Raw genomic sequence first — 57,267 nt, forward strand, 5'->3', positions numbered from 1 at the left:
CCGCAGCAATGCAGACAATGCGCGGCTGGCTGCGCAACTGCAGGCCCGTGGTATCGCCAGCCACAGCCTGCCATTGCTGGATTTGCAACCGTTGACGGAAACGCCGCAACAGCGCAGCCTGATGCTGGACCTGGATCGGTATCATGCGGTGATGGTGGTCAGCCCGACCGCCGCGCGCCTGGGCTTGCTGCGACTGGATCGTTACTGGCCCCAGCCACCCATTGGCCAGCACTGGTTTGCCGTGGGTGCCGGTACGGCAGCCCCATTGGCCGATTACGGCCTGCCGGTGGTTTATCCGCAACAGGGGCAGGACAGTGAGTCCTTGCTGGCACTGCCGATCTGGGCAGAGCTGTTGCAGCAGGATGGATTGCGCGTAATGATCTGGCGTGGCGAAGGTGGCCGCGAGCACCTGGCCAATCAGGTTCGGGCAGCGGGCGGCCAGGTCGACTATCTTGAATTGTATCGGCGTCAGCCTGGCCCCGACCTGACGTCTGGATTGATGGCCGCCGAGGCGGCCGGGGTGAGTGATATTCTATTGCTCAGCAGCCAGGCCCTGCAGTTTTGGCAACAGGCAGCTGCTGAGCGCTGGCCGCATCAGGCAGGTTGGCGTTGCTGGGTACCCGGCGAGCGTGTGGCTGCACTGGCGCGGGCAGCAGGCTGCAAGGATGTGCGCGTTTGCGCAGGGGCTGATGATGCGGCGTTGCTTGCGGCCATCAGTACCGATTACATGAGCTGACAAGGGGACGGGCGTGGAATCAAGCGACAAGAACAAGGACGCCGCCGCAACACCGGCAGCGGCAGACGCAAAACCCGCTGTCGAGACGGGCAAAACGGCCGGCGCGGCGGATCAACCCGGCACTGAGCCAGCCGCGGCCGGAACTGCATCGACGACCTCCGCCAAGCCGGGGCCAGCCGAGGAAAAGGTCTCGGTGAGCACGCAGAAGAGCGGTTCGGGTGGTGGCGAGAAACCGCCGGCCAGGCCAGACTCAGGCGCTGCTGGTGGCGGTGGCCGGGGTCTTGGAATGCTGGCTCTGCTGCTTGCCTTGCTGGCGCTGGCGTTGACGGGTTGGCAATGGTGGCAGCAACAGTCGGCGAGCAGCACCGCAGGCTGGGAATCCGCCATCCAGGAACTGGCCAGCCAGCAAGAGCAAACGCAGCAGGCATTGAACCGCGATGTGCAGGATCTGGCGCGTCGCAGCGAGCTGGAACAGTTGCAGCGGCTGGCCGCCGATTTGCAGCGCAGTCAACAGAATCTCGGACAACGTCTGGATGCCCTGCAGGGTGAAGAGGGTGACCACTGGCAACTGGCCGAGGCACAGTACCTGTTGCGCCTGGCCTCTCTGCGGTTGATTGCCTCGGATGACGTGGAGACTGCCGGGCAACTGCTGGCTGTTGTCGACGATATTCTCAAACAGCAACCAGACAGTGGCGTATTCAGCCTGCGTGAGCGTCTGGCACAGTATCAGGCCGAGCTGGCGGGCCTGGGCGTGGTTGATCGCCCCGGTATTTATGTCCGTCTGGGTGCACTGCGGGAGCAGGTCAACCGGCTGGTTGCCCTGCCAGTGCCGGTGTTTGACCCGGACGAGGTCACGGTGGAAGAAGAGTATGCCGATCGTCTGGAAAGGCGTACCCGCTGGGAACGCGTGCTGATGCGGCTGGAACGTTATGTTCGGGTCGACTTCCAGCGCGGCAAGGTGATCACGCCTCTGCTGGATGATGCCGAGATGCAACGTATCCGGCGTACCCTGCAGCTGACGCTGGAACAGGCGCAATGGGCTGCACTGCGCGGAGAAGAGCAGGTGTTCCAGGCATCGCTGGAGCAAGCGGACAGTATTCTGCGCCAGTTCTTCGAGCTGGATAACAGCCTGGTGCAGGCCATGCAAAGCCAGCTGCAGACGCTGGCCGAAGAGCCGGTGAGCCTGTCACCGCCGGATCTGTCCGACCTTGAGCAGGCACTGGCTGCCTATATCACGCAGCGTACTGAACGGGACAATGGCGCCGAGCCTGAGGAGGCGCCATGAGCAAAAGCTATCTGGCTGTGCTGGCGGTCCTGCTGGTCGCTGCCTTGCTGGGCATGGCGGTGGCGGAGGATCCCGGTTACCTGTTGATTGCCTGGCGCAACGTGTCGCTGGAAACCAGTATCTGGGTGGGTCTGGCCTTTCTTCTCGCGCTCTGGTTGGGGTTGTCGCTGTTGCGTGCCCTGGTCCGTTTTCTGAATGCCTCCGGGCGCAAGATCAATCCCTGGTCGCGGCATAACCGCCAGCGCCGGGCCAATCTGGTGACGACCCGGGGGTTGCTGGAGTTTGCCGAAGGGCACTGGAAAGCGGCCCAGCGTCTGCTGCAACGCTCGGCACCGGCTGCCGATCAACCCTTGATCAACTATCTGGCGGCGGCCCGGGCGGCGCATGAACAGGGCGATTTTTCCGGCTCTGACGAGCTCTTGCGTGAAGCCTATGACAGCACTCCAAAAGCTGAAGTGGCGATCGCGGTAACCCAGGCCCAGCTGCAGCTGGCGCGGGGTCAGTATGAACAGGCGCTGGCGACACTTACGCGTTTGCGCAAGCGTTACCCCAAGCATGTATTTGCCCTCAAACTGATGAGCCGGCTGTATCTGCGCCTGCAGGACTGGGAGCGGCTGGAGGCGCTGTTGCCGGAACTGCGCAAACAGAAAGTGCTGCCGGCTGATGACTTGCAGCACCTGGAGCGAGAGGTGTATCAGGCCTTGTTGCAGCAGGCGGGAGAACGCGGGCAGCACCAGGCGCCCGGCGAAGCTCACCCGCTGACCAGCTGCTGGGGCCGCTTGCCGAAAGCACTGCGTCAGGATCAGGAGATGTTGGCTGTGTATGCCGTGCAACTGCGTCTGCTAGGCCTGGATGCGACGGCCGAGGAAGCATTGCGACCCGAGCTGCGTCAGCAATACAGTGACCGGCTGATGCACCTCTATGGTCTGTTGTCCGGTGCTGATCCGCAGCGTCAACTGGCTACGGCGGAAAAGTGGCTGAGCGCGCAGCCGCACAACCCGGTATTGCTGTTGGCCCTGGGCCGCCTGGCTCTGCGTAACCAGCTGTGGGGCAAGGCACGCGAATATCTGGAAGCCAGTTTTCACAGCAAGAAGGATATTCAGACCTGTGCCGAGCTGGTGCGTTTGCTGGATCAGTTGGGTGAGGTGGCAGCCAGCCAGCGAGTGCTGCGTGCCGGCTTTGAACTGATGGCCGGCGATCTGCCAGCCTTGCCCTTGCCACAACGGGCACTGCCGGCGGAATAAACCGTGACGTGCGCGGCTGTCTCTCAGTCGCGCGGTGCGTAGGCGAAGACGTCGGCGTGCATGTTGGCTGCCGGCATGCCAGCGGCGACCAGTGCATCCAGGGTGCCGTAGACCATAGGCGGTGAGCCGCTGGCAATGACGTGATAGGGGCTCAGGTCGATACCCAGATCTTCGATCACGGCTGCCGGCAGCAGCCCCTGGCGACCGGCCCAGCCGGCATCATCACTGACCACCTTGTGCATGAACAGATTGGGCATGTCTGCCCACTCTTCCCAGTAGGGCGCCTGATAGAAATCCGCTGCCTCGCGCACTCCCCAATAGAGATGAATCGGCAGGGTAAAGCCGAGATGCCGGCAGTGCTCGATCAGGCTTTGCATCTGTGCCAGCCCGGTACCTGCGGCGATCAGAACCAGGGGGCCGGGCGGCAGGCTGGCCAGATGGCAATCGCCAAAGGGCAGCTTGACGTGGGCCATGCGTTCCCGCCGAATCTTTTCTACCATGGCCAGGGTTTGTTGTTCACGGGTGAGGATATGCAGTTCGATCAGTCGCTCTTCCGTGGGGGTGGATGCGATCGAGAAGGCTGAGAGCTGCTCGTCATCGCGCTCCAGCAGCAGGTACTGGCCCGGGTGGTAATTGATCTTTTTGCCGGCCGGGGCGCGCAGGCGCAGGCGCCAGACGTCGGCGCCCAGGTTTTCGGCACTGTCCAGTTGGCAAGCCAGGGTATGCACCGGTAGCTCATCCGGGGCGAGCACCCCTTCCCAGTACAGCTCGCAGTCCGCCAGCGGCTGGGCAATACAGGTATAGAGCTCGCCGTGGTTGATCTCACTGTCAGCCATGCGCGCTTTGCCACTGATCAGGTTGGCGGTACAGACATGGCAATTGCCGTTGCGACAGCTTTGCGGTGCATCAAACCCCAATCGCCGGGCGGCATCCAGAATACGCTCGCCGGGTTGCAGTTCTATCACGTGTCCGGAGGGTTGCAGGGTGACTTTCATCCATCAATTCCCAGTTCGGCCCAAAGGTTGTCGATACGGCTGACGATCGCCTTGTCCTGCTCGATGGCGGTGCCCCATTCACGATTGGTTTCACCCGGCCACTTGTTGGTGGCATCCAGACCCATTTTGCTGCCGAGGCCGGAAATCGGCGACGCAAAATCGAGGTAGTCAATCGGTGTATTGTCGATCAGTACGGTATCACGCTTGGGGTCCATGCGTGTGGTGATGGCCCAGATAACATCCTGCCAGTCGCGCACATTGACATCGTCGTCGGTGACAATAACGAATTTGGTGTACATGAACTGGCGCAGGAAGCTCCAGACGCCGAGCATGACGCGCTTGGCATGACCGGGATACTGCTTCTTCATCGACACTACCGCCATGCGGTAGGAACAGCCCTCCGGCGGCAAATAGAAATCGGTGATTTCCGGAAATTGCTTCTGCAGTATGGGCACGAATACTTCGTTCAGGGCCACACCAAGGATGGCCGGTTCATCCGGTGGCCGTCCGGTATAGGTGCTGTGGTAGATCGGATCTTCCCGCCGGGTGATGCGCTCGACGGTGAATACCGGGAAACGGTCGACTTCGTTGTAATAGCCGGTATGGTCGCCAAAGGGGCCTTCGTCTGCCATCTCATCGGGGTGGATGACCCCTTCCAGGATGATTTCGGCACTGGCCGGCACCTGCAGTTCCGAACCGCGACATTTCACCAGGCGGGTGCGTTCGCCGCGCAGCAAGCCGGCAAAGGCATATTCGGACAGGGTATCCGGCACCGGGGTGACAGCGCCGAGAATGGTTGCCGGGTCGGCGCCCAGGGCGACGGCAATCGGGAAGGGCTGGCCGGGGTGCGTCTGTTTCCATTCATGAAAATCCAGTGCGCCGCCACGGTGGCTGAGCCAGCGCATGATGACCTTGTTGCGGCCAATCACCTGCTGCCGGTAGATTCCCATGTTCTGGCGTTCTTTGAGCGGTCCTTTGGTGACAACCAGCCCCCAGGTAATCAGCGGGCCGGCATCGCCGGGCCAGCAGGTTTGCACCGGTATGCGTGACAGATCGACGTCCTCACCTTCTTCAATGACCGCCTGGCAGGGCGCATCACGCACCACCTTGGGTGCCATGGCGAGTACTTTCTTGAAGATCGGCAGCTTGGACCAGGCGTCTTTCAGACCCTTGGGCGGATCAGGTTCCTTGAGGTAGGCGAGCAGTTTGCCGATTTCGCGCAGCTCGCTGACATCGCTGGCACCCATGCCGAGGGCGACGCGCTCAGGCGTGCCAAACAGGTTGCCGAGTACCGGCATACTATGGCCAGTGGGATTCTCGAACAGCAAGGCCGGGCCGCCCATACGCAGGGTGCGGTCACAGACTTCGGTCATTTCCAGCACGGGGGAGATCGGCGTCTGGATGCGCTTGAGTTCGCCGCGCTGTTCCAGGCCCTTGATGAAGTCGCGTAGATCGGAGTATTGCATGGCAGCTTCAGGCCTCAAGCAACGGGCGGCGAACCGGAATCAGTTCGCCGCCCGTGAATTGGATGTGAAGCGCATTATGCCGACTGGGCGGCAACAGCAACAGGGTAAATTGCTACAAGTTTGTGCGGATAACTAGCTGGTAACCACATAAATATCACTGATTTTATCGGTTTCTGTGTGTCGGCCTGATTGTCGTTGACCGGCTCTGGACACGCCGTAAACCCCCTTCGGGACCGGCCAGCCGATCACAGATCGGCTGTCGTTCGGCTGCACACGAAGCAGTGCTTCGTAATCGCTTGCCTCACCCCTACGGGCTCGTAGATGCACTGGCAGAAAATTGCTCCTGCATTTTCTGCTCTTCCGCCATCCTTGGCGGTCGCCTGGCATCTAACGGTCCAGAGCCGGTCAACGCCAACCAGGCTGTTGGAGACTGTGCAATTAATCAGTGTTTCGGTTAACGCTTGTAGCTTGCTGCCTAGTTTTTGCTGCGCTTCATCGACTGGAAGAATTCATCGTTGGTCTTGGTGTCTTTCAGGCGATCAAGGAGGAATTCAATGGCGGCGATGTCGTCCATGGAGTGCAGGATCTTGCGCAGAATCCACATACGCTGCAGCTCCTCGTCACCGGTCAGCAACTCTTCGCGGCGGGTACCGGAGCGGTTGATGTTGATGGCGGGGAATACGCGTTTCTCGGAGATCTTGCGATCCAGGTGGATCTCCATGTTGCCGGTGCCCTTGAACTCTTCGTAGATCACTTCGTCCATCTTCGAGCCGGTATCGACCAGCGCGGTAGCGATGATGGTCAGGCTGCCGCCTTCTTCGATGTTGCGCGCGGCGCCGAAGAAACGCTTGGGCTTTTCCAGAGCATGGGCATCAACACCACCAGTGAGTACCTTGCCGGAGCTGGGGATCACGGTGTTGTAGGCTCGCGCCAGACGGGTGATGGAGTCGAGCAGGATGATGACGTCTTTCTTGTGCTCGACCAGGCGCTTGGCCTTTTCGATCACCATTTCAGCAACCTGTACGTGACGGCTTGGCGGCTCGTCAAAGGTCGAGGCAACCACTTCGCCACGTACGGTGCGCTGCATTTCCGTCACTTCTTCCGGGCGCTCGTCGATCAGCAATACGATCAGGTGGCACTCGGGATTGTTGCGCGCAATGTTGGACGCCATGTTTTGCAGCATCAGCGTCTTGCCGGCCTTCGGCGGTGCGACCAGCAAGCCGCGCTGGCCTTTGCCGATGGGCGCGCACAGGTCGATGATGCGCGCAGTCAGATCTTCGGTGGAACCGTTGCCGGCCTCCATGACCAGACGATCATCGGGGAAGAGCGGCGTCAGGTTCTCGAACAGGATCTTGTTCTTGGTGTTTTCCGGTCGATCAAAGTTGATCGAGTCGACCTTCAACAGGGCAAAGTAGCGCTCGCCGTCTTTCGGCGGGCGAATCTTGCCGGAAATACTGTCACCGGTACGCAGGTTGAAGCGGCGTATCTGGCTGGGCGATACATAGATATCGTCCGGTCCGGCAAGGTAGGAGGAGTCGGCGGAACGCAGAAAGCCGAAACCGTCCTGCAGGATTTCCAGGACACCATCACCGTAAATGTCTTCGCCACCTTTGGCATGTTTTTTCAGAATCGCAAAGATCACGTCTTGTTTGCGTGATCGGCCCATATTGTCCAGGCCCATTTCATTGGCGATGTCGAGTAGTTCAGGGATGGGTTTTTGTTTGAGTTCGGTCAGATTCATAGGTTTGCTGGAATGTAGTTTCGGCAGGACGGGTTGGTCTTGGGCCGCCGCGGGACAAGCCACGCAGGGCAATTGAGTTGTTCAGGATGCAGTCGGAAATGCCACGGCCGTAGGAGTCGGCAGGGAATTGGTTGATAAACTTATCACCGCTTGGCGGTGACGTCCAGCCCGGATTGGCTCCGGGCCGGAAAATGCTGACAGCAGAGCCGACTTCAGACTCAGATATTGCTGTCGAGGAAGGCTGTCAGTTGAGATTTCGACAGGGCACCGACCTTGGTCGCTTCGACATTGCCGTCCTTGAACAGCATCAGCGTCGGAATGCCGCGCACGCCAAACTTGGGCGGGGTTTCCTGATTGTCATCGATATTCAATTTGCAGATTTTCAGTTTGCCGGCGTAATCCTTGGCAATCTCGTCCAGTACCGGGGCAATCATCTTGCAGGGGCCGCACCACTCGGCCCAGTAGTCGACCAGCACGGGGCTGTCGGACTTGATGACTTCGGCCTCGAAGCTGCTGTCACTCACGTGCACGATCAAATCGCTCATTCTGTTCTCCAAAGGTAAGCTGCTACTTGACTGCATCATAGCACCGGAGCGGGCGCTGACGGAAGGTGGCCCGGGTTTCATCGCCCGCCGTTGCGTTGAAACGGCGACAGACGCTAGTCAGTCGCCCGATCGGGAGTGTTAGAATCGGGGCACAGTTGGCAAAGGCCGGGAACATGACGCAGAAAACACCGCAGGACCACCCTTTGATTGCCGCGATTGATCTGGGCTCGAACAGTTTTCATATGGTATTGGCCAGGGTTGAGCAGGGCGAAATCCGTTTGTTGGAGCGCCTGGGCGAGAAGGTGCAGTTGGCCGCGGGGCTGGATGCTGAGGGCATGCTCAGTGAAGACGCGATGCAGCGAGGGCTGGACTGCTTGCGCCGTTTTGCCCAATTGATCAATGGTCTGCCGCGTGGCGCGGTACGCGTGGTGGGTACCAATGCCTTGCGTGAAGCGCGCAATCGCGCCAGCTTCATGCGCCCGGCCCAGCAGTTGCTGGGGCACCGGGTCGAGGTGATTTCCGGGCGTGAAGAGGCGCGGCTGATTTACCTTGGCGTGGCCCATACGCTGGCTGATGATGCGGGCCGGCGCCTGGTGGTGGATATTGGCGGCGGCAGCACCGAGTTCATTGTCGGTGAGCGCTTTGAGTCGCTGTTGCGGGAAAGCCTCGGTATGGGCTGTGTCTCCTTTGCCCAGCAGTTCTTTCCGGGTGGGGCGATCTCTTCGGCGGCCTATGCCAGGGCCTATACCGCTGCCCGCCTGGAACTGATGAATATTGATCAGGCGATCAATCGTCTCGACTGGCAGGAAGCGGTCGGTGCCTCGGGTACCATTCGTACGCTGGGGCAATGCCTGCAGGCAGCCGGCAAAGGCCAGGGTGAGGTCAACCGGGATGGGATTCAGTGGCTCAAACGCAAGCTGCTGAAAAGCAGCCATATTGATCAACTGGATCTGGATGGGCTGAAAGATGAGCGGCGCCCGATTCTGCCTTCCGGGCTGGCAATCATGGAAGCGAGCTTTGACGCGTTGGGCATCGAGTCAATGCAGCATTCCGAGGGTGCCCTGCGTGAGGGTGTGCTGTATGACCTGCTGGGTCGCCAACGGCACGAGGATGTGCGTGAGCGCACCCTGGCAGCCTTGATCGAGCGCTACCATGTGGATCGCGAGCAGGCCGAGCGGGTCGAAAGCAAGGCTTTGAGACTGCTCGGCAAGGTGAGCGATGCCTGGGGGCCGTTTGAAGACAAGCAGGTCGACATGCTGCGCTGGGCGGCGCGGGTACATGAGGTCGGTCTGGATATTGCGCACAGCCAGTATCACAAGCACGGCGCCTATCTGATCGAGCATGCGGACTTGCCCGGTTTCTCGCGTCAGGAGCAGCAGGTGCTGGCATTGCTGGTCTGGGGGCACAGGCGCAATCTGCCCAATCGAACCCGCCTGGCTGACTTCAGTGATGACAGCCAGTGGATTTTACGTTTGTGCATGCTGCTGCGACTGGCCATCCTGTATCACCACATCCGCGGTTATCAGAGCATGCCAACGCTCAAGGCGCGGGCAGGCGAGAACAGTCTGGTTCTGGAATTTCCTGCTGGCTGGCTGGATGACAACCCGTTGACCCAGGCCGACTTCCAGCAGGAAGCGGCCTATTGGGACAAGGTTGGTTACACCTTGACCGTGCGCTGAGGCGAGCTGGACAGCTTCTCCAGCAGGATTGCCTGGGCGCTGCGCGGGTTCTGGTTGCCACTCGGGCTGCTGAGTACATAGCTGCCATCTGACTGCAGCACCCAGCTGTGGGTATTGTCGCTGATGAACGCCTGCAGCTCCTGACGGGCTCGCGTGGTCAGACGTTTGCCCTCCAGCGGGAAACAGGTTTCCACCCGGTTGTCCAGATTCCGCTCCATCATGTCGGCACTCGACATCCAGACCTGCTCCTGGCCGCCATTGAGGAAGTAGTACACCCGGCTGTGCTCAAGGAAGCGGCCAATGATCGAACGCACCGTGATGTTGTGCGATACGCCGGGAACCCCGGGCCGCAAACAGCACATGCCGCGAATGATCAGCTCGATTTTTACCCCGGCCTGCGAGGCTTTGTACAATGCCTTGATCACCTTGGCATCGGTCAGTGCATTGGCTTTGGCGATGATATGCGCCGGCTTGCCGGCCTGGGCATTCAGGGTTTCCCGGTTGATCAGCTCCAGCAGGCGCTTTTTCAGCGTGAAGGGCGCTTGCAGGAGTTTTTTCATCCGCTGGGTCTTGCCCATGCCGATCAACTGGTTGAACAGTTTGTGCACATCTTCCGTCAGCGCCAGATCGGAGCTGAGCAGGCTGTAATCGGTATACAGGCGTGCATTGCCGGCATGGTAATTGCCGGTGCCCAGATGCACATAGCGCTTCAGTGCGCGGTCTTCGCGGCGCAGCACCAGTACCATCTTGGCGTGGGTCTTGTACCCGACCACCCCGTAGATGACCACGGCGCCGGCCTGTTGCAGACGGCTGGCCAGTTGCAGGTTGGACTCTTCATCAAAGCGCGCACGCAGCTCGATCACCACGGTGACTTCCTTGCCGTTACGCGCGGCGTCGACCAGGGCGTTGACGATTTCCGAGTTGGCCCCGGTGCGATACAGCGTTTGCTTGATCGCCAGTACATTGGGATCTTGCGCCGCCTGGCGCAACAGGTCGATGACCGGACTGAAGGACTCGTAGGGATGCAGCAGCAGGATGTCCTGTTTGCTGATGGCCTGAAACAGGTTGTCGGAATTCATCAGCATTTTCGGGATGCCCGGGCTGAAGCTGGGGAATTGCAATTCCTCGTGGTTTTCCAGGCCGGTAATCGAGAACAGCCGAGTCAGGTTGACCGGGCCTTTGACTTCATACAATTCGCTCTCGTTCAGACCGAATTGACGCAGGAGAAAGTCGGTCAGGGGTTTCGGGCAATTGTCTGCAACCTCCAGACGCACGGCATCGCCGTAGCGGCGTGACAGTAGTTCGCCGCGCAGGGCGCGGGCCAGATCGTCGACTTCGTCGGGGTCGACAATCAGGTCCGCGTTGCGGGTCAGGCGGAACTGGTAACAGCCCAGCACTTTCATGCCGGGGAACAGGTCGTCGGCATGGTTGTGAATGATCGACGACAGGAAGACAAAATTGTCCCCGCCGCTGCACAGCTCATCTGGCAGTTTGATCAGACGCGGCAGCGAGCGCGGTGCCGGAATAATCGCCAGACCGGAATCGCGGCCAAAGGAGTCGACGCCTTCCAGCTGCACGATAAAGTTGAGGCTCTTGTTCACCAGCAATGGAAACGGGTGAGTCGGATCCAACCCGATCGGGCTGATGATGGGGGCGACCTCCTGACGGAAATAGCGTCGAATCCACAGGGTCTGTTTGTGCGTCCACTGGTGGCGGCGAACAAAGCGAATACCTTTTTCGGCCATTTGCGGCAGCAGGGTGTCATTCAGGATGCTGTACTGGCGCCTCACTTGCTGGTGCGCCAGTTCGCTGATCTTGCTCAATACCTGCTGCGGCTGCAGCCCGTCCGGTCCGGTCATCTCACGCGCAAAGGTGATCTGCTTTTTCAGCCCGGCCACGCGAATTTCAAAGAATTCGTCCATGTTGCTGGAGAAAATCAGCAGGAACTTCAGCCGTTCGAGCAAGGGATAGCTTTCATCCAGTGCCTGTTCCAGTACGCGAATGTTGAACTGCAACTGCGACAGCTCGCGGTGGATGTACAGCTCGGGCGCGTTGATGTCGACCGCTGGCGTTGGCTCAACCACGGGCGTGGGCGTGGCCCTGCTGGTCTCGGGCGGATTGCTGTCGGGGTTGTTCAGCACCTGGCTGTCGGTGGCATCCTGCATGGTGTCCTCGTATCAAGATTGTTCGCGCAGCTGGCGCGCTGCGGTTTTGGCGAAATAAGTCAGAATCGCATCGGCACCGGCACGTTTGAATGCGGTGAGCGACTCCAGGATCACGGCATCACTCAACCAGCCATTGGCAATGGCGGCCTGGTGCATGGCGTATTCGCCACTCACCTGATAAACCATGGTGGGTACTTTGAATTGCTGTTTCACGCGCTGGACAATGTCCAGATACGGCATGCCGGGCTTGATCATCACCATATCGGCGCCTTCGGCCAGATCCAGTGCAACCTCGTGCAGGGCTTCATTGGTATTGGCCGGGTCCATCTGGTAGGTCGCCTTGTTGCCCTTGCCGAGATTGCCGGCAGAGCCGACCGCGTCGCGGAAGGGGCCGTAATAGGCGCTGGCATACTTGGCTGAATAGGCCAGAATGCTGGTGTTGATGTGGCCAGCCGCTTCCAGTGCCTGACGCATGGCACCGACACGGCCATCCATCATGTCCGAGGGGGCAACGATATCGGCACCGGCGGCGGCATGCGACAGGGTCTGTTTGACCAGTGCCTCGATAGTGACGTCGTTCAGCACATAGCCGTCTGCATCAATAATGCCGTCCTGACCGTGGGTGGTGAAAGGGTCCAGTGCAACGTCGGTAATCACGCCGAGTTCGGGAAATGCCTGTTTGATGGCCCGTGTGGCTCGCTGGGCCAGACCGTCCGGGTTCCAGGCCTCGGCGGCATCCAGGGATTTGCGGTCGAGCGGGGTGACCGGAAACAGGGCGATGGCCGGGATACCAAGCTCCACCAGTTCAGCGGCTTCGATCAGCAGCAGGTCAATCGACAGGCGCTCGATACCGGGCATGGAGGCCACAGCTTCACGCTGGTTCTCGCCATCGAGTACGAACATCGGGTATATCAGATCGTTGGCGGTCAGCTGATTTTCGCGCACCAGGCGACGAGAAAAATCATTGCGGCGCAGGCGACGCAGACGGCTATGTGGATATTGGCGATTGGCAGGATCAAAGCTCACAACTGCTCCCAGGGTAGAAAACACCCATAATGGTTAAGGAGCCTCTGAATAACTTCTTGCATGCTCAGGCTTTCAGGCTGGCGCGTAATCAAGGCGCAATTTTGTCGGTGTATGTCGATCCAGCAAAAAATTGCAACGAAGAGTACGTGCCAGCCTGAAAGCCCCGAAGGGCGTGTCCTGAAGCGCACATCTGCGGCACTTTGTTGCTCGTAAAGGCAACCAGCATTCACGTCGCAACCAAGCTCAGCATCTGCACGCTTCAGGTCACGCTGAGCACGCAAGAAGTTATTCAGAGGCTCCTGAAGGATATAGCACATAATTATGACTGAAATGCGACGGCAAGCGTAACCGTGCATCAAAGCGTGTTTTTTCTTTGACGATATCTATACAAAGTGTATTATCTGGTATAAGTAATAGGGGCAAGAATGCGAACCTGGCAGCGCAACACTCTGGTAGCAGTACTTCTGCTGATGTGGGCCGGCGGAATCACCTGGGCTTTCTGGTGGTTTGAGGCGCGCTACTTGCGCAACTTTGAGCGCCAGGCCTTTTTTCAGGGGGTTGAAGTGACGCCGCCTTTCTCTCCCGGTCAGGTGCAGGTACTGCATGTCTGGCAGGCAGACTGCCCGTGCAGCGCTGGTCACGAGGCTTACGTGGAAGAAATGACGCGCCGCTTCAGTGATCGTGGCGTGCGCTTTGCTCGCAGCGGTCAAGTTGAAACGCACGGATTGGGAGCCGTCTTAAAGGAACTGCCCTATTGGCCGATACCAGAAGAGTGGAGTCATTGGCCGGGGGCACCCTCGATTGCCATCTGGGCTGCCGACGGCACATTGTCCTACGTCGGGCCCTATAGCGACGGAGCGCACTGCAACAGCGATAGCAGCTTTGTCGAACCGGTTATTCAGCGCTTGTTGGCGGGTGGTTCGGTAAACATAACCCGGCAGGACACCGTGTCCTGTCTGTGTGAATCAGGCAACGAGTAATCATTATGACCCAAGCAGCCGATTTGAATGCCCTGAGTCTGGCCCGGTTCTACCAGCGCGCCGATCGCGTGCTGCTGGTGGTGTTGTGGATATGTCTGTTGTTTTCCTTCGGGCTGGCACTGGTCTATGGCACTTGGCTGCAGGCGCTGCTGGTCGGTGGTGGCACGCTGTTGGTCATTCATCTGCTGCAGGTGCTGATTGGCGGCCAGCGGTTGTTCCGTTGCGCCGTCGGTGTTGCCCTGATGGTGATGTCGGCATTGCATATCAATCAGGCCCAGGGCCTGGTCGAGATGCACTTTGCGATTTTTGTACTGTTGGCGGTGTTGATCTACTACCGCGACTGGTTGCCGATTGTAGTGGCAGCAGTGGTGATTGCCGTGCATCACCTGAGCTTCTTTTATCTGCAAAATGCCGGTTCCGGCGTTTTTGTTGTGCGTGAAGGTAGCTGGGGAATTATTTTCCTGCATGCTGGCTACGTGGTGATGGAAACCGCTGTATTGGCCTTTCTGGCCCGCCAGGCCTATACCGATGCGCTGGAAGGCGAGGCGCTGGGTGAGGCAACCATGCGCATGATTGGCGATGGCAGCTCAACTGATTTGACCTACCGGGTACCCATGCAGACGCAGATGATCAGCAGCTTCAATGGCTTTGTCGATAATCTGGATGGCTCGATCGGTGTGATCAATCGAGAGGTCAATAATCTGAGCGAGTTGGGTAATCAGTTGAACCAGCGCGCCAATCAGGTCAATGACGGCTCGCTGAAACAGGCGGAAGAGTCGCGTTACATGATTCAGGCCATGGGGGAGCTGAGCGCAGCGACCCATCAGGTTGCCCAAAGCGCCGATGAAGCTGCCAATACGGCAGCCAAGGCCAATGAGCATGCCGAGGACGGCAACCGCGCCATGCAGCAGTTGAGTCGCGAGATCGGCAGTCTGAATCAGGATATCGACCTGACCAGCGAAGCTGTCTCCGGTGCCGCCGATATTGCCAATGAAATCTATCAGGTGGTGGATGCCATCAAGGCCGTGGCCGAGCAGACCAATCTGCTGGCGCTGAACGCAGCCATCGAGGCCGCGCGCGCCGGTGAACAGGGTCGGGGGTTTGCCGTGGTCGCCGATGAGGTTCGCAACCTGTCACAGCGCACTGCCCAGTCAACCATGGAAATCCAGAATTTTATCGACCGGCTGCAAAAGGCCTCCGAATCCGCGCGCGATTCCATGCTGCGCAGTCAGGGGTCGGTAAAACAATGCCTGGCCGCCGCTGAGTCCGGTGCGCAAACTCTGAGCGAGGTGGTCACCGAAATTGCCCATATCAATCAGCTCAATGCGCAAATTGCCACCGCCACTCATGAGCAATCCACTGTGGGTGAAGATGTTGCCCGGCACTTGCAGGAAGTGGGCGGAATTGCCAGTGCCAATGCCGAGCAATCAGCGGATTTGCAGCAGCTGGCAGCAGACATGAATACCCTGCGAGGCCGCCTGGCTGATCAGGTCAGCCGCTTCGAGACTCGCGGCTAGAGGATTTATTGTCCGCTCTGGCTGAGCAAACGATCGAGTGCATTGGCAAAGGCCTGTTTGTCCCGTTCGCTGAACGGGGCCGGGCCGCTGCGTCCGGCCAGGCCGGCGCCGCGCAGTTCATCCATCAGGTTGCGAACGGCCAGGCGCTCGCCGATGCTGCCCTTGTCATAAATCTGCCCGCGTGGATTGATCGCCGTGACTTCACGGCGTACCAGGCCATCGGCCAGCGGAATATCGGCAGTGACGACCAGGTCGCCGGGTACCGAATGTTCGATGATGTAATGGTCGGCCTCGTCAGCCCCGCCGGGGACTACAATCTGGCGCAGCAGGGGCGCAGGCGGCAGGCCAAGGGAGTGGTTGGCAACCATGATCAGCGGGATCTGCCGCCGTTTCGAGGCGCGCAGTACGATTTCGCGGATAGGTTTGGGGCAGGCATCGGCGTCGATCCACAGGGTCATGCAGTTGGCTTCCTGAACAGTCAATACGGGTATTGTCCCGCCAAAACCGGAGGCTGTATATGGCATTTCCACTGTCGCTCGACGAGCCGGCACAGGTATTGATCACCGGAGCCAGTCGCGGGATAGGCGCGGCGCTGGTCCAGCAGCTGCTGGCGTTGCCCGAGGTGGCCGGTGTGCATGCCGTGGCGCGCAACTGGCCGCAAACTGATGCGACGGATGAGCGCTTGTGCCGCTATGCGGTTGATCTGACCGACCCGGCGCAGCTGGCGGAGATGGCGCAGCAACTGCAGCAGCAGACCGAGCGGCTGCATCTGGTGATCAACTGTGCCGGTTTTCTGCATCAGCCGGACGGGCAGCAGCCGGAGAAGTCCTTGCAGCAGATCGAACTGGCTGCGCTGGAGCACAGTTTCCGCATCAATGCCTTTGCGCCGATTCTGCTGGCACAGGCTCTGTTGCCACTGCTGCGCGGCAAGCACCGCAGCAGCTTTGCCTCGCTGTCAGCCCGGGTAGGCTCGATGGGTGATAATCATCTGGGTGGCTGGTATGCCTACCGGGCCAGCAAGGCGGCGCAAAATATGTTGCTGCGCACCTTTGCCATCGAATGGCACCGGTTGAACCGCAATGGTTGCTGCCTGTTGTTGCATCCGGGAACCACGGATACCGGATTGTCCAAACCCTTTCAGGCGCGGGTGCCTGAGGGCAAGTTGTTTACCCCTGACTACGTGGCCGAGCGTTTGCTGGCAGTGATTGCCGAGCATGGTCCGGAGGATAGCGGGCAGTTCTATGCCTGGGACGGGCAGCCGGTACCCTGGTGATCAGTCGCCGGCCAGTTCGCTTTGCAGGCTTTCGTAGGCTTCCTGGGCTTCCATCCACTGGGCTTCCAGCGCTTCGATCTGCTGGCTGAGGTCGGCCTGTTCGGCCAGCAAGGTCTTGAGGCGGTCCTTGTGCTCGGCCTGATAGAGCTCACTATCGCCCAGTTGCTGTTCGACGGCAGCCAACGATTCATTGCGCTGGTTCAGCTGTTGCTCCAGCTTGTCTGCAGTCTTTTTCAGCGGCGCCAGCTGCTTGCGTTGTTCGGCGGCTTCACGGCGCTGCGCCTTGGCGTCGACCTTGGGCGCGCTGCTGTCGGTTGCCCCGGCATTGTCAGCGGCGAGTTGCTGTTGGCGGAATTTGGCCAACCAGCGGGTGTAGTCATCCAGATCTTCGGCATAGGTCTGCACCTGCCCGTCCGCGACCAGCCAGAGTTCATCGGTCGTGGCGCGAATCAGTGCGCGGTCGTGCGAGACCAGCAGCATGGCGCCGGAAAAGTTCTGCAGCGCCAATGACAGCGCATGGCGCATTTCCATATCCAGGTGGTTGGTTGGCTCATCCAGCAGCAGCAAATTGGGTTTCTGCCAGGCGATCAGGGCCAGTGCCAGCCGCGCCTTTTCGCCGCCAGAGAAATTCTTTACCGTCTGCTCGACACGATCACCCTGAAAGTCAAAGCCGCCGAGGAAGTTGCGCAGCTCCTGTTCACGCTGTTCCGGCGCCAGTCGCGCCATGTGCAGCAATGGGCTGGCATTGGCATCCAGACTTTCCAGCTGATGCTGGGCAAAATAACCGATGGCCAGGTTTTCACCGCAGGTCAGCTCCCCGGCCAACAGTTCCACCTCCCCGGCCAGGGTCTTGATCAGGGTGGATTTGCCCGCCCCATTGGGACCGAGCAAGCCGATACGGGCACCGGGCACCAGCTGAAAACTGACGTTGTCGAGAATGGATGCGCCGGGGTAACCGACACTGGCCTTGTTCAGATCCAGCAAGGGCATGGACTGCTGGTCGGCCTCGCGGAAGCTGAAGGAAAAGGGCGAGTCATAATGCGCCGGGCTGAGGTCTTCCATGCGCTCCAGCGCTTTCAGTCGGCTCTGGGCCTGTTTGGCTTTGCTTGCCTTGGCGCGAAAACGGGCAATGTAGCTTTGCATGTGTGCCCGCTCGGACTGCTGTTTCTCGAATGCCGCCTGCTGTTGGCTCAAGCGCTCGGCGCGGGTACGCTCGAACTGGCTGTAACCACCCCGATAGAGGTTGAGCTTTTGCCGCTCAAAGTGGACGATATGGGTGACCACTGCATCCAGAAAGTCGCGGTCGTGGGAAATCAGCAGCAGCGTGCCCGAGTAGGCCTTGAGCCAGTCTTCCAGCCAGAGAATGGCATCCAGATCCAGGTGGTTGGTGGGTTCGTCCAGCAGCATCAGGTCAGACGGACACATCAGGGCCTGGGCCAGGTTCAGGCGCATCTGCCAGCCGCCGGAAAACTCGCTTACCGGGCGCTCGCACTGGGCCGTGCTGAAGCCCAGGCCGGCAAGCAGTGTGCGGGCCCGGCTGTCGGCAGTGAAGCCCTGGTGGGTTTCCAGTTCGGCATACAAGGTGCCGAGTGCATGGGCGTCGTGGTTGGTTTCGGCGGTCTGTAGCCGCTGCTGGATTTGCCGCAGGCGCTGATCGCCATCGAGCACGTAGTCGATGGCCCGGCGTTGCTGGTCGTTGATTTCCTGCTGCATGTGCGCGATGCGCCAGTCGGCAGGCAGGTAGCAACTGCCGGTATCCACCTGCAAGTGGCCTTGCAGCAGGCTGAACAGGCTGGATTTGCCGGCACCATTGGCGCCCAGCAGGCCGACTTTCTGCCCCGGATGAATGGTCAGGTCGGCGTGGTCGAGCAGGGTCAGCGGGCCACGCTGCAGGGAGAGGGATTCGAGTTTGATCATGGCCGCGGAGTATATCAGTGACGAGCGACAAAACAGATAGTGGTGTGAATGCGGACGTTGACCTGAGTACTTTTGCCGCCAGGTTTTATGCTCAAGAGTCAGTGCAGCAAACGCTGCTGGAGCTGCAGGATGAGGTTGGGCTGGATGTGCTGCTGTTACTGGTTGCCTGCTGGTTGGGTCGGCGCGGGGTAACCCTGGATGCGATTGACTGGAACGATCTGGTGCAGCGTCAACAACCCTGGCAGCAGCAGGTAACAATGCCTCTGCGCAGGGTGCGCCGGGCCTTGCGTGCATGGCCTGAAGCCAATGCGTTGCGCGAAGAGGTCAAAGCCAGCGAGTTGAGGGCCGAATGGTTGCAACTGGCGCGACTGCAGGCGGTGTTGGGCTTGCCTGTCTGCGCCCCGGTGATGACAACCCGGGAGCAATTGACGGCCTGTTGCCAGGCGCAGGGCAAGCAGCCCCCTGCGCACCTGTTGGTTTTACTCAGCTGACGCCGGGGTCAGTCTGATTGCCGGCGGCCGTTGCTTTGCCGGCAGTGCGGTTGGCCGGCGGTTTCTTGCGCGCAGCGGGTTTGCGTCGCGGGCGCGGCACAGGCGGGTTATCCCGTTTATCAATGGCCTGGGCTGCTTGTTGTTCGATGCGTTCGAAGCCTTTGGCCAGGCGCAACGTCTGACGAACATCATTGCGTAACTGGCGCAAATAGCTTTGCGCCTCTTTCTGCGCCTGGCTGAGCTGCTCGATGGCGCTATCCAGCTCGGCCAGTTTGGCGCGACTTTTATTCAGTGCTTTCTCGCCGCGCTCGTCAGCTTCCTTGATTTTGAGTTTATTGACCGTTTCACCGCGCTTGCTGGCCAGCTTGTCCAGTTGACGTTGCAGTTTGCCGAGGGCTTTTTCGGCATCAGCTTCAGCCTGACTGCAGGCCTCGCCGAGGTGCTCGTGCAGGGTGCGCGTCAAGGTCTGCAACAGATGCAGCGGGGTAGTGATAGGGGCAGCAGACGTCTGGGATGATTTCGCTTGGCCGGTCACGGGTAACTCCTGGTTCAGGACGTAGTCAGCATATTCTGGTGAGCAGTGTGCAGAACCTCGATAAGACAGTCCTCCAGCTCAAAACGCTCGTCCAGCATGGCACCCAATTGTTGCAGTTCCTGTTGCAGCTCCTGCTCATTGGCAAGGTCGGCACTGTGGCCATAGCTGTCGTTGAACCCCAGCGCTTCCTGGGTGGTGACTTCAATGCGCGGATACAGCTGATGAATCAGTTCCAGGCCGCGGTTGTCCTTGAAGTCTTCCGCTTCGCGGATCAACTGACTATAAATCTCGAAATGTCCGGCGGACAGGTAATCCACCAGCACATTGCAGAACTCGCTGCGATAGCGGTCAGGCTGACTGTTGGGCGCAGCACGTTCGCGCAAGGCACTGTAATGCAGGATCAGCTCCTTGCGTTCGGCCAGCCAGCGATCAATCAGTTGATGCACTCCGCCCCAGCGTTCCTGGGCTGTTTGGCAACTCTCCAGCATTTTGCACCTCGTTTGTACGGCGACCGGGTTACATTGGCCCGGTTTGGGTGTAGTTGCCTGCATGAAGCGCGCTCGGGTGCAGTCCAGAGGTGCTGAAGTGCTGCAGGCAGATGTTGTCGGTATCTTGTCCGGACAGGATATGCCTTGCTGCGAGCGGCATCAAGGCTTGACGAAGCTCAGACTGACTTCACCCAATCGAATACCCCATTTTGACATGGTTGCACGGTTGAGCATGACCTGGTCATCAATCAGGAACATCCAGTCATCGAAGTCGACTTCCCAGACCCGGCCATCCACCGGCAGCTGCAAGGTGTACTGCCAGTGAAAGGCATTGCCGGCGACCCGGCCACGGGCTTCTCCGGTGACATCGTCAGCGGTGCCACGCCAGCTGCCATCGGATTGTTTGACCAGGGTCCAGACACGCCGCTCGGTACTGCCGTCGGCGTAGGTAAAGCGTTCATCAAGGGTGCCGACGTCGCCTTCCCAGCTGGCATCGATATGCACGTGAAAGCGACGCACTACGTCGCCGTTGCGTTTCTGGAACATGCCCCAGGCTTCCAGTTCACCGTTGAAATAGTCCTGCAAACGCAAGGTTGGACCCTGGTCGGCGTAATGTTCAACGTCCTTGCTGGCGCAGGCGGACAACAACAGGGCAAGCCCGAAGGTGAATAGCAGGGTGCGAATGCGGGTGTGATACATGGGGAAGCGGCCTCCGTAAATGACAGCGGAAGCCGTGACGGGCTTCCTTAATCCTCGCTGCGCAGTAATTGCGTCAGGCCGAACAGTGTCAGCAGAATGAACAGCAGCATGCTGCCTTCGGCAATGCTCAGGCCAAGGAAGGTCCATGTTACGGCGGCGCAATCGGCGGTGCCGCTGAAAATAAGTTGCAGCATGTCTCGGAATGGCAGGACATCCAGCATGTAATCCATACTCGGCAGGCAGCTGGCGAGCGTTTCAGGTGGTTGGTGCTGGAGCCAGATTTGCCGCCCGGCAATGGTGGCGCCAAACAGGGTGGCAAGCAAAACGCCAACAGCATAGCCGCGAGCAGCCATGGCGCGTTTGCGCGGGGGCCTGGGCTGCGGGTTGTGCAGCAGTGCCGCCAGACTGATCAGGCCAACCAGAATGAAGCAAATACGTTGAATCCAGCACAAGGGGCAGGGCTGCAGACCCAGCACCAGTTCCATATAGTAGGCGCTGGCGATGATCAGCAGGCAGGCCAGAAAAGTGATCAGATACAAGGTACGGGAAGCAGGCAGGCTCATGCGGTAGTCAATCCGTTCGGGTGCAAGGTCATTACCTTAAGCAAAGCGCCTGATGCTGACAAGCATCAGGCGCCGGTATGACGCCTGGCGGCTTAGTTGGCCGGCTGGCTTTCGCCGGCAGCTTCGGCTGCGCGACGCTCTTCGGCCTGAGCGTGCAGGGCGTCGAAGTTGACTGGAGACAGCATCAGGGGAGGGAAGCTGCCACGCAGGACCAGGTTGTCGATCGCTTCGCGGGCATAGGGGAACAGGATGTTCGGGCAGAAGGCACCGAGCGTGTGGCGCAAACCGGCTTCATCCAGACCGTTGATGGCGAAGATACCGGCCTGCTGGACTTCAGCGATAAAAGTCGTGTCATTCTCGCCATTGGTAACCGTGGCCGAGAGGCTGAGTACCACTTCGTAGATCCCTTCCTGCAGCTTGTTATGGCGGGTATTCAGGTCCAGGTTGACCTGAGGGTTCCACTGGGTCTGAAACACCTCGGGGGCCTTGGGGGACTCAAAGGAGATGTCCTTGACGTAGATGCGCTGCATGCTGAACTGAACTTGCGGCTGATCGCTCTGGGCGCCATTGGAAGCTTGATTGTTCTGGTTTTGCTCGGCCATGTTGGGTCCTTTTTGCGTGCTGTAGGGTTAATTGAGTGGACGTTATAGTGGAGGATACGTGGTCAATATTTCAATTGCCCAGTAGCGGATCAAGTTGACCGCTGCGCTCCAGGGTCAGCAATTCATCGCAGCCGCCGACATAGGTCTGGCCGATCCAGATTTGCGGTACCGACGTGCGACCGCCAGCCAAACGGGTCATGTCCGCGCGCAGCTGTGGCTGACCGTCGACGATGATTTCCTCGAAGTTCAGGCCTTTGCTTTCCAGCAGTTGTTTGGCCCGAATGCAGAACGGGCAGTAATTACTGGAATACATGATGATCTCGGGCATATTACTTCACCACTGGCAGGTTATCGGCGCGCCAGCCATTGACGCCGCCGGAAAGACGGTTGACCTTGGTATAGCCGGCCGCTTTGAGTTGTTTGGCGCAAGGGCCGGCGTGCTGGCCATTGGCGCATACCAGTAATATGGGTTGGTCTTTGTGTTTTTCAAGCTCGCTCATGCGTTTGGCCAGTTGATCGGCCGGAATATTGCGCGAGTCGACGATATGCCCGGCGGCAAAATCCTTCTTCGAGCGCACATCAACCACCAGCGCCTGTTCGCGGTTGATCAGTTGAGTTGCCTGCTGCGGGCCGACTGCCTGACCGGCCTTGCGGCTTTCGGTGATGATCAGCAGGGCCAGTATGACCAGAAAGGCGGTAGTCAGCAGGTAGTGGTTGCCGATGAATTCGATGAGCTGTTGAAGAAACTGCATGCAGAGGGTTTCCAGGGTGTGTAAAAGCGGACAAGTATACACGCCAGTGGCCCGGCACAGAACCGCCTGGCCAGCTCTAATGTCATCAACATTGATCAGTTGTGGCAGCCGGATGGACGCAGCGGCATGACAGTGCCCGGCCGGGCAAGTAAACTAGGGGGATTGATCCATCAACACAAAGGCGAGTCCCCGACCTATGAGCGCAGCCCCCAAGCCCCTGGTTTTGATGATTCTCGACGGTTTTGGCCACAGTGAGTCAGCGGACTCCAATGCCATCATGGCCGCGCAGACCCCTTTCTGGGATCAGCTGTGGCGAGAATCGCCGCATACGCTGGTATCCGGCTCCGGGATGGATGTTGGCCTGCCAGACGGTCAGATGGGTAATTCCGAGGTCGGGCACATGAATCTCGGCGCCGGGCGGGTGGTCTATCAGGATTTCACCCGGGTGACCAAGGCCATCGCGGATGGTGATTTCTTTACCAACCCGACAATCTGTCAGGCCGTGGACAAGGCTGCCACCGCGGGCAAGGCCGTGCATATCATGGGCCTGCTGTCGCCGGGTGGTGTGCATAGTCACGAACAACACCTGATTGCCATGGCCGAGCTTGCGGTGCGCCAGGGCGCCGAAAAAATTTACCTGCATGCCTTTCTGGATGGCCGCGACACGCCACCGAAAAGCGCCGAAGCATCACTGCGCTTGCTGGATGAAGCCTGGGCGCGGTTGGGCAAGGGCCGAACCGCCAGTCTGATCGGGCGTTATTTCGCCATGGACAGGGATAATCGCTGGGAACGTGTGGCTGAGGCCTACAACCTGATTGCCGAGGGTCAGGCGGCGTTTTCCAGCCCAACCGCAGTGGATGGCTTGCTGGCGGCCTATGAGCGTGGTGAAAGTGACGAGTTCGTCAAGGCGACCAGTATCGGTGAGCCGGTCAGCATCGCTGATGGCGACGCCGTGGTCTTCATGAACTTTCGGGCTGATCGTGCGCGGGAATTGAGCCGCGCTTTTGTCGAGCCCGACTTCGCGGGTTTCCCCCGTCAACGCCCACTGCAACTGGCCGGTTTTGTCATGTTGACGCAGTATGCAGCGGATATTCCGGCGCCCTGTGCCTACCCGCCGGCAGCGCTGAACAATGTGTTGGGTGAATACCTGTCCAGGCAAGGCAAGACCCAGTTGCGTATTGCTGAAACGGAAAAATACGCTCACGTTACCTTTTTCTTCTCCGGCGGACGCGAAGAGCCTTTCGCTGGTGAAGAGCGCATTCTGGTGCCGTCCCCGCAGGTGGCAACCTATGACTTGCAGCCGGAAATGAGCGCGCCGGAAGTGACTGACCGTATTGTCGAAGCCATCGAGCAACAGCGCTATGACGTTATCGTGGTCAACTATGCCAATGGCGACATGGTCGGGCATACCGGCGTGTTCGCCGCCGCAGTCAAGGCGGTCGAATGCCTGGATGACTGTATGCGGCGTATCGTCAGTGCCCTGCAGCGGGTCGGCGGCGAGGCGTTGATAACCGCGGACCATGGCAATGTCGAACAAATGGCTGACCATTCCACCGGGCAGGCGCATACCGCTCATACCTGCGAGCCGGTGCCCTTTGTGTATGTCGGGCCGCGGGCTGTCAGTCTGCGCGATGGTGGTATTCTCTCTGATGTGGCGCCGACCATGCTGACACTGCTCGGCCTTGAACAGCCCGCGGAAATGACCGGGCGCAGTATTGCCAGTCTGAATTAACGGAGGTAGGTGCATGCGCAGGCAGCAAGGATGGTGCAAAGGCATAGTGCTCGTGGTACTGGCTGCCGGCCTGAGTGTCGCCCAGACGCTGCCAGCTGACGAGCCGGAAACCGCGGAACAGGCACGAGAGCAATTGCAGGCCACCGAGGCGGAAATCGAGCAATTGCGCGAAGTACTCAAGGGTCTGGAACAGGAGATGACCGGCCTGCAGCAGGAACTGCAGGAAAGCGAAAGTGATATCGGTCGCCTGGAACGGGAAAGCCGTGAGCTGGAGCAACAAATCGAGGATGGTGAGGCGCGTCTGCAGGAGTTGCGCCGCGACAGTCAGGCTTTGCAACTGGCGCTTGAGGCCCAGCACGAGCAGATTGCCCGCCAGGCCCGGGCTGCCTATATGGCAGGCGACCAGGATTACCTGAAAGTATTGCTCAACCAGGATGATCCGGCGCGCATGTCGCGGATGCTGGGCTATTACCAGCAGGTCAGCCAGGCGCGCGTTCGTGAACTGGACGAGTACCGCACTACGCTGAGACAAATCAGTGACACCCGAGAGGCGATGCTGCGTCAGCAACAAAGCCTGCAGGGTGATCGCAGCGAGCTGGAACAGCGCACTGCGTCACTGCAGGAACAACAGCGCCAGCGTAGTCGTTTGCTGACACAGCTGCGTCAGCAGCAGGGTTCGCAAACGCAGCAACTGGAAAACCAGCAAGCCGAGCGCAAGGCGCTGAATGAGTTGATTGAACGCCTGGACCAGGCGATCACCAGTATTCCCACGCCGGCCGGCAGCTTGCCCTTTGCTGATGCCAAGGGCAAGCTGCCCCTGCCGGTCACTGGTGAGATCAAGGCGCGCTTCGGCAGTCAGCGTGGTGGCGATGAACGTTTGCGCTGGGATGGTTTGCTACTGGATGCCGAGGAAGGTTCGCCGGTACATGCGATTCATGGCGGCCGGGTGGTGTTTGCCGAGTGGTTGCGCGGTTCCGGGTTGTTGCTGATTCTGGATCATGGCCAGGGTTACCTGAGCCTGTACGGCCATAATCAGAGCCTGTTGCATGATGTCGGTACCTGGGTACAGCCCGGGGAAGCCGTTGCAACGGTTGGAAACAGTGGTGGACAAGCCGTTGCGGGCCTGTATTTTGCCATTCGTCATCAGGGGCGCCCACTGGACCCTCTGGGCTGGTGTATGCTGTCCAGCTGATGCTTTCTTTTCCTGTCTGGGGGAATTACATGACTTGTCTGCGTGGCCTGCTGCTCTGTTTGTTGAGTTTGTCCATTGGCATGGCGGTGGCCCAAACCGACGATAGCCTGCCAGACGGGCAGCTGCCGCTCGACGAGCTGCGTACCTTTGTCGAAGTGCTGGAGCGTATTCGTACCGCTTATGTCGAGCCGGTTGACGACGCGACCCTGCTGGAAAATGCCATTCGCGGGATGCTTGAAGGGCTGGATCCGCATTCTGCATACCTTGAGCCAGAGGCTTTCCGTGGTCTGCAGGACAGCACCAGCGGTCAGTTCGGTGGCCTGGGTATTGAAGTCGGCCAGGAAGATGGTTTTATCAAGGTGATTTCACCGATTGATGATACGCCTGCCGCCCGCGCCGGCATTGAAGCCGGTGATCTGATCATCAAGCTGGATGAACAGCCGACCAAGGGCATGAGCCTGATGGATGCGGTGACCAAAATGCGCGGTGAAGCCGGCACCAGTATCACGCTGACCATCGTGCGTGACAGTGGCCGACCCTTTGAGGTCGAGTTGACCCGGGCGGTGATTCGGGTGCAAAGCGTGCGCAGTCAGATGCTGGACGAAGGCTATGGCTACTTGCGCATTACCCAGTTCCAGAACAATACCGCGGATGACGTGCGCAACACCCTGAATGAACTCAAGGCGGGTGAACTCAAGGGCCTGGTGCTCGACTTGCGCAATAACCCCGGCGGCGTGCTGCAGGCTGCAGTAGGCGTGGCTGACAGCTTCCTTGCCGAAGGCAATATCGTGTACACCGAAGGCCGCCTGAGCAATTCGGAAATGCGCTTTAATGCCACCAGCCATAATCCCAGCGGTGAAGTGCCGGTCGTGGTATTGATCAATGGTGGTTCTGCCTCGGCGGCAGAGATTGTTGCCGGTGCACTGCAGGATCATGGCAGAGCGGTAGTCATGGGGACCGACAGCTTTGGCAAGGGTTCGGTGCAAACGGTGTTGCCACTGAACAATGATCGCGGCCTGAAACTGACCACGGCAATCTATTTCACCCCTGATGGCCGCTCGATTCAGGCCCAGGGCATTGTGCCGGACATTCGCGTCGAGCGGGCCCGTGTTACCCGTGAGGAAGAAGACATTGCTGCCGTGCGAGAGTCTGATTTGCAGGGGCATCTGCGCCGCAGCGAACCCAGTGCGCCAGCAGTGGCTGCTGACCGCGAGCGCCCGCAGGATACGGATTACCAGCTGAATCAGGCGCTGACGCTGCTCAAGGGCTTGCATCTCACCCGCGCGAAACCATGAGTTTGCGCGGTATTCCGGCACTGCTGGTGCTGGGATTACTGGTTGCCTGTAGCGAGCAGCCCGAGCCCGAGACCGCCAGTGGACAGGCGCCGGAACAACCGGCTGCCACTCATCCAGTCGCCGAGGCAGAGCCGGCTGAAGGGCCACCGGACTGGTTGCTGCATCCGGAAACTCTGCCAGCCTTGCCTGAACCTGAACCTGAACCTGAACCTGAACCTGAACCTGTAACGGATGCTGCGTCGGTCGAGTCGGCACCCGCCATGCCGGCAGACGATCAGGTGACGGCGTTGCCTGACCGCCCATTGCTGGCAATTGTGATTGACGATCTGGGGCACAGCTACACGCAGGGGCGACGGATTATCGACTTGCCCGGCCCGGTCGCTCTGGCCATTTTGCCCCAGACTCCTTTTGCCCGGCGGCTGGCGCGCGAAGCCAGTGCGGCCGGACAGATTGTCATGCTGCACCAGCCTATGGAAAACGGCGCGGGTTTACCGCTTGGGCCTGGCGGCTTGTATCGGGATACCCCCATTGAGGGCTATGCCGATATTCTGTTGAGCAACCTGGCCGAACTGCCTGGCGTCAGTGGCATCAATAACCATATGGGCAGCTTGCTGACGGCTGACCGGGTGGCCATGGATCAGCTTATGGCGGTTGCGCAGCGCGAGAATTTGTTCTTTCTCGATAGTCGCACCACGGCGGAAACCCAGGCGGCTTTTGCAGCCGCTGCAGCCGGGGTGCCACATGCCTCGCGTCAGGTATTTCTTGATCATGTGCGGGATGCGGATGCGGTTGCAGACTCCTTTGCCGTGGCGCTGGAATTGGCCCGGCAGCAAGGTCGAGCCATTGTCGTCGGGCACCCGCATGCCGCTACGCTGGCTTTTCTTGAGCGGGCATTGCCGGGGCTTGCCGCGCGCGAAGGAGTGACGCTGGTGCCGGTGACAGCGCTGCTTGCCCACTGAAAACGACTGGCGGCGTCGTGGCGTTGCCGGTAAACCGCTGTTAATTCTGTGTTCTGGAATACACCAAAAAAAGGGCATCCGCAGATGCCCAAAAAGTCCAACGCAGCAAACACTGGAGCTCAGCGCACCCCGGATGCCCGCAATGCGGCCGGTGTGAACTGGTTGTAGTTCGGCGTGTAGTCAAAGTTCGGCGCCGCACGCTCTTCGGTGTACATACCCAGAGCGATGTAACGACCCGCGATCAGGTCATACAGGGTTTCAATCGAATAACCCGGAATCTTTTCCCGATAGTTGTGGGAAATGTGACCTTCACCTACGCGCCACAGGGTGCCACGACCGTCGTAGTGATCGGCCAGGGTGATCAGCCAGGAGTCTTCGTCCATAAAGAAGTTACGCTGGGCGTAAATATGGCGTTGACCATCCTTGATCGTACCCTGCACTTCCCACACGCGATGCAGCTCGAAACGGGTGTGTTTCGGGTTGATATGACCGGCTTGCAGCACATCCGCGTACGGCAGGTCAGGCTCGGTCAGCTTGTAGCTGTTGTAGGGAATGAAGACTTCCTTCTTGCCAACCAGTTCCCAATCGTAACGATCCGGAGCACCGTTGTACATGGCGAAGTTGTCCGAGGTCCGCATGCCGTCCGACGCTGTACCCGGACCGTCATAGGCCACCTGCGGAGCGCGACGAACACGGCGCTGACCCGCATTGTATACCCACGCCATACGCGGCTCCTGCAGCTGATCCAGTGAATCGTGGACCAGCAGCACGTTACCCGCCAGACGCGACGGCGCATTCACCCGCTGCTTGAAGTACAGCAGGTTGTTGGGGACGGATTCGTGATCCACATCGGGCATCTGGTTCGGGTAACCGACTTCCTCTTCCAGCTTGATCAAGGTGTAGGAACCGTTTACCTGCGGCATCGCCTGCATGTAGTAGCGGTGCACGTTCTTGCGATAGCGCGTGTTGTGGTTCCACACCACTTCCACGCCGCTCTGCGGGATCGGGAAGGCAAAGGTACCGTGCGGGAAGTTGGTGATGCCGTCACCGTTATTCACCAGCTGCGCCTGACCGGCCATACGCTTGACCTGGTCATACACATCCTGCGAATAACCGATACTGCGATGCGACGGATACACCGGCATCTGGAAGGTTTCCGGATAACGCTCGAACAGGGCGATCTGACCGGGGGTCAGGTTGTCGCTGTAGTCCTGGTAGTTTTGTGCGGTGATCACAAACTCGGGCTGTTCGTCGGCATAGGGGTTGGCCGAAAAACCATCGTCCAGCAGTTGACCGGCATCGCTATCCAGGCCACCGGTCCACTCGGGGATGGTACCTGCCGCATTGCCGGCACGTTCGGCACCGACCGGCGTCAGATCGCCGCCCAGACGACTGAAGTCGGGTTGCTGCGCCATAACGCTGGTGGTGAGCAAGCTCAGTGCCAGACCACCGGCACCCAGCAGAGTCATTTGTTTATGCATAGTGTTTTCTCCAATGGTCAGTATTAGAAGCTTACGCTGACGCTGACAGACGCAAAATCACGGTCAACGTTGGTGTTGTACTTGCCATCGAAGTACGAGGTGTAGCTGATACTGGCGTTGTATTTGTTCGCGTAATCCGCATTCAGCCCCAGGCTGACCGATTTGGCATTCTCGTTGAAGTTCGGGCTGTAACCCTCGACGTCATGTGACCAGGCCAGGCTCGGGGTCAAATTCACACCGCGGAATACGTTGCTGTATTGCAGGTTGGCTCGCACTCGATAGCCCCAGGAATTGCTGGTCATGTAACCGTTGTTCTCGCACCAGCTGGCGGCTTTCGGGCTGCTGCCGAGCGATGAACAGGTGCCATCGGCGAATGGGCTTTGGCCAAACAACGAGTCGCGGCCAAATTTTGTCTTGCCGTTGGCGTTGCTCAATCCGGCGATATGGTTGAAGCCAACTTCGCCGGCCACTACCATGCGGCTGGCACCCAGCACCCGGTCGATGGTTTTTATCAATGAGACCTGTGCCTGCAGGAACTCTTTGCGCTCATAGCCCTGGATCTCGGTACCGGTTGCCAGACCGGTCAGCCCGCGATGGGTGTTGTCACCCAGCTGCAGCGCGGTACGGCTCATGTCGCTGGTAGCGATACCCAGGGGCATGTTCGGCCGGTAGCTGATCTCGCCAGCGAGGGGCATGCCGGCTACGTTGGTCTGGAAGCTAACGCCGTACAGGCGGATATCTTCCGGGTATTTGAAGAAGTAACCGGCAGCACCCAGGCTGCCATCTATCCCGGTGATACCAGCACCTCCCAGCAGCAAACGACCGGCAACCCCGTTGAAGGTCGGTGTGCGGCTATGGTAGTTCATGGCGTACAGGCCGAACTCCGTATCGTTGAGTTCCGGGGCAAACCAGCGGAAGGCAACGCCCCATTGGCCGTCATCACGCGCCTCCTCATCCTTGCGTGCCCGGCTAATGATGATGTTGTCCGCTTGCAGTTCGTTTTGCGGGCGGTCCATGCCGGCCACGATCAGTCGATCCACGCAGCCTTTACCCACGGTGTCGGCGCCGAAAAAGGTGCCACAATTGTCGGTCACCGTGGGGGCCCACTTGAGTTGGTAGAAGGCTTCCATGCTCAGATTGTCGCTAAGCGTCTGAGATACATAGAGCATCTCTACCGGAATCAGAGCTTCCTTGACCTCGGAACCGGGACGGCGGAAAGCCGATACGTCCAATGGGTTGACGCTATTGATGGAGTTGCTGATAAACAGGCTTTCACCCCAGTTGACCACCTGTCGACCGACACGGAGATTGCCAGGCAGGGTGCCAATGGAATAGTTGTGATAAACAAAGGCGTCCAGCAGTGCCACGCCCGAGGCTTTCATCAGCGGCGCTGCGCCATCATCGCTGATGTCATAGAAGCGTTGACTGCCATCTTTGGTTTCAAAGTCGTACCAGTATTTGCCGCGCAGGAAGGCACCGGAATTGCGATAGCGCATCTCCACATCATGAACGCCCTTGAACGCCTTGGAAAAGATGTCTCCCTTGTCGAAATTCAGCCGACCGTCGTCGGAGGTGCGTGAGGTGGCTTGCCCCCCCATGGGCTTGCCATCACGCATGGTGTCGACATGGATGAAACGATTGTCAGCGTCGCTGAGCGCCCAGCTGGCCCCGATACTGAGTTGCGAATCCAGCTGCACTTGCATGTCGCCGAGCTGAAAACTGGCGGCTTGCGCTGGCCCGATCAGGCTGGCCATGGCAATTGCCAGTGGCAAGGCGCCGAGTCTTGCGGCAGATCTTGTTGTTGTCATGGGCTGCTCCCTTGAATGATTGGTCTGACCGCCGGTGTTCCCGGCAGGCTTGCCTAGTGTGCCGACACCGCCCGATTGCAGCCTGTCCGGGACGGACACTCAATACCTGCCAGAACGGACATCAGTCACTTGCAACCTGCATTTGAAGGCCATTAGGAATTAATCTACTCTGTAAGGCAGAGTACTCTGAATACTTTAATAAAAGGCAGGGAAGACATGGTTCAGATGATCATCATGAAAGGACAACATCAGCCGCGTGAACAGGCTGTCTGGATGGATTTGATTGGCGAGGCGCTGAGTCTCCGGCAGCGAACGCTGTTGGAGTCCACGTTGGCAAGGAAATTGTTGACGCACCTGCAGGAGAGCGACAGCATCGATCAGAGCAGTTGCAACCTGCTTTGGGAGGAAGCCTTGCAACTCAGTGGAGATGACTGGTTTGGTCTGCAGGCCGGATTGTCCATGAATTTCTCCTCGTTGCCTCTGCGTGCGCTCGAGTTGACGGCGGCGGCCAGTGCCGATGTGGCTGCCGCGCTTGCTTCACTGGCGCGCTTTTTTGAACTGGTCAGCGCTCAGGCCCGTGCAGAACTGACCATGGGGCCGCAGGGCGCCAGCTTGCGGCTGTTGCCGATCGGCCAGCCTCATCCGCAACACATGCAGGCACTTTTGGGGATGTGCGCAAGATTGCTCGAGTCGCTGGGACAGTCGCGGCAAGACGTATTGCTGCTGTTGCCTGCCGAGCAGGTCCTGTTCGAAAGGCGACAGATAGCCGGCCTGCGTTTGCAGGGGGGCGACGGGTATGCGTTGCAGTTGCCCCGTCAGGTGCTGGATTGCCCATTGCCCGACTCGACCCCGGTATTGCTCAGCGGGATTACCGGGACCCTGCGCAATTTGCTGGCGAGCATGTCAGGAACAGACCTGGTTGAACGGGTCAGGCATACCATGCTGCGCCTGCTGTCCACCGGGCGGCTCAGCGAGGTGGAGATAGCCGCGCCAATGAACATCAGCACACGGCATCTGCGGCGGCTGCTGAAACAGCAGGGCGCCAGCTACGAGCAGTTGCTGGATCAGGTGCGTCGAGAGGAAAGCCTGCGTTTGCTGCAAGACTCTGGCAAGTCGCTGACCAGTATTGCCTACGAACTCGGTTTTCATGAGCCAAGCAGCTTTACACGGGCTTTTCGGCGCTGGACCGGCATCAGTCCGAGTGAATTCCGGCGCCGCCAACAAACGTCTCAACTTGCTGTTGATGCCTGCAGGCGGATTGCCTGAACCGGCTTACCGGCGCATCTCGATGCCTTGAGCGGCCATGAAGTCCTTGGCCTGGGTAATGCTGTATTCGCCGAAGTGGAAAATGCTGGCGGCCAATACGGCATCGGCACCACCCTGGAGCACGCCATCTGCCAGGTGCTGCAGGTTGCCAACGCCGCCGGAAGCAATGACCGGGATATGCAGGGTATCGCTTATGGCACGCGTTACGCCAAGGTCATAGCCACTTTTCACGCCGTCCTGATCCATGCTGGTAAGCAGGATTTCACCGGCGCCAAGGTCTTCCATCTTCTTCGCCCAGACCACGGCATCCAGACCGGTCGGCTTGCGACCACCATGGGTAAAGATTTCCCAGCGCTCGGGCTCGCCGGGGGCGGAAACCCGCTTGGCGTCAATTGCCACAACGATGCACTGTGAGCCGAAGCGGTCAGCGGCTTCACCCACGAACTCGGGATTGAATACCGCGGCGGTATTGATGGATACCTTGTCGGCCCCTGCATTGAGCAGGTTGCGGATATCACTGACGGTACGCACGCCGCCGCCCACGGTCAGCGGTATGAATACTTCGCTGGCCATGCGCTCCACCGTATGCAGGGTGGTGTCGCGTTCCTGATGGCTGGCCGTGATGTCGAGAAAAGTGATCTCGTCCGCACCCTGCTCGTTATAGCGGCGGGCAACCTCGACCGGGTCACCGGCGTCACGGATATTCTCGAACTGCACACCCTTGACCACACGGCCGTTATCAACGTCGAGGCAGGGGATAATGCGTTTGGCCAGAGGCATAAGGTCAACTCCGTGCGCGTTAATTGGTTTGGTTTATCGCTGCAGCCTCAACGACCGCTGTGGCGGTCGCACAGCGCCTGCGCTTCCGCCACATCCAGCGTGCCTTCGTAAATGGCGCGGCCGGTAATGGCGCCCATGATGCCGGGTGCACCGGCGTCGAGCAGGGTCTGAATGTCACCGATATGGTGGATACCGCCGGAGGCAATGACCGGAATGCGGGTCGCATTCGCCAGTGCCGCTGTGGCTTCTACGTTACAGCCCTGCATCATGCCGTCTTTGGCGATATCCGTGTACACGATGGCAGATACGCCATCGGCTTCAAAGCGCTTGGCCAGGTCAATGACCTGAATGCTGCTGACTTCAGCCCAGCCATCAGTGGCAACAAAACCATCCTTGGCATCCAGGCCGACGATCACCTTGCCGGGAAAGGCACGGCAGGCTTCGCCCACGAACTGGGGCTGCTTGACCGCCTTGGTGCCGATGATGACGTAACTGACACCGGCCTTGACGTATTCCTCGATGGTTTCCAGCGAACGAATACCGCCACCAATCTGGATTGGCAAATCAGGGTAGCGTTTGGCAATGGCGGTCACCGCATCCCCATTCACCGGCTTGCCCTCAAAGGCGCCATTGAGATCGACCAGGTGCAGGCGACGGCAACCGGCTTCAACCCATTTGGCGGCCATGGCCACCGGGTCGTCGGAGAACACGGTGGCATCCTCCATCAGGCCCTGACGCAGGCGCACGCAAGCGCCGTCTTTGAGGTCAATAGCGGGAATAATCAGCATGGGTGCAGGTTCCTCGATGCTCTGGCATCGCTTTGGGCTGGAGGCTGAAAGGTCGAGCACGGAGTAAGTCTTCCAGCCTTCAGCCTCAAGCGGGTTTAACGGTGTTTATCCGGGTTACCAGCGGCCATCCCAGGCAAGAAAGTTGCGCAGCAACTGCAGGCCGTTGGTATGGCTTTTCTCCGGGTGAAACTGGGTAGCGAAGACGTTGTCGCGGATCATGGCGGCGGCAAAATCGACGCCGTAATGGCAACGACCAGCTACCTGATTGCTTTTCTCCGGGCTGGCGTAATAGCTGTGCACGAAGTAGAAGCGGGCATCCTGTTCGATGCGGTGCCAGATCGGGTGGTCAATGGTCTGGGTAACCTGGTTCCAGCCCATGTGCGGGACCTTCAATCGGCTACCGTCGGTTTCTTTCAGCTCGTCGCCGAAAAAACGCACGTGGCCTGGAAACAGCCCCAGGGTATCTACGCCGTTGTTTTCTTCGCTGTGCTCGAACAGCATCTGCATGCCTACGCAAATACCCAGCAAGGGTAGCTCTCCGACCAGGCCGAGAACGGTCTGGTCCAGTTCCAGCTGGCGCAGCTCGCTGACGCAGTCGCGAATGGCGCCCACACCGGGCAATACCACGCGATCGGCGGCCAGAATGGTCGCCGGATCGCTGGTGACTTCCACCCGCAGGGCGCCAACATGTTCGAGAGCCTTGGCCACCGAGTGCAGGTTGCCCATGCCATAGTCGATAACGGCTACATTATTGCTCATGAATTACAGGCAACCCTTGGTCGAAGGCATCATGTCAGCCATGCGCGGATCGGCTTCCAGCGCCATGCGCAGGGCACGACCGAAGGCCTTGAACACGGTTTCAATCTGGTGGTGGGTGTTCACCCCTTTCAGATTGTCGATGTGCAAGGTGGTCTGCGAGTGGTTGACGAAGCCCTGGAAGAACTCCATGAACAGGTCGACATCAAATCCACCGACGCTGGCACGGGTGTAGGGGACATCCATATGCAGTCCGGGACGGCCGGAGAAATCGATCACCACGCGTGACAGGGCCTCGTCCAGCGGCACATAGCTGTGGCCGTAACGACGGATCCCTTTTTTGTCACCCACGGCCTTGGCAAAGGCCTGACCCAATGTGATGCCGACATCTTCCACGGTGTGGTGATCGTCGATGTGCAGGTCGCCGCGGCAGTGGATGTGCATGTCGATCAGCCCGTGACGGGCGATCTGATCCAGCATGTGCTCCAGAAAGGGCACGCCGATATCGAAATCGGCCTTGCCGCTGCCATCCAGGTTGATCTCAACCTTGATCTGGGTTTCCAGAGTGTTGCGTTCGACGCTGGCCTTGCGCTCGGCCATGGCTGTTCTCCGCTGAAATTTCTATCGAGGGCGTGCATTATACGTGCAGCCGGGGGTCGAGGGCCAGAAGCAAGGGGGTTGCGGTGGCAGATGTTGAAATAGTTGTGGTGGGTGCCGGTGCGGTCGGGTTGGCCATCGCCGCCAATCTGGCTCAGGTCGGGCATGAGGTGCTGGTGCTGGAACAGGAGGCCTGGGTCGGCCAGCATGCTTCCAGTCGCAACAGCGAAGTGATTCATGCCGGGCTCTACTACCCGCCGGGTTCGCTCAAGGCGCAGGCCTGCCGGCGCGGGCGTGACCTGCTCTATGCCTGGTGCGCCGAGCATCAGGTGCCACATCGTGCAGTGGGCAAGTTGTTGGTTGCCGTTACCGATGGCGAGCTGCCGGCGTTGCGCCGTTTGCAGTCCAACGCAGCGGCCAACGGCGTCCATCTGGACTATCTTGATGCCGACGGCTTGCATGCCCTTGAGCCGGCCGTGCGTGGTGTGGCTGCGCTGCATTCGCCGTTGACCGGGATTGTCGACAGTCATGCCTTGTTGCAATCCTTTGAAGCACAACTGCAGCAGGGTGGGGGTGCGGTACAGTTGAATACCCGGGTTAAGCGGGTAACCCGCACCGGGCAGCAGTTTCAGCTGCACGGTCAGAGTGTGGGTGAAGCCTTTGCGCTGAGCTGCCAGTGGCTGATCAACAGTGCCGGGCTCTATGCCCAGCAACTGGCGCAGTGTATCGACGGCTTGCCTTCTTCGAGTATTCCACCCATTCACTGGTGTCAGGGCCGCTATTTTTCCTATCAGGGCCGTTCCCCCTTCAGTCACCTGATCTACCCCATGCCGGAAGCCAATACGGCCGGCCTGGGTGTACACGCCACACTGGATCTGGCGGGCCAGCTGCGGTTTGGCCCGGATGTACGTTATGTGGAGCAGCTGGATTATCAGGTGGATGAGCAACTGCGCGAGGATTTTGCCCGCGCTATCCAGCGTTACTGGCCTGATTGCCAGCCACAGCGGCTGAGCCCGGCCTATGCCGGGGTTCGCGCCAAACTAAGCGCCCCGGGTGAGCCGGTGGCGGATTTTCAGTTGCAGGATGGGCGTGAGTTGGGGGTGCCAGGGCTGATCAATCTGTACGGTATCGAGTCCCCGGGTCTGACGGCGAGCCTGGCTCTGGCTGAACGGGTTGGGGAACTTGTGCAGGGGGCGGCACTGTCTCAAGGAAAGTACTGATTAAGGGCGCACGCTTTGCCAATCAAGCTGAAACACTGAACCGGTTTAATCAATCTTTCCTTAATTGCATCGCCGTTGCTATGGTTGTATGCATCAAAGATGCTCTTTTGCATCAGGTTTTCGAGGAGTTTGCATGAAGTCACTTGCCAAGGTATTGGGCCTGGTTGTGCTCGCCATTGTGTTGCTGCTGGCGGCGCTGCTGTTCTTTCTCACCCAGATGTTTGATCCCAACGATTACCGTGAGCAGATTCAGCAGGCGGCCCGTGATCAGGCCAGAGTAGAGTTGACCCTGGGCGGTGAGATCGGCTGGTCTCTGTTCCCCTGGTTGGGAATCGAGTTGAGTGAGGTGAGTGTTGCACCGCTGGATGATCCAGACCAGCCATTGGCGCAAATCGGTAACCTGGGGCTTGGCGTTGAAGTCATGCCCCTGCTGCGTCGTCAGTTGCGCATGAGTGATGTAATCCTCGACAGCGTGCAGATCAATTTGCTGGTTGATGAGCAGGGCCGCGGTAACTGGCAATCCTTCACCGAGGATGGCGCCGCTGACGCTGAACCGGCTGAGGGTTCACAACCGGAGCAGGAAGGTGGCGATTTCAATATTGCCGTCGAGAGTGTGCGTATCACCAATGCAGGCATCGATTACCGGGACCAGCAAAGTGGTCAGCGTTTGAGTATTCGCGATGCCAATCTGACCAGTGGTGCACTGATTCCGGGTGAGCCGATTGACCTTGATCTGGAAGGTTTGCTGGTGCTGGAAGACCCCGCCTTGCGTATGCGGCTCGGGTTGGACACTGTCCTGACCTTTGATCCCGGCCGCGAGCGCTATCAATTGCAGGGTCTGGACCTGCAGGTAACCGCCAGCGGCGAGCCCTTTTCCGGGCGCTCGGTAGACATGCGTCTGCAGGGTGACGCCCTTTATGACGGGGTTGCCAATGTGGCTGAAGTTGAGCAGATGCGTCTGGCGCTGAATGATCTGCGTGCCAGCGGTGAGTTCAGGGCGAGCAACCTGGCAGAGGCCGTGCGGCTGGGTGGTCGTATCGATGTGGCAGAGTTTGATGGTCGAGCACTGCTCGGCTCGTTGGGGCAGGACGTGCCGGAAACGGCCAATGCCGATGCATTGAAGCGCATTGCTCTGGCAGCAAACCTGAATGGCAGCGCCAGCAGCCTGTTGCTGGAAGATCTGCGCCTGCAGCTGGATGGTACCGAATTGCGCGGCAACCTGGGTGTCAGTGATTTTTCCCGCCAGGCGCTGCGCTTTGATTTGCGTGCTGCCGAGTTGAACCTGGATGACTATCTGCCGCCAACGGCGGAGTCGACAGCCCCAGACACGTCTGCGGGGCGTGGTGGCAGCCGTTCCGATCAGCCGCCTGAGCCCTGGAGCGACGAGCCGGTGCTGCCACTGGATCTGCTTGCCAGCCTCGACGTGGATGGCCGGCTGGCGCTGGATCAGGTGCAACTGACCGGGCAGAGCATAAACGCCTTCAAGGCGGCGGTAGTGGCGCGCAATGGTCGGGTACAGATCACGGCCCTGGAAGGTGACATGTTCGAGGGCAGCTTTGACCTGACGGCCGAGATCGACAGCCGGCAAACCCCGCTGAGCATTAGTCTCAATGCCAACCTGGAGGGCATGAATGCCCTGGCCTTGCAGCGTGGTTACCAGATTCCCGAGCAGCTGCGTGGACAGTTGAATACCCGTACCGAGCTCCGCGCTCAGGGCAACAGCATCAAACGCTGGATGAATAGCCTGGGTGGCAACGCCCGCTTTGATGTGGCTGAAGGCGCCTTGCTGGGCATCAATATGGAGGAGCAGCTGTGTAGTGCTATTGCATTGGTCAATCGGGAGAGCCTGAGTGAGCCTTTTGCGGCAGAAGATACGGTCTTCGAGCAGTTGTCAGGCAGTTTCACGATTCGCGACGGTGTGATCAGCAACAGCGATATGCGTGCCGCTTTGCCGGGCATGGAGGCACGGGGACGCGGCGATATCAACTTGCCCGACCAGCGTCTGGATTATCGGGTCGGTCTTGTGCTGGAGGGCGACACCCGGGAAATGCCCGATCCGGCGTGTCGGGTGAACGAGCGCTACCAGGGTATCGAGTGGCCGCTGCGCTGCCGTGGTTATCTGCATAATGCCGCCAGCAGTTGCGGTGTAGACAGTGAAGGGGTGGGCCAGATTGCTGCCCGTTTGCTCGGACGAGAAGCCCAACGCAAACTGGAAGAGCGTTTGTTCGGCTCGCGGGATGACGATGCTGAGGATGACAGCGAGACCGAGACCGAGGTTGATGCTGAGGGTGAAGGTGACGAAGAACGTGAACCCGACGTGCGCGATGCCATTCGTGGCCTGCTCAACCGGTGATGGCGGCTGATTTCAGCGCGGCCGTGCTGGCCTGGTTTGATCAGCACGGCCGCAAGGATCTGCCCTGGCAACAGAACAAAACCCCCTACCGGGTCTGGCTGTCGGAAATCATGCTGCAGCAGACCCAGGTAGCTACCGTGATTCCTTACTACCAGCGCTTTATCGCTGAGTTACCGACCGTTCAGGCATTGGCCGCAGCACCGGCCGATCAGGTGCTGCACCTGTGGACCGGGTTGGGCTATTACAGCCGCGCACGCAACCTGCATCGAGCAGCACAGCAGGTCGTCAGCGAGTATGGGGGTGACTTTCCGCGAGATCTGGAGCAACTGATGGCGCTGCCGGGAATTGGCCGCTCCACGGCCGGGGCGATTGCCAGCCTGAGCATGGGGCTGCGCGCGCCGATTCTGGATGGCAACGTCAAGCGGGTCCTGGCCCGTTACCACGCCATTTCTGGTTGGACCGGCAGCACGTCGGTACAAAAGCAGCTGTGGACCCTGGCCGAGCGCTACACGCCGGAAGATCGGGTTGCCGATTACACCCAGGCGATGATGGATCTGGGGGCGACCCTGTGTTCGCGGAGTAAACCCGCTTGTCTGATGTGCCCGTTACGCAGTGGCTGTGAGGCGCGTGCACTGGGTACGCCAACCGCCTTCCCGGAACCAAAACCGCGCAAGCAATTGCCGGTGCGCACCTGTTTGATGCCTTTTCTGCGTAATCCGGATGGCAACATCTGGCTGCAACGCCGACCGGATAGCGGGCTCTGGGGTGGTCTCTGGTGCCCGCCGCAATTCAGCGATGACGCCGAGTTGGCCGATTGGCTGCAAGAGCAGGGCTTGCGTGTCAGCCAGCAGCAGAGCATGACGCCCCTGCGACACACCTTCAGCCACTTCCATCTGGATATCCGGCCGTTGCTGATTGACGTCACTGAAGCGACTGGCGTGGCCGAGCCGGGTCAGGTCTGGTATAACCTGCGGCAACCGACCCCGTTGGGTCTGGCGGCCCCGGTGAAGAAACTGTTGCAACGGGTGCCGCAGGACTGACCGCCCGATTCAGAGGAGATAGCCATGAGCCGAATGGTGCAATGCCGTAAATACAAGCAGGAACTGCCTGGCCTGGAGCGCCCGCCTTATCCCGGTGCCAAGGGCGAAGCCATTTTCAATGATGTGTCGAAAAAAGCCTGGGATGAGTGGCAGGCGCACCAGACCATGCTGATCAACGAGCGCCGGCTGAATATGATGGACCCGGATGACCGCAAATTCATCCAGCAGGAAATGGATAAATTCCTCGCCGGCGAAGACTATGCGCAGGCTGAAGGCTATGTTCCACCAAGTGAATGATTGTTGCTAAGCGGCTAAAAAATAAAAATATTTCCGTAGGCGCTTGACACTTAAAAGGCAAAACCGTTTAATAGCGGCCCTGTTGCCCAGATAGCTCAGTTGGTAGAGCAGGGGATTGAAAATCCCCGTGTCGGCGGTTCGATTCCGTCTCTGGGCACCACCCTTCAAAAAACCCGCTGGTTCATGCCAGCGGGTTTTTTATTGGCTGCTCTTTTATCGTGACTGAAAGGGTTGAGTTGGTCATCGGCATGGTCTGTGCTAGGTTGAGTGTGACGGATTGCTTGCAGAAGGAACTGTCGGCTTGTCGAGCTTTGTACCTGACTTTTTCTGATGGCGCGCTGTGCGCCCTGTGGATGACGACACGTGACACCACCAGCCCTGGAAGTGCGCAAATTACACAAACGCTACGGCGATCTTGAAGTACTCAAGGGCGTCGACCTGACGGCCCGCGATGGCGATGTGATTTCCATTCTGGGCTCCTCCGGTTCGGGCAAAAGTACCTTGCTGCGTTGCATCAATCTGTTGGAAAACCCGCATGAAGGCCAGATTTTCGTTGCCGGCGAAGAGCTCAAACTCAAGCCGGGCAAGGGCGGTGAACTGGTGGCGGCTGACAACAGGCAGGTCAACCGTCTGCGGGCTCGGGTTGGCTTCGTATTCCAGAGCTTCAATCTATGGCCGCACATGAGCATCCTCGACAATATCATCGAGGCGCCGCGGCGCGTGCTGGGTCAGTCCAAGGCCGATGCCATCGCCGCCGCTGAAGTCTTTCTCACCAAAGTCGGCATTGCCGACAAGATGCATGCCTTTCCCGCCCAGCTCTCCGGTGGCCAGCAGCAGCGAGCGGCCATCGCCCGCACGCTGGCCATGCAGCCACGGGTCATTCTGTTTGATGAGCCTACCTCGGCACTGGACCCGGAAATGGTCCAGGAAGTGCTTGGCGTTATTCGCAAGCTGGCCGATGAAGGCCGGACTATGCTGTTGGTTACTCACGAGATGGGTTTTGCCCGTCAAGTGTCCAGCCAGGTGGTGTTTCTCCACCAGGGCGTTGTAGAAGAAATCGGCACGCCGGAACAGGTCTTCGACCAGCCGACGTCCGAGCGTTGCAAGCAATTCATGTCCAGTCACAAGTAAGGAGCGTTACCGATGAAAAGCTTCAAACAGGCGGTATTGGCAGGGGCGGTTGCGGTATTTATGAGTCTGCCGGCAATGGCTGAAACGCTGCGGATTGGTACTGAAGGCGCTTACCCGCCCTTCAACCTGGTCGACAGCGATGGTGAAGTGGTCGGGTTTGATATCGATATTGCCAAGGCGCTGTGTGCGGAAATGGAGGTCGAATGCACCATCGTGACTTCGGACTGGGATGGCATCATTCCGGCGCTGAACACCAATCGTTTCGATTTTCTGGTCGCCTCCATGTCGATCACTGATGAGCGCAAGCAGGCGGTCGACTTTACCGACCCTTACTACACCAACAAGCTGCAGTTCGTCGCGCCCAAGTCAGCGGACTTTGAAGTTGATGCCGAGAGCCTGAAAGGCAAGACGATCGGTGCCCAGCGCGCGACCATCGCCGGTCAGTGGCTGGAAGACAATATGGCCGACGTGGTGCGTATTCGGTTGTATGACACCCAGGAGAATGCCTATCTGGATATGAGTGCCGGGCGTATCGACGGGGTGCTGGCGGATAACTTTGTGCAGTACGAATGGTTGCAGAGCGATGCGGGTGCCAATTTCGAATTCAAGGGCGAGCCGGTATTCGATGATGACAAGATCGGCATTGCCGTGCGCAAGGATGACCCGCTGCGCGAACGTCTGAATGAAGCGCTGGCAGCTATCGTTGAAGACGGTACCTACGAAGAAATCAACGCCAAGTATTTCCCCTTCAGCATCTATTGATCGATCAGGCCGGGTCCTGAGGGCCCGGCCGTGACGGAAACGCCATGCTAGATCTCCACGGTTTCGGACCTGCTCTGCTTGAGGGCACCTGGGTGACGGTGCGCCTGTCACTGGCGTCGCTGGCACTCGGCCTGGTGCTGGGGCTGTTGGGTGCCAGCGCGAAAATTTCCTCGCGCTGGTATCTGCGTACGGTCGGTGGATTCTATACCTCGGTGGTGCGTGGCGTGCCGGAAACCCTCTGGGTGCTGGTGGCCTACTTTGGCACCGTCTCCACTCTAAACTGGATCGGTAGCCACTTTGGTTATCCCCAACTGAGTTTCAGTCCCTTTATTGCCGGCACCCTGGCGCTGGGACTGTGCTTTGGTGCCTACGCGACCGAAGTGTTTCGTGGTGCCTTGTTGAGTATCCCGCAAGGGCAAAAAGAGGCCGGCCAGGCGCTGGGTCTGTCATCCTTGCGCATCTTCTGGCGTATCACCCTGCCGCAGCTATGGCGGGTGGCGCTGCCGGGGCTGGGCAATCTCTACCTGATTCTGCTCAAGGATACCGCGCTGGTCTCCCTGATCACCCTGAACGAACTCATGCGCCAGGCGCGGATTGCCGGCCAGGCCACACGTGAGCCCTTTACTTTCCTGTTTGCTGCGGCTCTGATCTACCTGGGCCTGACCGTCATCATCATGGCTGCGCTGCATTGGTTCGAGAAGCGCGCCAATCGCGGTTATACAAGGACCGAGCTATGACCTGGGCCGAGCGTTGGGAAATGGTCATGCGCTGGTCACCGGACCTGTGGGAAGGTGCCCTGATGACCCTGGAGCTGGTCGGTATTGCCGTGGTGGTGGGGTTGATCCTGGCTATTCCGCTGGGGCTGGCGCGTGCCTCGCGCCACTGGTATATCCGCGCCTTGCCCTATGGCTATATCTTTTTCTTTCGTGGCACGCCCTTGTTGCTGCAACTGTTCCTGGTCTATTACGGCCTGGCCCAGTTCGACGCCGTGCGCGAGAGCTGGGTCTGGCATTACCTGCGCGAGCCATACTGGTGTGCGCTGATCACCATGACCCTGCATACTGCCGCCTATATTGCCGAAATCCTGCGCGGGGCAATCCAGGCCGTGCCGCCCGGTGAAGTCGAGGCGGCAAGGGCACTGGGCATGTCACGCCGGCAGGCATTGCAGCACATCATTTTGCCGCGCGCCATCCGCATTGGTCTGCCGGCTTACGGCAACGAAGTCATTCTGATGCTCAAGGCCAGTGCCGTTGTCTACATGATCACGCTGATGGACATTATGGGCACGGTACAGACCATCAACTCCCGCACTTATCAATACGAGTTGTTCTATCTGGTTGCTGGCCTTATGTATCTGTCGATTACCCTGGTCTTCACTCAGTTGTTCCGTCTGCTTGAGCGCTGGCTCAAGGTCGATGCCAGTCGGCGACGCTGATGGAATGGCAAGACCGCTTTCAGGCGCTGGACACTTGGCTGGCGCAGTATCAGGCGGTATGGCGGGAAAAGCCCTTTACTCGCCTTGAGTGCGACTGGGAAGCCGATTACCCCGAGCTGGCGCAATGGCTGCGACAACGCAGCCTGGCGGATGCCGAGGCAGTGCATACTTCCTTGGCGCTGCCGGATGCACCGGCGCCCTTGCCGGAATTGCTCGCAACGGCTGCGCGTCTGAGTGCAGTACCCGATTGGTCGCCGGTACCTGGCGACACCTGGCCTGAATTACTGGAACGGCATATTCCCGGACGCAAGTGGCAGCAAATCCAGACATTTGCGGCTGCGGCGCAAAACCATTGGCAACAGCCCGGCAAGCATATATTGGACTGGTGTGCCGGCAAGGGTCATCTCGGGCGTTTACTCGCCTGGCAAGGTGACTTGCCACTGACTTGCCTCGAGCATGATCTGGCCCTGGTTGCTGCTGGCGCAGAACTGAGCCGCAGTCTGCAGCTGTCAGCCGAACACCATTGCCAGGACGTACTGCAACCATCGGCCTGGTGCTATCTGAAACCACAACACACGGTGGTCGCGCTGCATGCCTGTGGTGACCTGCATACCACCCTGTTGCAGCAAGTAGCCGAACAGGGTTGCCGCCAACTGGCATTATCACCTTGCTGTTATAACCGTATCCGGACTGAGCATTATCAGCCCTTGTCCGACATTGCACGGCAGGCAAGCTTGCAGCTGACGCGTGAGGACCTGGCTCTTCCGCTGCAAGCTGCGGTCACCGCCGGGCGACGTGATCGCCGTCTGCGCGATCAGAGCATGGCCTGGCGACTGGGCTTTGATCTCTGGCAACGGGAAGCACGTGGTATCGATGATTACCTGCCAACCCCGTCGCGGCCCCAAAGCGCCTTGCAGCAAAGCTTCGCCGACTTCTGCCAGGGCTTGGCCCGGCATCATCAACTCGACCTGTTACCACCAGCAGACTGGACGATGCTGGAACACGCTGGTTGGCAGCGGCTGGCGGAAGTACGCAATCTGGAATTGCTGCGCGCAGTCTTTCGTCGCCCGCTGGAAATCTGGCTGATGCTCGACCGTTTGCTCTGGCTTGAGCAGTCTGGTTACAGCGTACAATTGGGTCAGTTCTGCCCCGAGACCCTTACACCGCGCAATCTGTTGCTGATTGCCGAGCGTTGACCAACAGGCCATACCCATCTTGTCTACCCGTTACGCACAGAGTTATGCACAGGTTGAAGCCGTTGTGGGTTATCCACCCTTGCTGTGGATAAATATGTTGATGACTTATGTGCAAGTGTGTCAGAGCCATATAAATCAAGGTGTTCAGCCGATAGATCAAAAAAGAATCAGCTTGGATATCTTTTGCAAAACAAGCGGTTGGGGTGTCTTTGTCAAGTGTTGTGATAGAAATAATGCACAACCCGTCGTTATCCCGAAATTATGCACAAGCAGAAAATTTTGCCTGTGCAGGCGCTCATCTCTTTACACGGAAGCTAACCTCTATATAATGCGACCCCGTGCCGGTATAGCTCAGTTGGTAGAGCAACTGACTTGTAATCAGTAGGTCCCGAGTTCGACTCTTGGTGCCGGCACCATAAAAATCAAAGACTTGCCTGAAAAGGCAGGTCTTTTTTTTGGCCAAAAATTGGTTTGGGGTAGGTTTGGGGTAGGAGTTTGACCAAACTATTTTCCGGGTTAGATAATTCTGCCTACTGCCAGCATGGACAGTATCTCTGTCCGTATCCGAGGAAGCCGACGCCATGATCCGACTGGATTTGAATACAAATGACGCTGAAGCGTTGCTTCGTCACGCGAAGAGCTTCGAGCCCGCCACCGGTGATGCTCGCGAGGACAGCCGGCTTGCGGATGCACTTCGTGACTTGGCTGAAGCGATTGAGCAGTCGCTGGGTGCGGATGGGGTCTAAGGGTTTGCTGCGGAAACTCTTGGGGTGGTTCAGCGGGCTGTACCCAGCCCACCAGTTAATTGAGACCCAGCGATCAGACAAAGGCATTTCTGTGGCTGGCCGAGGACTATAGATCTTTGCGTATGGTACTGCTGCAGCTCACAGGTGGGCAGTATTTCTTCTGGTATACTGAGTATACCAAACCATTGAAAAATATAGAAAAAATGTTGACGCGGCTATTTCTCATCTCTACTATCGGAATTGTTGCAATTGCTTAGTTGAGTGAGCAAGTGTCTTCACCACCCACCGGGTGGCTTAGAAAGAAATCGGTGCTCTAGTGGCCGAGCTGTAGTCCTTCACCACCCACCGGGTGGCTTAGAAAGAAATCGGTGCTCCAGTGACCGAGCTTTAGTCCTTCACCACCCGCCGGGTGGCTTAGAAAGAAAACGGTGCTCTAGTGGCCGAGCTGTAATCCTTCACCACCCTCCGGGTGGCTTTGAAAACCGCCTTCGGGCGGTTCTCTCTCCAGCTGCACCTTGCGTTATGTCGTCGTATCGTCGCGTTGACGACACTTGGCTCTCCATAGCCATCGAAGGTGCGTAAAAATACTCCGATCTGAGAGTAGGGCTAGATGAGTTATGACTTGTTGCGGTCAGAAGAGCAGGTGTTAAAAAAAGCGCGGGATACTGTCTTTCCTTTCGCTGTGACAGGGTATCTGCTACATCCTATTATTGTTGGCATGGTGGCCTTTGGCACGATATATCACCACCTCAAAGCAGATCCGGTCACAAACAGGTTTGCCGACGGCCATACTATTCGCACCTCTCCCATAGCGAGTTTTATTCTGCATGACGGTTTTCTGGTGCTGAACACGCGCAACAGCTTGTACGTCTGTGTCATGCGCGAAGCTGACGAGGCCGTACTGATAAACACTATCCGGTCGTTACCGAAGCCGACTTACCACTGATGGCCCGGGTTTTGAGGAGGTCGGAGAGTGGCGTTTTTTCTAGTACGAGAAGCATAGAGAAAAGCACCACCCACTTTTTGGCAGTAAGCCGGAGATTGAAATGATCCGCGCCTATCTGGACACAGAGTTCACGGTTCTGAACTCATATATCTACAAGCTGATCAGCCTGGCGTTAGTAGTCCCCAGCGGCCCTGAGTTCTATGTGGAGCTGACGGACGCGTGGGAAGAATGCGATTGTTCGGATTTCGTGAAAGAGATCGTGATACCGCAGCTCGATCTGAAAGTTCACGGGCGCGACACGGTACAGGCACGTATGCGGCTGCTGGATTTTGTTAGGGGCCTTGGCCCGGTCGAAATCATCTGCGACGCACCCACCTGGGATTGGCCTCTACTGTTGTGGCTGGCCGGTCCGGAAGGCCTGCCAGGTAACGTCAAGGCTGGTCGAATCAGCAGCGATCTTGAGTTTTCGTACGATGGCGCTGAACCTCCCCATCACGCGCTTGAAGATGCCCGGCTGCTTGCCGATATTCTCGAACGTCGGGACTACCCATGACCGGCATGAACCGCACATCATTTCTGAAACTACTGCCCACTAAGGCGTGTGTGATCTCGTCTCAGGTTTCCAATCGGCTCTGTTTTCTTTTTTCCCGAGCGTCTAGTGTGATTTTCTGCGGTGAAATGGCCGGAGAGAGTCGCGCTCGATACTAGCATCGGTGAGAGTGGCCGCACGGGACGCGCTATCAGTCCAGCGGTTAAGGCTGCTATCGGCCAGAAGCGGACGGTCTATTCTATAAACAAGCGGTTCCTTTTTCTGGGCCGCCCACGGAAACGGGGCAGAACCCCTATCTCTTGCTATGCCGCTGAATCGTTCAGAGCCACAAGTGTGCAGCCAGAGTAGACTGAGGAAGTATACACCAGGCTAGGCGGTGACGCCGCGGTGGTTTACACGGTGGCCATGGCCTTCTAATACGCTGGCCTCCACGCAGCGAAACGGCGCAGGTCGATATCGCACCCGCCATCGCTGCTGTCCGGATCTTGATCTGCTTTTTATCCAGTTTCGCAAGCTAAAAGCACCACACCCTTCTGAATCCCCTTCCGACCCGTAAGCCTGATGAACTTCGCCGCACAGGAAGCATACCAAATCGTCGAAAAATGATTGACAACAAAATAAAACAAAAATACCTTTCTGCATACCAAAAAGTAAAATTACAACAATTAACGTTTGGAAAGGCTTAAAAAATGAAGGAAGAGATAAGAATTGGCGGGGTTGGTCATGAACAGTTCCCCGCGTTGCGTGAGGCGTTTGAAGAGAATTTCATCGATCGCGGTGAGGTTGGCGCATCTGTTGCGGTAACACAGAACAATCGTCTAGTAGCCTCTTTCTGGGGGGGCTATAAACACGATGCAGGCGCCGCCGGCGAAACAACATCAGAGCAGTGGCAGAAAGACACGTTGGTCAATGTTTGGTCCACCACTAAAGGTGTTGCGGCAGTATGTGCGGGGATGCTGGTGGAGCGAGAGAAGATCGGTTTCGATACGCCGCTCGCAGAGTTCTGGCCAGCGTTCGCAGAAAAAGACAAGCGCGCTGTAACTCTTGCCTCACTCCTGTCTCATCAGGCGGGTCTGTGCGGGTTTCGGCAGCCGGTGTCTCCAGAACACTTTTACGATCTCGATGGAGCAGCCTCAGAACTCAGCGAGATGACGCCGTTCTGGACTCCGGGCTCCGAGCACGGTTACCACGCTCTTACCATCGGGATCTTGCTAAGTGCGTTGTTCCGCCGTGTAGATGGCCGCTCACTCAAGGAGTTTGTTGAGCAAGAGCTGGCTGCGCGCTTTGGACTGGACATCCACATTGGGTTGCCGGAGCGATTGAGCGGCCAAGCGTCTGACGTAGTCGCTCCAGCCGACATGAGCACCAGCAACTACGCAACAGAGCTTACGGATGCTCAGAAAGCGGCACTAATGAATCCGTTGATGTCGCCGGATATTGCCAACACGCAAGCTTGGCGGGCCGCAGACAATGCATCAGCAAATGGCTTCGCTACCGCAGAATCGCTGGCACTGCTCTACGGCGCACTGGCAACAGACGGTACCTTGGGATCTGCCACGTTGCTTGGCGAAAAGGTTCTCGAGCAGGCGATAACGCCTCAAACCGACAAAGCAATCGACCTCGTAATGGGTATGGAATCTCAGTGGGCCTGCGGTTTCCTGATGAATACGCTGGGAATCTATGGTCCAAATCCCTCGGCCTTCGGTCACTCTGGCTGGGGCGGCTCGTTCGCATTCGCCGACAGGGATAAAGCAGTCAGCTGTGCCTACACCATGAACCGTATGGGCACAGTACTGGTGGGCGAGCCACGCGCTTCTGCATTGATATCTGCCCTCTATCAAGACCTGAACAGACACTGAACACCACCTGAGCGGTCGGCGTAAGTCGATCGCTCGCACAAAGCAAGGCGGAATAACAACAAACGGCATCGCGAGTGTCGATTGCCGGAACCTAGCCAGGAGGCGTCATGAACAATAAGAACAAATGTGCATTTCTCTACCTTACACCGCTGTCTATCGCCGTGGGTCTGAGCATCTCAAGTCAAGCAGATGCGATGGCTTATGAGCTTGATAATGGGTGGAGCGGGCAGTGGAACACCAACATCTCTGTGGGAACACAGTGGCGCGCTGAAGATCAGGACAACGAGCTATACAGTGCCGCCAACGGCGCATTAGTCGGCAAGCCCAGCGGGCTTGGAGACAAGATCGACAGCGGGAACCTTAACTACGACAAAGGTGACCGATTCTCGACAATCGCCAAGTTCGTAACTGATCTGTCAATTCGCAACGGCGACCTTGGCGCCTTCGTGCGCCTTAAAGGCTGGTATGACTACACGCTAGAAAATGAGGATGTTAACTTCGGGAGTGTCTCCAACGGCTATCGTCCGCGTCGTCTGAATGACGATGGCTTTGAGGACCTGCAAAAGTACAAGGGGATCTATCTGCTGGATGCCTATGTGTACAGCACGTTCTATCTAAACGACAACCCGGTCACGGCTCGCTTGGGGCGTCAGGTTGTCAACTGGGGGGAGAGTGTCTTTGTTCAGGGGGTTAACCAGGTCAACCCGCTGGACGTGCCTGCGCTGCGTCGTCCGGGTACTGAGATCAAGGAAGCTCTTCTTCCCGTCTGGATGGCATACATGAATGCCGGTTTCGACAACGGCATCTCACTTGAAGCTTTTTATCAGCTTAAATATGAAAGCACTCCGGTAGAAGGGTGTGGCAATTACTGGGCTCAAACCGAAGGTGTCATCGGCCAATCTCTTGGTGGTTGCAACGTAGCAGGCCTGATCATCCCGGGCATCAGCTCCCCCGATTCGCTTAATGCCGGCGGTTATGTGCCTGCCTACAAAGGCAAATCGCCCAGCGACAGCGGGCAATGGGGCGTTGCACTGCGAGTCCCTGTTGACGCGCTCGACGGCGAGCTAGGCCTGTACTACCTGAATTATCACTCACGCGTTCCTTTTGTCGGGGTCCCCAACGGCCAGCCAGCTCCAATCCCCGCATTCCCGAACGCTAATCCGCCCTTGTTTGGCGGCGTAGGATCGTCATGGGAATACCCGGAGGATATACGTCTGTTCGGGCTCAGCTACACGACCGTCATCGATACCTGGTCGATCGGCGCCGAGCTCAGCTACTCGCCAAACCAGCCAGTGCAGCAGAACGGTGCGGATCTGCTTAATGGCATTCTTTCTGGCGCAGGCCCGCTTGGTCATTTGCAAGAACTCATGCTGACCGGGCAGTCGCCTCAGCAGGTCTATGCTGCTTGGGATCGCTTTGAGCAGACACAGCTGCTTGTAAACGGGTTGAACCTTTACTCCAACGTGCTTGGCGCAGAATCGCTCACCGTGATCGGTGAGGTTGGAATGCAGTGGAATAACGTTCCCCAAGATCCGGACGGCGTACGTTACGGTCGGGGCTTCATTTACGGGGTTGGTTCCAATGGCTCAGACTTGGGCAACACCTGCAGTTCCGCCGGCGGCACCAACACGCACCCAACCGGTTGCAAAAACGATGGGTATGTCACCGATTTCGCATGGGGGTATCGCGTCCGCGCTCAGCTTGATTATGCCAACGTCCTAGGCAGCGGCATAAAAGTCTCACCTTACGGTTTTCTCAGTCACGACGTTGATGGCGTCTCACCGGACGGCCAGTTCAACAAGGGTCGGCTCACGACCTCAGTCGGCATTGGCTTTGACTACAACAGAAAACACAAAGTTGACCTGAGCTACGTGCGATTCAGCAATGACGCAGACTACGACGCGCTGCGTGATCGTGACTATTACGGCGCTAGCTACAGCTACAGCTTTTGATTCGTGAACAAAAACAAAACGAGAAAAAATCAATGATCAGCACATCGTTCCATGCAGCGCGCATCGCTGCAGCGCTCTCGGCAACTCTTGCGCTCTCACTGGCGCCCCAGTGTATTGCCGCCATTACTCCAGAACAGGCTGCCCGCCTAGGTCAGGACTTGACGCCGATTGGTGGTGAAGTTGCCGGCAACAGTTCCGGCAGCATTCCCGCTTACACTGGTGGGCTTGCGACACCACCAGAGAACTGGAGTCCGGGGCAGGGGTACGTTAATCCTTTTGCCGACGAGCAGCCCCTATTCACAATTACAGCTGCGAATATGGACCAGTACCGGGATAACCTGACGCCGGGTATGCAGGCGCTGCTTACACGATATCCTCAGTTCAGTATGCCGGTTTACCAGACGCACAGGACCGCCGCGCTCCCTGAAGCGGTGGAGGCCCAAGTGAGAGCTCAGGCTACCTCCGTCAAGCTTAGTGGGTATGGCCTGGAAAACCTTAATGGCTCGACTACTCCGTTCCCGATACCTGAAAACGGCCTGGAAGCAATCTGGAACCACAATGTTCGATACTTGGGTGGGGGGGGTGAACGCAGCTTCATCCAAACTCCGGTCAGGGCCAATGGTTCCTACACGTTAGTGCGCGGATACGAACGTCGGGTGTTCGACCGCAACATGGATAAGCACCGTGAAAACCATCTGTACAGTTTTATCGGCAAGATACTTTCGCCAGCATCTCTTACGGGGAACATCACTCTTGTTCATGAGCCAGTTGACCAGACAAAAGAACCAAGATCCGCCTGGATCTACAGTGAAGGCCAGCGGCGAGTAAGGCGCGCGCCGATCATTGCCTACGATGCTCCGATTGAGGGCTCGGATGGGTTGATCACTAACGACGAGTACGATGGTTACAATGGCGCACCGGATCGTTACGACTGGCAATTGCTGGGGAAAAAGGAAATGTATGTTCCCTACAACGCCTACGATCTGAAATCAAAAGACGTGTCTTACAGCGAGCTACTTCAGCAGGGCACGCTGAATTCCAGCTATATGCGCTACGAGCTGCACCGAGTGTGGGTCGTTCAGGCCACGGTTCGGGAGGGAGAGCGTCATATGTACCAAAAACGAACCTTCTTCCTGGACGAGGACTCTTGGAGCGTGGTCTCAAGTGATGTGTATGACTCACGAGGCGAGCTGTGGCGCGTCGCACTGCATCCGATCATCCAGTATTACGATGCGAATTTCCCATGGTACGCGGCCAGTCTTTGGCATGACCTCTTAAGCGGCGCATATCTTGTATCTGGCCTTGCCAATGAAGAACAGGAGCCCTGGAAATTCAACGAGAGAGCGCGCGCGAGCGACTTCGAACCGAGCTCCTTGAGACGAATGGGTAATTGAGATCGATCCCTCTGCGCTCAGACTTTACGTGAAGTGAGCGCAGAGGGCGGTGGAAAATAGTCTGACTCGTTGCATGTATAAAGCGCCCCATAATGCAGGCTTCGGTATACTGCGAGCCATTCTTCCCAAATTGTCTTGTGTGCGCTCTACGATGGGTCAACCTGAAAAAAAGAAAGATCTTAAGCGACGAGAAATCATCATTGTAGCCTCTCGCCAAATGAACGAGCAGGGTGCAACGGCGATCAGGTTGAGCAAACTGTCCCAGCTCGTGGGGCTGACCAGAAATGCGCTGTACTATTACTTCAAGGATCGAGTAGCGCTGATACATGCTTGCTACCTGTTTGCGTGTAAAAACAATGCGGAAGACTTGAATTTCGCGTTATCAGTAAAAGGCGGTGCTGCTGAGAGATTGGGCGCCTACATCGATAGAACTCTGCTGGGCCCAAATGCAGAACGCGCAGTACTGACTGATCTGGACATACTGCCCAGCGCTCAGAGGTCTGAGTTAGCGGAAATAATCGACCAGAATGTGGGGTTGCTTGAGTCGATTCTTGAGGAGGGGATCAGCTCAAAACAGCTGAGGCCATTTAACGTAGCCATTGGCGCTCAGGTTATTCAAGGGCTGCTCAGTTGGGCGCAGCTCTGGTATCGCTGGGCTGCATTAGACCAGCAAGCATTAGACTGTCACTACCAGATAGCTGCAGACGCGATTAAGCAAGCAGTGCTGGAGGGCGTTAGTACCGATCGGGAATTTTCGGTTTCATTCCAACAGCAGTGGGTTGATTTGTCGCCAAGACCTTTCAAGGCCTTCGACCCGGAAAGTCTTCAGAAGGAGAAGCGCTATCAGCTCGTAGGTGCCGCCTCGCTGCTTTTCAATAAGAAAGGCATAGAAGCCACTACGTTTGATGATATTGCGGATCAGTTGGGCGCGACTAAGGGCGCGGTCTATCATTATTTCAAAGACAAGAAGGCTCTCGTCAAGGCTTGTTTCCTTCAAGCATTCGAGCAGTACGACAGCATTGCGGACATTGCAATAAATAGCTCTGGAAACCCTCTGGAACAGCTGCTGGCGTCCCTTCATTTGAACTGTCAAGCGCAAATGACCCGGTCGCCTCCGCTTACGTTGCAGGGCAGCATATCAAATCTGTCGAAATCACACGTAAGCCGTGCCACCTCAATCGCGGAAAAGATGTCAGATGTCAGAGCTACCGCAATAGCGGCCGGACTCCACTCGGACATTGATGAGAATATCATCACACTCTCGCCGGGCGCTTTTTTCTGGATATCCAGCTGGGTTGAGGGCAGAACGAGAGAGAGCGAGATGGCTTTGGCAGACGAGGTATGCCGGATCGTATTCACCGGGATCCGGTCTTTGCCTTAATGCTAGAAGGCTTGAATCCGTCTGCCTGGAGGCAAAGCCTCCCTATATGGATAGAGTGAAGCCCGCGCGGGGCTCTATTCTGTCGTCAGGAGCAGTCTGATGATGTGGATTGCTATGGTTTTTTAGACACCACCAAGCTACAAAACAAGTCTGCTTAGCTCTGCGGAACCGTCCGCTTCTGGCCGATAGCGCCGGTCTGGTTTAAGCCGGCGCTATCGCTGGTCAGACTTCGGTCTGTTCTGCCATATCAAGAGCGTCGTCCACTTCGATTACTAAATACCGGACCGTGCTTTCCAACTTCGTGTGGCCCAGTAGAAGCTGAACGGCCCTGAGGTTCTTCGTCCTACGGTAGATCAGTGAAGCCTTGGTGCGCCTTAGCGTGTGGGTGCCGTACATGGCCGGATCAAGATCAATGGATATTACCCAGGCTTTGACGATTCGAGCGTATTGTCTGATGGAAAGGTGGGCTGAGGCGTGCAATCTGCTCGGAAAAAGGAAATCCTCACTTCGCAGTTCGGCCTTATGTATCCAGGCTTCTAGAGTCGTCCGGGTTTGTTCGGTGATTTCGAACTGGACTGGTCGATGAGTTTTCTGCTGCATCACAATTGCCCGAGACGATACTTGTGCACCATGGGCGATGTCGCGCACACGGAGCTTCGTCAAATCACAGGCCCTTAACTTGCTGTCGATTGCCAAATTGAAAAGAGCTAGATCTCGAGTTTTCTCAGCAATTTGGAGCCTTACTCGAATAGACCAAATATCTCTGAGTCGAAGCGGCGCTTTCTGCCCGACTAGCTTGCCTTTATTCCAGGGTTCACGAGCAACACTGGTGTTCATGGCTTGTCCTCCACGTTATGGAGGATAACCATGACCCTTAATGGCAAAAAGCGCTAACCGGCCATTAGCGGTCATTTGAGAGTCCCTACAGTGGCTTGCCCTATTCACTACAGTAGTGAAGCCGGTTACATTGTGATCTCGTTGTGCCATCTGAAGGCAGATGGGCGGACGATATGGAATGGAGGCCGTTTGTCGATCATCACCCCTGCCGATCTCGAAGCTGCTCTGACGGGGAACCCAGAAGCACTTGAGGTTCACCTGACGCTCGTAGAGCGTGACGTGCCCATTGATGGGCATTTAGTCAAGATTCACTGCCACTGCCTATCAGTTGATGGAAATGGCCGTGTTCAAACTCATCGACTGGCAGAGTTCATGCGGAATGCCGTCGTAGATTATGCGATCCCGCGCTCGAAGCTCGCCGACGCAAAAGCGCGGGACAACAGATTCAACAGCACCGAGGCAGTCGCTGAGCTAATAGAGCGTGCCAAGCGCTCGTTTACTGATTTGGCGAACACCGGTGAGGGCGGAGAGATGCTGCTGTTCCTGCTGGCGGAGCGCTTTCTCAAGCTGCCACAGATTCTTTGCAAGATGGACCTCAAGACGGACACACGTATGCACTATCACGGCGCGGATGGGGTGTACGCGGGGGTGACATCAGAGGGCATTTTAAAGCTTTACTGGGGCGAATCAAAAGTTTACGCGGATGCGAGCGCTGCGATTCGCGACTGTCTCAATTCTCTCTCCCCCTTTTTGATCGAGCCCGAGCACGAGGATGCAGGGCGGGAGCGCGATTTGATGCTCCTTAGCGATAAGGCCGACCTTAGCAATCCAGCACTCACAGATGCACTCAAGAAGTATTTTGACAAGTCATCGGTCATGTCGAAGCGGGTTCAATATTGCGGCTTGGCCCTTGTAGGCTTCGATGCACCGTTCTATCCGAAAGACGAGGCGAAGGCGGTTGCTGAGGAGATCGTCGAGGCGTCCCGCACTGCACTTAGCGGTTGGAGGGATCGTATTGGCGAACGGCTGAAATTGGAGAGGCTCGAACAGATAGAAATCGAGTTATTTTGCGTCCCTCTGCCGTCGGCCGAAGGTTTCCGCGCTGCATTCCTAAAGGCAATGGGGGTCAAGGAGTAATGAGCCTCGCCGACCTACAATCGTGGCTTCTCCAAGAAGGCGTTCGATGCGATCTCGATACGATCACTCAACTCACAGTACGTAATGAACTCGACAATCTGTCAGCAGATACCTCGATACAGTCCCCAACGTCAATTGACTGGCCCAGATTGTTGCTCGCCGGCAGTATTCTCGCGCGATCCGATCAAAGGGGCGATCAAGAAGCCGCTCTTCGAGTCGCAACCGCTGCAATTTCTTTGACAGATGATCAAGCATTCAAGGACGCTGGTGCCGTCCTGATGGGCAAGCTTTCCAACTTTCGGGCAATTACATTAGCCACTGATCGAGAGTTGGTGGAAGCTGATCTCGATACGCGGCTTGGTATTGCGTTGCGTCTTGAGGCTCAGCGTCGTGAGATAGATCGTTCCATCCTGGTGCAATCGAGCGGGACTTGGCTTCAAGTAAACGATTTTCAGCAGCGCTTCTGGACCAATGCGACTGGCGATAACTGGCTATCAGCATCAGCACCGACTGCTTCAGGTAAGACGTTTCTTGTGCTTCAGTGGTTGATCGACCAAGTAATAGCGGGTGAGAGCCGGGTGGTTGTTTATCTCGCTCCGACCCGCGCGCTTGTCTCCGAAATCGAGACCAATCTTAAGGAGCTCCTCGGTAATGTCGAACTAGTCGAGGTTTCGTCCCTTCCCCTCACCGATAAATATAAAGCTGCGCGGGCGGGTGGCGCACGAGTGATTCTCGTCTTTACGCAAGAGCGGCTGCACCTTCTCGCCAACTTGCTCAGCGATGTGCTTTCGGTAGATCTGCTAATCGTGGACGAGGCGCACAAGATCGGTGACAACCAGCGCGGCGTGATTTTGCAGGACGCAATAGAGCGTGCCACTCGCGCCAATCCAAAGCTGAAAGCCGTTTTCATCAGCCCTGCAACCCAAAATCCGGAAGAGTTACTCTCGGACGCCCCCGATGGTGTGCAGACCATCGCTGTCGATAGCGATTCATCTCCGGTTCTTCAGAATCTAATGGTCGCGACCCAAGTGCCGCGAAAATCGAAGCTTTGGGCGATTACGCTACGACAGCAAGGCGCAGAACTTCCAATAGGGATTCTTCAGCTCGCGAGTACACCAGCCGGACTTAAGAAGCGCCTCGCATTCATCGCAGCAGCTGCCGGAGAAAGAGGTGGAACCCTTGTCTACGCAAATGGAGCAGGAGAAGCGGAAGAAGTTGCTGACTTGATCAGCCAGCTTTTGCCCAAACCTGAATGTATTGATCTGGAGCTTTCACAGCTCGCTGAACTCGCTCGAAAGGGCGTGCATCAGGACTTCCGGTTAGCACCGCTTGTGGAGCTCGGGGTAGCGTTCCACTACGGCAACATGCCGTCACTGCTCCGTTTAGAGATAGAGCGGTTATTTCGGTTAGGTAAGATACGTTTCCTGGTATGCACCTCCACTTTGATCGAGGGCGTGAATCTGTCCTGTCGGACAATTGTGGTGCGCGGACCGCGTAAAGGGAAAGGCCATCCGATGGAGCCGCACGACTTCTGGAACTTGGCTGGTCGCGCAGGGAGATGGGGTGATGAATTCCAAGGAAACATCATCTGCATCGATCCGGAAGACAAGCAGGCTTGGCCGACCGGGGTTCCTGGTCGCGCACGCTATCCCATTAAGCGCGAAAGTGACGCAGTTCT

General features: G+C 58.0%; 53 protein-coding genes and 2 tRNA genes (2 of these 55 cut by a window edge). 33 read left to right on the top strand and 22 right to left on the bottom strand.

Annotation, left to right across the window (positions count from 1 at the left end; all coding sequences use genetic code 11):
• The 3 genes in view from BLU07_RS01295 to BLU07_RS01305 are tightly spaced (at most 13 nt apart) and all read left to right on the top strand, a layout consistent with a single transcriptional unit that may run on beyond the window.
• A protein-coding gene (locus tag BLU07_RS01295; RefSeq protein ID WP_092383367.1) for a uroporphyrinogen-III synthase crosses the window boundary here: on the top strand, positions 1-736 show its 3' portion. 20 nt of this gene lie to the left of the window's left edge; 736 of the gene's 756 nt are visible here — the last part of the coding sequence; its start codon lies off the left edge, out of view; it ends in the stop codon at positions 734-736.
• Positions 737-749: 13 nt separating this feature from the next.
• Complete coding sequence (locus tag BLU07_RS01300; protein ID WP_092383370.1) at positions 750-2,021, top strand: uroporphyrinogen-III C-methyltransferase; 1,272 nt, start codon at positions 750-752, stop codon at positions 2,019-2,021.
• The gene (locus BLU07_RS01305) at positions 2,018-3,265 is read left to right on the top strand and encodes a heme biosynthesis HemY N-terminal domain-containing protein (RefSeq protein ID WP_092383372.1); all 1,248 of its coding nucleotides are present in this window, start codon (positions 2,018-2,020) and stop codon (positions 3,263-3,265) included. Before BLU07_RS01300 ends, BLU07_RS01305 begins: the two co-directional genes overlap by 4 nt.
• Positions 3,266-3,288: 23 nt before the next feature.
• Here the strand turns inward: BLU07_RS01305 and BLU07_RS01310 are convergent, their stop codons facing one another.
• The 4 genes from BLU07_RS01310 to trxA form a co-directional block, all read right to left on the bottom strand.
• Positions 3,289-4,260, bottom strand: coding sequence for a 2Fe-2S iron-sulfur cluster-binding protein (locus tag BLU07_RS01310; protein ID WP_092383374.1), 972 nt, complete (start codon positions 4,258-4,260; stop codon positions 3,289-3,291).
• Positions 4,257-5,726, bottom strand: coding sequence for a 4-hydroxy-3-polyprenylbenzoate decarboxylase (gene ubiD / locus BLU07_RS01315; protein WP_092383376.1), 1,470 nt, complete (start codon positions 5,724-5,726; stop codon positions 4,257-4,259). The genes BLU07_RS01310 and ubiD overlap by 4 nt, the downstream gene beginning before the upstream one ends.
• 475 nt (positions 5,727-6,201) lie before the next feature.
• On the bottom strand, positions 6,202-7,467 hold the full coding sequence (gene rho, locus BLU07_RS01320) for a transcription termination factor Rho (RefSeq protein WP_092383378.1): 1,266 nt from the start codon (positions 7,465-7,467) through the stop codon (positions 6,202-6,204).
• Between the two features lie 218 nt (positions 7,468-7,685).
• Positions 7,686-8,012 (bottom strand): thioredoxin TrxA, encoded by a 327-nt coding sequence (gene trxA, locus BLU07_RS01325; RefSeq protein WP_092383380.1) that lies wholly within the window; start codon positions 8,010-8,012, stop codon positions 7,686-7,688.
• A gap of 173 nt (positions 8,013-8,185) precedes the next feature.
• On the opposite strand from trxA, the gene ppx reads away from it, so the two are divergent.
• Positions 8,186-9,691: an exopolyphosphatase gene (gene ppx, locus BLU07_RS01330; protein ID WP_092383382.1), complete on the top strand. Its 1,506-nt coding sequence runs from the start codon at positions 8,186-8,188 to the stop codon at positions 9,689-9,691.
• Here the strand turns inward: ppx and ppk1 are convergent.
• Together ppk1 and hemB are read right to left on the bottom strand one after the other, a co-directional pair.
• Complete coding sequence (gene ppk1 / locus BLU07_RS01335; RefSeq protein WP_092383384.1) at positions 9,670-11,856, bottom strand: polyphosphate kinase 1; 2,187 nt, start codon at positions 11,854-11,856, stop codon at positions 9,670-9,672. The two genes, ppx and ppk1, sit on opposite strands and share 22 nt — an antisense overlap.
• 12 nt (positions 11,857-11,868) lie before the next feature.
• Complete coding sequence (gene hemB / locus BLU07_RS01340) at positions 11,869-12,882, bottom strand: porphobilinogen synthase (protein WP_092383386.1); 1,014 nt, start codon at positions 12,880-12,882, stop codon at positions 11,869-11,871.
• A 425-nt stretch (positions 12,883-13,307) separates the two neighbouring features.
• On the opposite strand from hemB, the gene BLU07_RS01350 reads away from it, so the two are divergent.
• Together BLU07_RS01350 and BLU07_RS01355 are read left to right on the top strand one after the other, a co-directional pair.
• Complete coding sequence (locus BLU07_RS01350; RefSeq protein ID WP_092383390.1) at positions 13,308-13,862, top strand: DUF6436 domain-containing protein; 555 nt, start codon at positions 13,308-13,310, stop codon at positions 13,860-13,862.
• A 5-nt stretch (positions 13,863-13,867) separates the two neighbouring features.
• Positions 13,868-15,379 (top strand): methyl-accepting chemotaxis protein, encoded by a 1,512-nt coding sequence (locus tag BLU07_RS01355; protein WP_092383392.1) that lies wholly within the window; start codon positions 13,868-13,870, stop codon positions 15,377-15,379.
• Positions 15,380-15,384: 5 nt separating this feature from the next.
• Here BLU07_RS01355 and BLU07_RS01360 read toward each other — a convergent pair whose 3' ends face one another.
• Positions 15,385-15,837, bottom strand: coding sequence for a YaiI/YqxD family protein (locus BLU07_RS01360; RefSeq protein ID WP_092383394.1), 453 nt, complete (start codon positions 15,835-15,837; stop codon positions 15,385-15,387).
• Positions 15,838-15,896: 59 nt separating this feature from the next.
• On the opposite strand from BLU07_RS01360, the gene BLU07_RS01365 reads away from it, so the two are divergent.
• Positions 15,897-16,652 carry an SDR family NAD(P)-dependent oxidoreductase gene (locus BLU07_RS01365; RefSeq protein WP_092383396.1) on the top strand — a complete coding sequence of 252 codons (756 nt, stop codon included), beginning with the start codon at positions 15,897-15,899 and terminating at the stop codon, positions 16,650-16,652.
• On the opposite strand, the gene BLU07_RS01370 is transcribed toward BLU07_RS01365, so the two are convergent.
• Complete coding sequence (locus BLU07_RS01370) at positions 16,653-18,569, bottom strand: ATP-binding cassette domain-containing protein (RefSeq protein ID WP_092383398.1); 1,917 nt, start codon at positions 18,567-18,569, stop codon at positions 16,653-16,655.
• A 17-nt stretch (positions 18,570-18,586) separates the two neighbouring features.
• Between BLU07_RS01370 and BLU07_RS01375 the strand changes: the two genes are divergently transcribed.
• The gene (locus BLU07_RS01375; RefSeq protein ID WP_157719047.1) at positions 18,587-19,060 is read left to right on the top strand and encodes a TIGR02444 family protein; all 474 of its coding nucleotides are present in this window, start codon (positions 18,587-18,589) and stop codon (positions 19,058-19,060) included.
• Here the strand turns inward: BLU07_RS01375 and BLU07_RS01380 are convergent.
• The 7 genes from BLU07_RS01380 to BLU07_RS01410 all read right to left on the bottom strand — a co-directional run bounded on the left by BLU07_RS01380 (position 19,053) and on the right by BLU07_RS01410 (position 22,699).
• Positions 19,053-19,595, bottom strand: a complete 543-nt coding sequence (locus BLU07_RS01380; protein ID WP_092383402.1) for an AlgP family protein — start codon at positions 19,593-19,595, stop codon at positions 19,053-19,055. The genes BLU07_RS01375 and BLU07_RS01380 overlap by 8 nt on opposite strands.
• A 14-nt stretch (positions 19,596-19,609) precedes the next feature.
• On the bottom strand, positions 19,610-20,083 hold the full coding sequence (gene rsd / locus BLU07_RS01385) for a sigma D regulator (protein WP_092383404.1): 474 nt from the start codon (positions 20,081-20,083) through the stop codon (positions 19,610-19,612).
• A 159-nt stretch (positions 20,084-20,242) separates the two neighbouring features.
• Positions 20,243-20,782: a DUF3833 domain-containing protein gene (locus tag BLU07_RS01390; RefSeq protein WP_092383406.1), complete on the bottom strand. Its 540-nt coding sequence runs from the start codon at positions 20,780-20,782 to the stop codon at positions 20,243-20,245.
• Between the two features lie 47 nt (positions 20,783-20,829).
• A complete protein-coding gene (locus tag BLU07_RS01395) occupies positions 20,830-21,345 on the bottom strand; it encodes a disulfide bond formation protein B (protein WP_092383408.1) in 516 nt (171 codons plus the stop codon).
• Between the two features lie 92 nt (positions 21,346-21,437).
• Positions 21,438-21,947: a protein-export chaperone SecB gene (gene secB / locus BLU07_RS01400; RefSeq protein ID WP_092383410.1), complete on the bottom strand. Its 510-nt coding sequence runs from the start codon at positions 21,945-21,947 to the stop codon at positions 21,438-21,440.
• Positions 21,948-22,017: 70 nt separating this feature from the next.
• Entirely contained in the window at positions 22,018-22,275 is a 258-nt protein-coding gene (grxC, locus tag BLU07_RS01405; RefSeq protein ID WP_092383412.1) for a glutaredoxin 3, read from the bottom strand.
• Between the two features lies 1 nt (position 22,276).
• Positions 22,277-22,699: a rhodanese-like domain-containing protein gene (locus tag BLU07_RS01410; protein WP_092383414.1), complete on the bottom strand. Its 423-nt coding sequence runs from the start codon at positions 22,697-22,699 to the stop codon at positions 22,277-22,279.
• Positions 22,700-22,895: 196 nt separating this feature from the next.
• On the opposite strand from BLU07_RS01410, the gene gpmI reads away from it, so the two are divergent.
• The 4 genes from gpmI (at position 22,896) to BLU07_RS01430 (ending at position 27,877) form a co-directional block, all read left to right on the top strand.
• Entirely contained in the window at positions 22,896-24,431 is a 1,536-nt protein-coding gene (gpmI, locus tag BLU07_RS01415; protein WP_092383416.1) for a 2,3-bisphosphoglycerate-independent phosphoglycerate mutase, read from the top strand.
• A gap of 13 nt (positions 24,432-24,444) precedes the next feature.
• A complete protein-coding gene (locus BLU07_RS01420) occupies positions 24,445-25,623 on the top strand; it encodes a murein hydrolase activator EnvC family protein (RefSeq protein ID WP_092383418.1) in 1,179 nt (392 codons plus the stop codon).
• A gap of 80 nt (positions 25,624-25,703) precedes the next feature.
• Positions 25,704-26,918 (top strand): S41 family peptidase, encoded by a 1,215-nt coding sequence (locus BLU07_RS01425; protein ID WP_269434162.1) that lies wholly within the window; start codon positions 25,704-25,706, stop codon positions 26,916-26,918.
• A complete protein-coding gene (locus BLU07_RS01430; protein ID WP_092383422.1) occupies positions 26,915-27,877 on the top strand; it encodes a divergent polysaccharide deacetylase family protein in 963 nt (320 codons plus the stop codon). The genes BLU07_RS01425 and BLU07_RS01430 overlap by 4 nt, the downstream gene beginning before the upstream one ends.
• 119 nt (positions 27,878-27,996) lie before the next feature.
• On the opposite strand, the gene BLU07_RS01435 is transcribed toward BLU07_RS01430, so the two are convergent.
• Complete coding sequence (locus tag BLU07_RS01435; protein WP_092383424.1) at positions 27,997-29,358, bottom strand: DUF1329 domain-containing protein; 1,362 nt, start codon at positions 29,356-29,358, stop codon at positions 27,997-27,999.
• Between the two features lie 23 nt (positions 29,359-29,381).
• Positions 29,382-31,166, bottom strand: coding sequence for a DUF1302 domain-containing protein (locus BLU07_RS01440; RefSeq protein ID WP_092383426.1), 1,785 nt, complete (start codon positions 31,164-31,166; stop codon positions 29,382-29,384).
• A 234-nt stretch (positions 31,167-31,400) separates the two neighbouring features.
• On the opposite strand from BLU07_RS01440, the gene BLU07_RS01445 reads away from it, so the two are divergent.
• Complete coding sequence (locus tag BLU07_RS01445; protein ID WP_172830079.1) at positions 31,401-32,432, top strand: helix-turn-helix transcriptional regulator; 1,032 nt, start codon at positions 31,401-31,403, stop codon at positions 32,430-32,432.
• 6 nt (positions 32,433-32,438) lie between these two features.
• On the opposite strand, the gene hisF is transcribed toward BLU07_RS01445, so the two are convergent.
• From hisF to hisB, 4 genes are all read right to left on the bottom strand, one after another.
• Entirely contained in the window at positions 32,439-33,212 is a 774-nt protein-coding gene (hisF, locus tag BLU07_RS01450) for an imidazole glycerol phosphate synthase subunit HisF (protein WP_092383430.1), read from the bottom strand.
• Between the two features lie 47 nt (positions 33,213-33,259).
• Positions 33,260-34,000, bottom strand: coding sequence for a 1-(5-phosphoribosyl)-5-[(5-phosphoribosylamino)methylideneamino]imidazole-4-carboxamide isomerase (gene hisA / locus BLU07_RS01455; RefSeq protein ID WP_092383432.1), 741 nt, complete (start codon positions 33,998-34,000; stop codon positions 33,260-33,262).
• Between the two features lie 114 nt (positions 34,001-34,114).
• On the bottom strand, positions 34,115-34,759 hold the full coding sequence (gene hisH / locus BLU07_RS01460; protein ID WP_092383434.1) for an imidazole glycerol phosphate synthase subunit HisH: 645 nt from the start codon (positions 34,757-34,759) through the stop codon (positions 34,115-34,117).
• A 3-nt stretch (positions 34,760-34,762) separates the two neighbouring features.
• Complete coding sequence (gene hisB / locus BLU07_RS01465; protein WP_092383436.1) at positions 34,763-35,356, bottom strand: imidazoleglycerol-phosphate dehydratase HisB; 594 nt, start codon at positions 35,354-35,356, stop codon at positions 34,763-34,765.
• An 83-nt stretch (positions 35,357-35,439) separates the two neighbouring features.
• Here hisB and BLU07_RS01470 point away from each other — a divergent pair, with 83 nt between their 5' ends.
• From BLU07_RS01470 to BLU07_RS01550, 18 genes are all read left to right on the top strand, one after another.
• Positions 35,440-36,573: an NAD(P)/FAD-dependent oxidoreductase gene (locus tag BLU07_RS01470; RefSeq protein WP_092383438.1), complete on the top strand. Its 1,134-nt coding sequence runs from the start codon at positions 35,440-35,442 to the stop codon at positions 36,571-36,573.
• 133 nt (positions 36,574-36,706) lie between these two features.
• A complete protein-coding gene (locus BLU07_RS01475; RefSeq protein WP_157719048.1) occupies positions 36,707-38,926 on the top strand; it encodes an AsmA family protein in 2,220 nt (739 codons plus the stop codon).
• Positions 38,923-39,966, top strand: a complete 1,044-nt coding sequence (gene mutY, locus BLU07_RS01480; protein WP_092383442.1) for an A/G-specific adenine glycosylase — start codon at positions 38,923-38,925, stop codon at positions 39,964-39,966. The genes BLU07_RS01475 and mutY overlap by 4 nt, the downstream gene beginning before the upstream one ends.
• A 24-nt stretch (positions 39,967-39,990) precedes the next feature.
• Positions 39,991-40,263, top strand: coding sequence for an oxidative damage protection protein (locus BLU07_RS01485; RefSeq protein WP_092383444.1), 273 nt, complete (start codon positions 39,991-39,993; stop codon positions 40,261-40,263).
• An 84-nt stretch (positions 40,264-40,347) separates the two neighbouring features.
• Positions 40,348-40,423: transfer RNA gene (locus BLU07_RS01490), tRNA-Phe, on the top strand.
• 203 nt (positions 40,424-40,626) lie between these two features.
• The gene (locus BLU07_RS01495) at positions 40,627-41,394 is read left to right on the top strand and encodes an ABC transporter ATP-binding protein (protein WP_092383446.1); all 768 of its coding nucleotides are present in this window, start codon (positions 40,627-40,629) and stop codon (positions 41,392-41,394) included.
• A gap of 12 nt (positions 41,395-41,406) precedes the next feature.
• The gene (locus tag BLU07_RS01500) at positions 41,407-42,156 is read left to right on the top strand and encodes an ABC transporter substrate-binding protein (protein ID WP_092383448.1); all 750 of its coding nucleotides are present in this window, start codon (positions 41,407-41,409) and stop codon (positions 42,154-42,156) included.
• 44 nt (positions 42,157-42,200) lie between these two features.
• Positions 42,201-42,893 (top strand): ABC transporter permease, encoded by a 693-nt coding sequence (locus tag BLU07_RS01505; protein ID WP_092383450.1) that lies wholly within the window; start codon positions 42,201-42,203, stop codon positions 42,891-42,893.
• Positions 42,890-43,591, top strand: a complete 702-nt coding sequence (locus tag BLU07_RS01510) for an ABC transporter permease (RefSeq protein ID WP_092383452.1) — start codon at positions 42,890-42,892, stop codon at positions 43,589-43,591. The genes BLU07_RS01505 and BLU07_RS01510 overlap by 4 nt, the downstream gene beginning before the upstream one ends.
• A complete protein-coding gene (locus BLU07_RS01515; protein ID WP_092383454.1) occupies positions 43,591-44,787 on the top strand; it encodes a methyltransferase in 1,197 nt (398 codons plus the stop codon). Before BLU07_RS01510 ends, BLU07_RS01515 begins: the two co-directional genes overlap by 1 nt.
• Positions 44,788-45,127: 340 nt before the next feature.
• Positions 45,128-45,203: transfer RNA gene (locus tag BLU07_RS01520), tRNA-Thr, on the top strand.
• Positions 45,204-45,368: 165 nt separating this feature from the next.
• A complete protein-coding gene (locus tag BLU07_RS17670) occupies positions 45,369-45,533 on the top strand; it encodes a hypothetical protein (protein ID WP_172830080.1) in 165 nt (54 codons plus the stop codon).
• A gap of 610 nt (positions 45,534-46,143) precedes the next feature.
• A complete protein-coding gene (locus tag BLU07_RS01525; RefSeq protein ID WP_092383456.1) occupies positions 46,144-46,479 on the top strand; it encodes a hypothetical protein in 336 nt (111 codons plus the stop codon).
• 100 nt (positions 46,480-46,579) lie between these two features.
• Positions 46,580-47,032 (top strand): hypothetical protein, encoded by a 453-nt coding sequence (locus BLU07_RS01530; protein WP_231701667.1) that lies wholly within the window; start codon positions 46,580-46,582, stop codon positions 47,030-47,032.
• 686 nt (positions 47,033-47,718) lie between these two features.
• A complete protein-coding gene (locus BLU07_RS01535; protein ID WP_092383460.1) occupies positions 47,719-48,888 on the top strand; it encodes a serine hydrolase domain-containing protein in 1,170 nt (389 codons plus the stop codon).
• A 107-nt stretch (positions 48,889-48,995) separates the two neighbouring features.
• Positions 48,996-50,840 carry a DUF1302 domain-containing protein gene (locus tag BLU07_RS01540; protein ID WP_092383462.1) on the top strand — a complete coding sequence of 615 codons (1,845 nt, stop codon included), beginning with the start codon at positions 48,996-48,998 and terminating at the stop codon, positions 50,838-50,840.
• A gap of 32 nt (positions 50,841-50,872) precedes the next feature.
• Complete coding sequence (locus BLU07_RS01545) at positions 50,873-52,234, top strand: DUF1329 domain-containing protein (protein WP_092389502.1); 1,362 nt, start codon at positions 50,873-50,875, stop codon at positions 52,232-52,234.
• A 151-nt stretch (positions 52,235-52,385) separates the two neighbouring features.
• Positions 52,386-53,615, top strand: coding sequence for a TetR/AcrR family transcriptional regulator (locus BLU07_RS01550; RefSeq protein ID WP_172830081.1), 1,230 nt, complete (start codon positions 52,386-52,388; stop codon positions 53,613-53,615).
• Between the two features lie 222 nt (positions 53,616-53,837).
• Here the strand turns inward: BLU07_RS01550 and BLU07_RS01555 are convergent, their stop codons facing one another.
• Positions 53,838-54,452, bottom strand: coding sequence for a tyrosine-type recombinase/integrase (locus BLU07_RS01555; RefSeq protein ID WP_092383466.1), 615 nt, complete (start codon positions 54,450-54,452; stop codon positions 53,838-53,840).
• Positions 54,453-54,641: 189 nt separating this feature from the next.
• Between BLU07_RS01555 and BLU07_RS01560 the strand changes: the two genes are divergently transcribed.
• Positions 54,642-55,589 (top strand): HamA C-terminal domain-containing protein, encoded by a 948-nt coding sequence (locus BLU07_RS01560; protein WP_092383468.1) that lies wholly within the window; start codon positions 54,642-54,644, stop codon positions 55,587-55,589.
• Positions 55,589-57,267: the 5' portion of a DEAD/DEAH box helicase gene (locus BLU07_RS01565; RefSeq protein ID WP_092383470.1), read on the top strand. It continues 922 nt past the right edge of the window; 1,679 of the gene's 2,601 nt are visible here — the first part of the coding sequence; its start codon is at positions 55,589-55,591; its stop codon lies beyond the right edge, outside the window. The genes BLU07_RS01560 and BLU07_RS01565 overlap by 1 nt, the downstream gene beginning before the upstream one ends.

This window comes from Halopseudomonas salegens (genome assembly GCF_900105655.1).
GTDB lineage: Bacteria > Pseudomonadota > Gammaproteobacteria > Pseudomonadales > Pseudomonadaceae > Halopseudomonas > Halopseudomonas salegens.

Excerpts from the sequence above, each read along its gene's own strand:
- BLU07_RS01305 (WP_092383372.1), top strand. The coding sequence starts at position 2,018 with ATGAGCAAAAGCTATCTGGCTGTGCTGGCGGTCCTGCTGGTCGCTGCC.
- BLU07_RS01310 (WP_092383374.1), bottom strand. The coding sequence starts at position 4,260 with ATGAAAGTCACCCTGCAACCCTCCGGACACGTGATAGAACTGCAACCC.
- ubiD (WP_092383376.1), bottom strand. The coding sequence starts at position 5,726 with ATGCAATACTCCGATCTACGCGACTTCATCAAGGGCCTGGAACAGCGC.
- rho (WP_092383378.1), bottom strand. The coding sequence starts at position 7,467 with ATGAATCTGACCGAACTCAAACAAAAACCCATCCCTGAACTACTCGAC.
- trxA (WP_092383380.1), bottom strand. The coding sequence starts at position 8,012 with ATGAGCGATTTGATCGTGCACGTGAGTGACAGCAGCTTCGAGGCCGAA.
- ppx (WP_092383382.1), top strand. The coding sequence starts at position 8,186 with ATGACGCAGAAAACACCGCAGGACCACCCTTTGATTGCCGCGATTGAT.
- ppk1 (WP_092383384.1), bottom strand. The coding sequence starts at position 11,856 with ATGCAGGATGCCACCGACAGCCAGGTGCTGAACAACCCCGACAGCAAT.
- BLU07_RS01350 (WP_092383390.1), top strand. The coding sequence starts at position 13,308 with ATGCGAACCTGGCAGCGCAACACTCTGGTAGCAGTACTTCTGCTGATG.
- BLU07_RS01355 (WP_092383392.1), top strand. The coding sequence starts at position 13,868 with ATGACCCAAGCAGCCGATTTGAATGCCCTGAGTCTGGCCCGGTTCTAC.
- BLU07_RS01360 (WP_092383394.1), bottom strand. The coding sequence starts at position 15,837 with ATGACCCTGTGGATCGACGCCGATGCCTGCCCCAAACCTATCCGCGAA.
- BLU07_RS01365 (WP_092383396.1), top strand. The coding sequence starts at position 15,897 with ATGGCATTTCCACTGTCGCTCGACGAGCCGGCACAGGTATTGATCACC.
- BLU07_RS01370 (WP_092383398.1), bottom strand. The coding sequence starts at position 18,569 with ATGATCAAACTCGAATCCCTCTCCCTGCAGCGTGGCCCGCTGACCCTG.
- rsd (WP_092383404.1), bottom strand. The coding sequence starts at position 20,083 with ATGCTGGAGAGTTGCCAAACAGCCCAGGAACGCTGGGGCGGAGTGCAT.
- BLU07_RS01390 (WP_092383406.1), bottom strand. The coding sequence starts at position 20,782 with ATGTATCACACCCGCATTCGCACCCTGCTATTCACCTTCGGGCTTGCC.
- BLU07_RS01395 (WP_092383408.1), bottom strand. The coding sequence starts at position 21,345 with ATGAGCCTGCCTGCTTCCCGTACCTTGTATCTGATCACTTTTCTGGCC.
- secB (WP_092383410.1), bottom strand. The coding sequence starts at position 21,947 with ATGGCCGAGCAAAACCAGAACAATCAAGCTTCCAATGGCGCCCAGAGC.
- grxC (WP_092383412.1), bottom strand. The coding sequence starts at position 22,275 with ATGCCCGAGATCATCATGTATTCCAGTAATTACTGCCCGTTCTGCATT.
- BLU07_RS01410 (WP_092383414.1), bottom strand. The coding sequence starts at position 22,699 with ATGCAGTTTCTTCAACAGCTCATCGAATTCATCGGCAACCACTACCTG.
- gpmI (WP_092383416.1), top strand. The coding sequence starts at position 22,896 with ATGAGCGCAGCCCCCAAGCCCCTGGTTTTGATGATTCTCGACGGTTTT.
- BLU07_RS01420 (WP_092383418.1), top strand. The coding sequence starts at position 24,445 with ATGCGCAGGCAGCAAGGATGGTGCAAAGGCATAGTGCTCGTGGTACTG.
- BLU07_RS01425 (WP_269434162.1), top strand. The coding sequence starts at position 25,704 with ATGGCGGTGGCCCAAACCGACGATAGCCTGCCAGACGGGCAGCTGCCG.
- BLU07_RS01430 (WP_092383422.1), top strand. The coding sequence starts at position 26,915 with ATGAGTTTGCGCGGTATTCCGGCACTGCTGGTGCTGGGATTACTGGTT.
- BLU07_RS01435 (WP_092383424.1), bottom strand. The coding sequence starts at position 29,358 with ATGCATAAACAAATGACTCTGCTGGGTGCCGGTGGTCTGGCACTGAGC.
- BLU07_RS01440 (WP_092383426.1), bottom strand. The coding sequence starts at position 31,166 with ATGACAACAACAAGATCTGCCGCAAGACTCGGCGCCTTGCCACTGGCA.
- BLU07_RS01445 (WP_172830079.1), top strand. The coding sequence starts at position 31,401 with ATGAAAGGACAACATCAGCCGCGTGAACAGGCTGTCTGGATGGATTTG.
- hisF (WP_092383430.1), bottom strand. The coding sequence starts at position 33,212 with ATGCCTCTGGCCAAACGCATTATCCCCTGCCTCGACGTTGATAACGGC.
- hisA (WP_092383432.1), bottom strand. The coding sequence starts at position 34,000 with ATGCTGATTATTCCCGCTATTGACCTCAAAGACGGCGCTTGCGTGCGC.
- hisH (WP_092383434.1), bottom strand. The coding sequence starts at position 34,759 with ATGAGCAATAATGTAGCCGTTATCGACTATGGCATGGGCAACCTGCAC.
- hisB (WP_092383436.1), bottom strand. The coding sequence starts at position 35,356 with ATGGCCGAGCGCAAGGCCAGCGTCGAACGCAACACTCTGGAAACCCAG.
- BLU07_RS01475 (WP_157719048.1), top strand. The coding sequence starts at position 36,707 with ATGAAGTCACTTGCCAAGGTATTGGGCCTGGTTGTGCTCGCCATTGTG.
- BLU07_RS01485 (WP_092383444.1), top strand. The coding sequence starts at position 39,991 with ATGAGCCGAATGGTGCAATGCCGTAAATACAAGCAGGAACTGCCTGGC.
- BLU07_RS01500 (WP_092383448.1), top strand. The coding sequence starts at position 41,407 with ATGAAAAGCTTCAAACAGGCGGTATTGGCAGGGGCGGTTGCGGTATTT.
- BLU07_RS01505 (WP_092383450.1), top strand. The coding sequence starts at position 42,201 with ATGCTAGATCTCCACGGTTTCGGACCTGCTCTGCTTGAGGGCACCTGG.
- BLU07_RS01510 (WP_092383452.1), top strand. The coding sequence starts at position 42,890 with ATGACCTGGGCCGAGCGTTGGGAAATGGTCATGCGCTGGTCACCGGAC.
- BLU07_RS01515 (WP_092383454.1), top strand. The coding sequence starts at position 43,591 with ATGGAATGGCAAGACCGCTTTCAGGCGCTGGACACTTGGCTGGCGCAG.
- BLU07_RS17670 (WP_172830080.1), top strand. The coding sequence starts at position 45,369 with ATGATCCGACTGGATTTGAATACAAATGACGCTGAAGCGTTGCTTCGT.
- BLU07_RS01525 (WP_092383456.1), top strand. The coding sequence starts at position 46,144 with ATGAGTTATGACTTGTTGCGGTCAGAAGAGCAGGTGTTAAAAAAAGCG.
- BLU07_RS01530 (WP_231701667.1), top strand. The coding sequence starts at position 46,580 with ATGATCCGCGCCTATCTGGACACAGAGTTCACGGTTCTGAACTCATAT.
- BLU07_RS01535 (WP_092383460.1), top strand. The coding sequence starts at position 47,719 with ATGAAGGAAGAGATAAGAATTGGCGGGGTTGGTCATGAACAGTTCCCC.
- BLU07_RS01540 (WP_092383462.1), top strand. The coding sequence starts at position 48,996 with ATGAACAATAAGAACAAATGTGCATTTCTCTACCTTACACCGCTGTCT.
- BLU07_RS01545 (WP_092389502.1), top strand. The coding sequence starts at position 50,873 with ATGATCAGCACATCGTTCCATGCAGCGCGCATCGCTGCAGCGCTCTCG.
- BLU07_RS01550 (WP_172830081.1), top strand. The coding sequence starts at position 52,386 with ATGGGTCAACCTGAAAAAAAGAAAGATCTTAAGCGACGAGAAATCATC.
- BLU07_RS01555 (WP_092383466.1), bottom strand. The coding sequence starts at position 54,452 with ATGAACACCAGTGTTGCTCGTGAACCCTGGAATAAAGGCAAGCTAGTC.